A 45,492-nucleotide genomic window follows, 5' to 3' on the forward strand; every position below is an offset into this window, starting at 1 on the left:
GCCCGTCCAAAAAGGACGGGCGGGACGCCCATCCCACTTTCAAGAGTGGAAGTTATTTAATTCTCATTCCTTAGATAAAAGTCAAGGTTGATATAGGTTATTAGTTGTGGGGGGGCGGGTTTATGAGATTGTTTGCGTGCGTCAAAGATTATTGGTAAAACCCGCCCCTACAGCATCAAAAACACTTGCACAATTTACGCTAGCAGACACGATATTAATGGTGCAGCAGGTGCGATAAGCTTTCTACAGCATGAGCGATCGCACTTGGAGCAGATTCGCAAGTCGCAGCTTCGGCGGCGCAGTGGCCGGCGTGGAGTGCGTTTCCGACAGCCTGACTCCCTCCCTCCAGCGCATCGGCACCAAATTGACCGCGATATGTTTCTTTGACCATTTCAGCTTGAATTTTGCTGGTGGTCTCTTCGGGATTCGTTTCCCAATTGCGGATGGTTTGGACAATCTCGATCGCAGCCCAAATCAACATTCCGATTACGATCGCAGCAATCAAGTATCCCATAGCTTTCAAAAAAATTGAGGTTAGCTTTATATAATTTAACGCAGCAATTGGCAGTCAGCAGGATAAAACATATCTGATGCGAGTTCGGATTTCCGCCTCTTCTAGTCTTCGGCAGCCGGATAGTTCGGGACTCAAGTAATAGTTTCAACAATCAATAACAGAGTAACTCTTTTACAGTTTAACCTAATTTACACTGTAATTTAAACCCAAACAAAACCTATAATGGTGAACTAAAAAAATTATGCCATACAGTCAATTTACTACGATCGCCAAAGCGAAACAAGCTTTCGGTCTCACAGTCCAAGAGGGATCTCGCTTTATACCTCCGCTAAACCCGATCACACCCTCAGACATCCTCAGCGGTACTCTCAAAGATAGCCTCCCCATCGTCGCCACATCGGGAAGTGAAAAAGCGCGATCGGAAGGAATTATCTATCCCGTACTGCTGGAAGTGAGGCGGATTCTCGATCGCCAAATTAGCCTTTTTTCCGGCGAAGATTTCACCATCGACGAAGCTGTCGGACTGAATGGAGTGTTTGATTTTCTGCTAGCGCGATCGTCCGAAGTCCTAGAAATTGAAGCCCCCGCCGTTGTAATTGTCGAAGCTAAAAAGACCGACCTCAAAAGCGGATTGGGTCAGTGTATTGCCGAAATGGTTGCCGCTCAACGCTTCAATCAAGCCAAAGAAAAAAACATCCCCATCATCTATGGGAGCGTGAGTAATGGCATTCAATGGCAATTTATGAAAGTCGAAAACCAAACTGTGACGATCGACTTATCCGTCTATCCTCTGCCCCCTGTCGAGCAAATCCTCAGCTTTTTCGTTTGGATGATGCAGAATGATGCCGTTAATTCAGAAACAATTTAACCTTCCAAAGCGGCCAAAAGACACAGCAACAAAGCCTCCGTCCACTCGACTACGGCACCGTAAGTATCGCCCGTGTGGCCGCCCAAACGGTGGTTAAACCAGGCTCCGGCAAAAATTCCGATCGCACTTCCCCCCAAAGCCATCCCCACCGCCAACAGCCACCGATCGCCCTCCAAGACAACTTGCACCACGCTCAAACTCAGCAGCAACAGCACTCCTGGTATAAAATCAAAAGGAGAATAAATCGATTCCTTGTGAAATGCTCCCTTACCCTCAGCCCGGAGATAGGGATAGCGGGCGATCGCCACCAGTTGGCCCCACCTCCCCCAACCGGCGACACCCATCAAAGCCAGCCACCGATAGTTATTCAAGTCCGAGAGAGCGGCAGTTTTCAGCAGCACGATCGCGATCGCAGCCATCGCCCCAAAGGCTCCTGTAACGCTGTCCCGCATGACTTCCAGCCTACGCACGGGGTCGGGTACAGCCAGCCCGTCCGCCGCGTCCATTGCGCCGTCTAGGTGCAGCCCGCCAGTCACGGCGATGCCCAAAACTACCACCAAGGCCGATCGAGTCAGAGCAGGCATTCCCAACAACTGCAACCCAACATCCCCCAGTCCCAGCATCCCCCCAATCAAAAGCCCGATCGCCGGTGCCAAGCGGGCAATGCCCCGAAACTCCAAAGTCCAAGACACCGGTACTGGCAAACAAGTATAAAAAGCGACTGCGGCTGCGATGGCAGCGCCTTGATTCCGGAAAAAGTCGATCGTAGACCGAACCAATTTATCATCCACCATAAGATAGAAAATTTTTCATCAGGTATGCAGTTGTCAATCGATTAGTGTGTGCCAGAATTGGACTGTAACACCCTAGTTTTTTGGATCGAGCATTCCTCCTGTCGCCCGCTCTTTTCCCCGGAAAACCTCTGTCGGCAGCGATCCCAAAGCTCCCTCTCTAAAATAACTAAGCTCAAGATCCGCGTTTCCATTCCCAAAAATTCTAGCTAACTCCCTGATTTTCAAGACGGGAAAATACTACAACAGAGGCTTTTACTCCATGAGTCACGATCAATTGAATAACAGGGTAGTTGCTCCTTGCATCATCGATACAGGGATCGTCGTCAACAAACGCGATATCAAAAGATTGCTGTTTGATTTAGGACGTGTCCGCTACCTTCACATACAAGATGGCCAGATTTATAGCGAAGGGGAAGGTTATGTGCTCGAAGTCTTCGCCAACCCCCACCGTTCTACCCTGATTGCCAACCATGCGCTTTATTTGAACGTGTATAGTTTTGATTACCTGGAACTGAAACAGTCCCCGGTCGATGGTGCTTATTTTGACCTGATTCAAGAGGGACGGCAGTTGCGGTTAATTCCCCTCTCCAATCCTTTGCAAGAGCAATTCGCCCGGAATTTAAATGCTGCGGCTTTGGATGCGGTTGTCGATCAGGTACTCTCAGGCAACTGGGATCTGCAATTGGACGAAGATGATTCCCCCTTTTAATGGTCAGTCGATTTTAGATTTTAGATTTTAGATTTTAGATTTACTTGCAGCGCCGTGAATCTGGGAGTTAGAACTAAGGTCTAAAATTTTTTGCCCTCCACGACGATTGTCGGAAACTTGTCTCCGTTTTTGGGCGGGGTCATGGTTTTTTTTGTCGCGATGTCAACAACAATAGATTAAATAACACGGACGGCCGAGTAGCGGTTAACGAGCATCGGGGACTAATGACTGAGGACAAGGCGAAATTTTCTTTTAAATGTCAGGCTAATTGCAGCCATACCCAAGCGCGTGCAGGGGTTTTTGCTACTCCCCACGGTGTTGTGGAAACGCCTAAATTTATGCCAGTGGGGACGCTAGCTAATGTCAAAACTTTGACACCGGCACATCTTGAGGCGGCGGGTTCTCAAATGGTTTTGGCAAATACTTATCACTTGCACCTGCAGCCGGGGGAAGCAATTGTCGCAGGCGCAGGCGGATTGCATAAATTTATGGCTTGGCCAGGCCCGATGCTGACGGATTCGGGGGGCTTTCAGGTGTTTAGCTTGAGCCAAATGCGGACTATTTCTGAGAATGGGGTGACTTTTCGTTCTCCCCGCGATGGCCGCATGATTAATTTGACGCCGGAACGATCGATCGAAATTCAGAATCAGTTGGGCGCTGATGTGATTATGGCCTTTGACGAGTGTCCCCCTTACCCCGCTACGCGGGAGGAGGTGGAGGCTGCCACAAATCGCACTTACCGCTGGCTGCAACGCTGCATTCAAGCTCACTCGCGCCCGGATCAAGCTTTGTTCGGCATCGTCCAGGGGGGCGTTTTCCCCGATTTGCGATCGCGCGCGGCGAACCAGTTGGTAGATTTGGATTTACCAGGCTACGCCATCGGTGGCGTTAGTGTGGGGGAATCGGGGGATTTGATCGCAGAGATTGTAAAGGTGACTGCGCCTCTGTTGCCGACAAATAAACCGCGTTATTTGATGGGGATTGGGACTTATCGGGAAATGGCGCTGGCGGTGGCGAGTGGCGTAGATATGTTTGACTGCGTGATTCCGACTCGGCTGGCCCGCCACGGGACGGCATTTGTTGGTGGGGAACGCTGGAGTTTGAAAAATGCTCGGTTCCGGGAGGATTTTGCTCCGCTGGATGAGTCTTGTCCTTGTTATACCTGCCAAAAATTCAGTCGGGCTTATTTGGCCCATTTGGCGCGGGCTAACGAAGTGCTGGGGTATACTTTGCTGGCGCTTCACAATGTGACGGAGTTGATTCGCTTTACTGGGAGGATGCGGGAGGCGATTTTGGCCGATCGATTTACTGAAGAGTTTGCCTACTGGCTTGCACCGAGAGTCGATCAATCATGATTGCCGTGGGTAAAGATATGCGACAATTATGAAAATTCTGTTGGATAGGTAGGTTGATTCATGGAAGCTGCATTACTCTTAGCAAAACTGCCCGAAGCTTATTCGATTTTTGAGCCTTTGGTTAATGTTTTGCCGGTCATTCCCGTATTTTTCTTGCTGCTGGCTTTTGTTTGGCAGGCGGCTGTCGGATTTAGATAAGTTTGATTTCCTCAAAAGCAGGGGCAATTTTTGAATTGCCCCTGCTTTTAGCTATTAAGTTTTATTCCTCGGCCCTCTGACTCCTGACTCCTGACTCCTGACTCCTGACTCACCCTCAATAATTCATCCGTGTATCCGTGTCAAAATCCGTGTAGTGCCATCCTTCAGCTACCGCCGATCGCACTTTTGAATGCCGGCCTTTCTGAGATCCGCTTGATGTAATCTACAACGGCCGGATAAGCACTGAGGTCGAGTTTTAGCATCATCGGAATGTAGGCCAACATTGACCCGACTGCTGCGTCGGCTACGCCAAATTCATCACCCATTACAAAGGGCTGTTTCTCGAAGATTTCATTTAACGGTTTTAACAACTTGGGAGTTTCGCGATCGCGAGTTGCTTCTGTAAATATTCCCGGCCCCAGGGTGGCGTTAGCAAACGTGACCCACTGCACGATTTGAGCTTGCTGCTCCAAAGTGTCTGGCATTTTACCATATTTTTGAGCTAAATACAGCAGAATTGCGCCGGATTCCCAAAGTTTAAAATCTCCGTCGGCGATCGCGGGTACTTTGCCGATCGGGTTAATTTCGAGATACTCTGGCTGCAAGTGTGCCCCTGCTTGCATATCTAGGGTGACGAATTCGTAGGGAACCGCTATTTCTTCTAGATACCACTTGACAATTGAGGCCCTGCTGCGGGCTGCGCCGTAAAGTTTCAGCACGAAAATTTTATCCTTTAACACAATATTGCTGTTATAGCATTTTTGGGTCAGTTGTCAGTTGTCAGTTGTCAGTTGTCAGTTGTCATTTGGGAAAATTCCCAATTACCTGTTTGCCAATTACCTGTTTGCCAATTACCCATTCCATTACCAATGACTACTGACTACTGACTACTGACTACCGACTAATTGCCGATAACTAATGGCACTTCTGTCAAGTGCATAAACAAGATTCTGCTGCCAATGAAAATCAAAATTGCTCCGCCCACTATCTCAATTTTATTAGCAAATAAGTTGCCGCACTTGTGACCGATAAACACGCCTGCAAAGGCTAAAAAGAAAGTAATAAATCCGATCGCAGTCACCGCAGGAGCAATAGAATCTTTCAGGACAGCAAATCCGAGGCCAACTGCGAGGGCATCGATACTCGTCGCCACCGACAGCGTTATCAAAGTCCCCGTATCTAAGGGATTGAACTTTTTCTCGCATTCTTCGCTTTGCAGCGATTCATAAATCATTCTCCCGCCAATGAAACTCAAAAGCCCAAAAGCTATCCAATGGTCGATCGGTGTGATCAAAAAACTAAAACTAAGACCTATCAACCATCCTATTACGGGCATTAAAGCTTGAAAACCTCCGAAAAATAAGGCAATTTTTAAAGCTTTATTGACTTTCATGTGTTTGATTGCTAAACCGCTCGAAACAGCTACAGCAAAAGCATCTGCTGCTAGTCCTAATGAAAGTAAAACGGTAGTGGCTGCATCCATTTTTGTAAAGTGTTAGGTGTTATAAATAAAGTGTTCCTCTTGACTGTTTTAGTTTACACTAAATTTTGATACAATTGCGTTATTATCATAATCTATTCATTTTTGACTCACATTTATTTCACAATTGGCGAAGGTTGAAAAAATCAGCGGTTAGCTGTATTGTGTAAAAGATTATTTATCAAGTAGCAGAATTGACTATGCCGCCATCTAGACCCTACCAGCCATTGCTGCTCAGATTACTGCATGGGGTTAACGCTGCGATCGCGCTTTTAGCAATTTTGAGCGCATTTCTGGTTTACAACACCTACGATGGGCGGTTTGGCAAAGTCCCCGTGCCTCAAATTGCAGATATTATCGGGATTCACGGTACCTTTGGCAAGATGTTGCTGTTAGGAATAATGCCGACTTTTGCATTGTACAGTTTCCACGCAGGTCAAAAACGCTTGGTGCAGCCGGATTCTTTTGGGAAACTAACGCAGTTGGGAAAACCGATTTGGTGGTACAGTTTGCACCGGATTGTTAATACATTGATGTTGCTGGCACTGACTTGGGCGATCGCTTCTGGCAGTATGGTTAAGGAAGAATGGCTGCCGGCTGGGGAATTGACGCAGGTTTGGTATTATTTACACGCTTCTGGTTGGGTGGTATTGGTATTTTGTCTGGCAATGCACTTGTTGATGAGTGCGAAGGTGGGGGGTTTGCCGCTAATTTTGTCGATGTTTGATGCCGCATATCGCCCGGAAGATTCGCCGGCTGCTTGGTGGAAGAAAATTCGCTCTTTTGTCGATCGCTCTTAATGTGAAAATGCTTAATTTGAAAATGAACAGAAATATTTTATTAATTGTTGCGGAAGTCTTGGTAATGGGAGGCTGGTTGTTTGCTGTGGTTGCACCTTTATTATTTCCCTAATCCTATCATATCAAGTTTGGTTAAAAAATGATAATCAGGTTTGTAGTGAGGACTGAAGTCCTCCGTTTTATGAGGACTAAAGTCCTCACTACAAACCGACATTAAGCTTGTCGCGCCGCTTACTAGCAAGATTTGCGACGGGTTTCCCTGGCGGCAAAATGCGATATCAAACGATCGGCAATTTTACCCTAAACTCAGCACCGCCCCCAGTTTGAGATTTAATTTGAGGTTGAACCGGAGATTCAACTGTCAGGCTGCCACCGTGCAATTCTACAATAATTTTATAGCAAACCGACAGATCCAACCCTGTAAAATTTTTAAATGATTTATTATGGCCAAAATCCTCAAATATTCTGTGTTGAATTTCCTGCGTAATTATAGAGCCATTGTGGGCGATCGATACAACAATAAACCTGCCTGTATCATCCTCTAAAATATCGGTTTTGATTGTAATAATTTGAGCAGAGTTTTCAATACTTTTAACTGCATCTATAGCATGGCATATCAGACTCGCGAATACCTGGCTCAGTTGAGCAGGATAACACAAAATTGGCGGCAGGTTGTGGTATTCCTTGACTACTAATATTTTTTGCTCCAGTCTGTGAGCCAGCACCAGCAAAATATTGTCGATGCTCTCATTAACGTTGGCGTGTTCTTTGTTGGCTTCGTCAGGAAGTGAAAATTTCCTCAAAGCCAGGATTATCTGGCGAATGCCATCGGCTCCTATTTTCAAAAAATTGAGGATGTGCGGCAACTCTTGGCTGATAAAATCTAGGTCGCAAGTCTCTATTTTTTTTGCAATTCGTGGCACAGGTTCGGGATATTGTTCTCGATAGAGGCGAATTATGCTAAGCAAATCTTTGATATAATCGTTGAGGTGAATCAGGCGGCCGTAAATAAAGTTAATCGGGTTATTAATTTCTTGGGCGACTTCGGCGGCTAGTTGACCCACCATTGTAACTTTTTCGCTTTGTACTAAATGCTCTTCGGTGATTCTGAGTTTGGCTAATACTTCTTCCAAAAGTTTGAGTTCTTCTTGAATTTGCCCGTGGAGTTGGGATTGGGAAATTGCGATCGCCAGTGAGTCTGCAATTGCTTCCAAAACTTGCACCTCGTCGGGAGTCGCAAATCGGCGGTTTGCACAGGCGAACAGATATCCAAGCCGATGATTCTCAGTTAGTACGGGTACTGCTGCGTAGTGACTATTTGTGAGTTCGATATGGGCGTGTTCCTCAGACGCTGTGGCATCAGGGGAAGCGGTTTTATATAGCAGTATCGTTTCGCAGCGGTGAAGCCGTGCAGCTAAATCTCCAGAGGGCCCTCCTGGAACACCAAAGATTCCCAAGCGCCCCGGCAAACCTTCCCGGCAATATTCCCAGCCAAATTCTAAAGTATCTTGTCGGGGATCGTACCATGCGAAAATTGCTCGATCGAGCTTCAGTAAAGTACCGAGTTCGTCTACTGTAGTTTGGAGGATGCGATCGAGCTGCAAGCAAGCGCGAATGCGGCCACTCAATCGGTGGAGAAGGGCTTGTGTGCGACTGCGAATGCCATTTAGGGCAAACAGCTTGAGCCCCACAATTGCGGAGAAAATAGCTGCGGCGGCAAGTACGCCGGCGGCTACTGCTAGTATCTTGAAAGGAAGGAGTTCTTTTTCGAGATTGTCGCCGGGAATTACGAGGGCGATCGACCATTCAGCTTGTTCTAAAGGAAGATAGGCAACATAAACTCTGGCATCGTTGATTTGAGTCAGCACAATGCCCGTTTTTTGATAAACCATCTCGCGGGCTACATTTGCCAAATTAGCATCTGCTGACTCTAAAAGACTGGGAGCCGAATTGTCGATATTTCCAATTAATCGAGCGTCGGGATGCACAATCGGCACTCCTTGAGAATTGAGAACAAAAGCATAAGTTCCGGGGCCATATTCCAGCTTTCTTATTACTTGGGCAATTCGGTCGATGCTAATGACGCCGTTCATTACGCCGATCGGCTTTTGTGCTGTTTTATCAATAGAATTTACCGAATTTGACCACACGGGAGCCGAAATGGGAACAATACTTTGTTTTTTGAGCGTGCGAGAAATGGTAGGATCTGAAACATAGACTTCCCCAGCCATTGCCTTTTTAAAGTGTTGGCGATCGCTCACATTAATCAACGCTCTGCCCACTTTTGTGGTGAAATAAGAACCGTCGGGATCAATTAATGCCAAGTGCTGGAATTCTTGCAGTCGATTTACTTCCGATTTTAAATAAGGCTCGGCCACTGACCAATTCATCGAACGAACCGGAGGAGTGTGGGCGAGGATTTCGATCTCAGCCTTTCTAGTGCCGAGCCAGCGATCGATCTTGTTGGCCCGATCCCTAACTTCTAACAAAGCATTTCGCTCGCTTTTAGTGATAATCAAGCGGCGAACGCTTTGATAGCTCATACAACCAGTAATGCTAGCTGCCAGAATTGTTCCACCCAAAATTAAGAGCGCAGTTTGATACCGAAGATGGTATTCGCCCTTTAATCCCGCTGGCAATAGTCGAGTTAATTTCCAGCACTTTACTCTCGCAAAGCTTCGCATGGTTTGACCAATTTGTGAGATTGAAATCCTTAGCTCACCTACGATCTACTTGCCCGCCTGCCAGTAGTCTTAAACTACTAGCATTCAATAATTGCGGGGATTTTTTAATTTTTTTCCCCCCGAGCAGCTCCTATCATTTCCGGTTCCACCGGAATGATATCAAGGACACGGCAGTGCCGTTTCCCTACCCAGATTAATTGTAGGGACACAGCACTGCCGTGTCCTAGCTGTGGGTAATATTAATTCCGATGCTACCCGATTGGATATCACTTTGTTAAACAGGAATAATATTATACCACATTTTTGACAACTTAAAAAAGTTTATCAACTACTTAATTATTTTTTACAGTCGTTAATAATTTATGTTATTGAGGTGATGTGAGCAGTAAACTTTTTAGGTTGAGATGTTTGGTGTGTGTCTTACTCAATAGTCCAGACAGTTTTTAGTTGGTAGTCTGAAACCCTTGATTTTCGGTTGGTATTTCGAGTACGCGATCGCCTTGAAACCCTTATTCTACGGTTGGTAATCCAAAACAGTCCGCAGTATCGCTTCATAACGAAATATTAAAAGTTTTTCGTTCATTATTAATGAAGGAAAAACTTGTTAAATCTTTAATTTACATCTCAACACTCAAAATTATTTTCGGTGCATCCGCTGGCTGAGGCACTGCTAAATTGCCCCAGTTGCGCGATTTGTTTAAAGAACCTTGTGAGTGTGTTCGTGCTGTTTCACGTTGTCTTCAGTGCGAATGACGCGCTCGGAGTTGAGCACCCTTTTGCGTTCTAAGGAATAAGTAAAGTCGTTGCGAACTGTTCCCAAGGGAATGTGAAGTTGAGCTTGGGGGCGGATTTTGTAAGTGCGGGCAGCAGCGATCGCCCGAAAGCCAAATTCTTCGCTAAACTGAGCTGATGTCGGGAATTCTGGCAACATTTTAGGTGTTTCGCCGTCGAGCACTGCTCCCAAAGTCGTCCCGCAAATCATTAAATAGGATGTGGGAATTCCCTTCAAAATTGCTTCTAAAGCTGCTGAGGGAATAGCTTCGATTACTTGCACTTCAAAAACTTCGCCTTCTTCTTTAATGAAGCAGGTAGCTACACCGACTGCTATGTAGTCGTCGGTGCAGAGATCAGGAGCGTTGGGATAAACTGTTGCAGTCGTCATAAGAAAAGCTTGGTAGTGTGGAAACCGGGAACAAGAAATTATATCATTTCCGGTTACACCGGAATGATGTTGACGGTTGACGGTTGACTGTTGACTGTTCACTGTCAACTCGAATTTACTATTCCGATGCTAACGGATTTGATATTAAGCGGTTTTAGATTTATTCCACGGTTTTTTTCTGGATTTTACGTGAAAAATCTCAAACCGGCTGTTCTAAACCTAAAATTTTTTGGTTAAGCTCCAAGGAGCCGATCGCACGATTGTGTCGATCGTACCACATCAAGGTAGATGCCGGATGATTCGGCAAGGATTCCCCGCCGCCACGACGTTTGCAGGAATATCTTTGACAACAACACTGCCTGCGCCGATCGTGCTATTGTCGCCAATAGTGACTCCTGGACAAATAATACTGCCGCCGCCAATCCAAACATTATTGCCAATATTAATTTCAGCGGCGAGTTCTAGGCCAGAAAGCCTCATTTCCGGGTCTGTGGGGTGAAGAGCGGTGTAAATTTGTACGTTGGGCCCACACAGTAAATTTTCGCCAATGTTAACTCGATTGCAGTCGAGAATCACACAGCCAAAATTCATATACAATCCGTTTCCAGCATAAATATTGCTGCCGTAGTCGCAGTAGAAAGGTGGCTCGATTTCAACTTTTAGCCCAACTGCACCGAACCATTCTGCGAGAATTTCTAACCGTTTGTCTGGTTCGTCTTCGCGGGTAGAATTGTAGGTTCTGGCGAGACGGCGGGCTCGCTGGCGCTCTAAAATTAATTGCTCATCGGCAGCTAAATACAATTCGCCGGCGAGCATTTTTTGTTTTTCGGTTTTTTCCACAGTTTTTTCCAAGGTAATAATCGGCGGTTGAAACCGCTACTTCACCCACGAACTTCATCTCTAAGAGATTGCAGAATAATGTAGGGTGCGCTAGGCGCACCTTACCGCTATAATTAGCGCGTCATACCCATTTTATATGAGGCCCCGTAGAATCTGATCCCCCCTAACCAAGAGGGCGGGCACGGGGAGTAGGGGTCGCACCGCCCCTACTAAGGGGGGGACAAGAGCTTGGTCAAAGTCAACCCCTACTCCCCTTATTAAGGGGGATTTAGGGGGATCGAAATATATGCAACTTCACATTAAATTGGTATCAGCTCATTTTTTGATGTTGCAGCATACATTTAGGGATCAGGTTTTGACTGCAAACAAACAGCTAAATCCAGATTGGCTAATTTCTCAAAAGCTCGATCGATCGATCCTTTTCCCCGCAAAAAACCAGTATTTGCACCGGGGCAAATATACTGTAAAGTTTCCGGCGAAAATCGATCGATAATTGACTTCACGCTGTTAATTTGCCTAGGCCAGTGAAAAGTTTTTGCTGTCAACAGCGGTACTGGGGCGGCTTCTCGGTTGGGGAGCAAGTGCCTACCCGAAAACAGCACTCCACCGCTGCCATTATGATAAAGGCAAGAGGAACCAGGAGAATGGCCAGGAGTCCAAAATGCTTTGATTCGATCGCTCACAACAAATTCTCGCTCAAAAACCGTCACCTTCAAACCCGGCAGTAAATAAGCTTCCTGCTCTTGAATCAGGATCTCGCACCCCGTGGCTTCCTGAATCTCCCGCGCCTTGGCGATAGCGCCACGGTGGGTGAGAAACAGCAGTCGCACGCCGCCGTGTTCCCGCAAAAATGTTTGGTTAATCTCATCCCAAGCGGGACAATCCACCAGGATGTTAGTTTGGTTTTCTACAATGAAATAGGCTGTTGCACCCAGGGTATCCCGGTTAGGGGGGAAAGCCAGGATATTGTCGAGCACGGGCCTGGGTTGTTTGGAGACTGAACTCTGTTGTTTCAAGGAAGTATTTCAGAAGGGAATGGGATAAATATTATGTTCTTTTTACTATGGTTGTTCGTATTGGGGCTGATATCGTACTTCTTGTTGCAAAACGGCACCAGCCGCATCACCAGGACTCCGATATGGCTGCTGTGGCTGGTAATGATGGCGCCCGCGCTGATTTGGACTGGTTGGATGTTAGTTTACGGCACCAGCAAAACTGTACCGCCGGAGTTGGTAATTATACCTTTTCTGGTTTGCCCTTTTTTGTATTGGTTTTTGGTACAGTTGGGGCGCAAGAAAATTACCGCCGAAACTGCTGAGCAGATAGCAGACTCTGCGACTGAACCTGTAAAGCCAAAACCGCCCGTGCGCCCGATCAATGCAGCAGAAGAAGCGAGTTTGCGCGATTGTTTTCCTTGGTCAATTTACTTTTTGCGAGATTTGGAATTTCGGCCACAGGCTGTAATTTGTCGCGGACAGTTGCGAACCAACCCGGAGGCGGCTTATGAGGCGATTCGGGAGAATGTGGAGAGGCTGTTTGGCGATCGCTTTTTAGTAGTATTTCAAAACAGCTTGAGCGGTCAACCTTTTTTTGCTATAGTTCCCAATCCCAGCCACCAATCAGGGGAAACTCCTGTCCAAACCGAATCTGTAACCCGGCCATTTTTCGCATTAGCTTTGCTGCTGATCACGGTGTTTACGACTACCCTTGTCGGGGCACGACTTGCCGGAGTTACTGAACAAGCTTTGCAGTCCAACCCATCAATGTTGCTGCAGGGTTTGGCTTACTCGCTGGCTCTAATTACAATTTTAGCAATTCACGAATCCGGCCACTATTTAGCAGCCCAATTCTACAAAATTCGCACGACTTTGCCTTATTTTATTCCGATTCCTTTTTTCTTAGGAACCTTTGGGGCTTTCATTCAAATACGGAGTCCAATTCCCAACCGCCGAGCTTTATTTGATGTTAGCATTGCCGGCCCCCTTGCGGGTTTAGTGGCGACAGTGCCATTATTAATTTGGGGTTTGAATCATTCGACTATTGTACCGCTGTCTGACCAGTCGGGAATGTTAAATTTTGACTCTTTCAAACCCAGTTTTTCGCTGCTGATGACTTTGTTGAGCAAGTTAACCTTGGGTGGTGCTTTCAATGCGGAAACTGCGATCGATTTGCATCCGGTAGCGGTGGCGGGTTATTTGGGTTTGATCGTGACGGCGTTTAATTTGATGCCGGTGGGACAACTCGACGGCGGGCACATTGTACACGCGATGTTCGGCCAGCGAGCGAGTATGGCGATCGGGCAAGTTGCTAGACTTTGTATGCTGCTGCTTTCTTTTTTGGAACAGGGTTTGCTGCTGTGGGCGATCATTTTGTTTTTCACGCCGCTAAACGACGAACCGGCCTTGAATGATGTCAGTGAATTGGATAATCGGCGGGATTTTTTGGGGTTGCTGGCGATCGGGCTTTTGTTAATGATTTTGTTGCCCGCGCCCAGGGTACTCCTTGAGTGGTTAAATGTTTAGCAGGAAGAGGGAAGTTCGGCAACGGATTCGCTCGACGGATTTAACTAACGGATCGATGTCGAAGTTCGAGGGAATAGAGAGGAAGGAAGAAAAGAGAGGTTGACAAAATCCGGCAAGGGTTGCTATACAATCGAGTTGAGAATTTATCCACTCGCTTTCTATCTCGAAGTAATCTTTATTTTCACCGACTGATTAGAGAAATATGTCTTACAAATCCTTTACTTTCCAACAATTAGAAGAGCGATTTGGATTGGAGCTATCACTCAGTCCTATTTTGAGTGCCAAGGTGGTTCCTGTAGAACCCTCCGAATGGCTTTGGAGAGCAATTGAAATTAGTTCTAACACTGCTGTTACAACTGTAAAAGAACGTTCAGAACGGATTATTTCTCCTATTCTGTTAGAATTTAGAGAAAGGAACAACAGACAATTTTCTGTTTTTTCTGGTTGGTCATTTGATGTAGATGCTGAGCTGGGATTGAATGGGGAATGCGACTTTCTAATGTCTTCTGTTCCGTTGGCTTTTGAAATTAAAGTTCCGGTTTTTGCATTGAGAGAAACTAAAGGCGGAGAAATAGAATCTTGTCTGCCACAGTGTGCAGCACAAATGGTAGCTGCTCAGCTATTTAACGAACGCGAACACAATTCCATACCTGCAGTATATGGCTGCGTAACTACTGGCGTTGTCTGGCGGTTTCTTAAATTAGAAGGAAAGAATTTAATTATTGATGTTGATGTTTATTGTCTCGATAATGTTCCTATGATTTTAGGTGTTTTGCAAACAATTGTTAATTTATACCAATAAGTTGACGAATCTAATAAAATAGGTTTATAGGAAAATTCCCTTGTTATTACCAACTTAATAATATTTTTTTACCAGAGGCGAGAGCGAAAAAGTGTGATCGCAAATTAAATAATCTAGCTGTACCTATGATCGCAATTACTCCCGAACAAACAGCGCTAATTCCGATTTATCGCGAGCAGTGGCGACAAATTGGACTTTCGATCGCACAGATCGATCGATCGCCCGCAAGCGACAGCGGCCATCAACACCGCCTACAAGGGAATCAATCCAAAATCGAAAATCGAAAATCCTCAAGCCCCCGCATTTATCCGTGGAATCGCCTCTAAAATCTAAAATCTAAAATCTAAAATCTAAAATCTAAAATCGATTGACAGCCCTTACATAGCTTTGCAAGCAGTTGAACCGCTAAGGATACGCGATTATGGTCTGGGAATGGCCAGCGAAATCAGAAACAAAATTCATAATGAATTGTACGATATATTAAGAAGTCAACTGGACAGGAAATTAGAAAATAAGATTTACAGCCAACTCTATAATCCGCTGTACGCTCAACTGATGAATCAACTGCACCTTCATGTTAAAGACGAAGTTTACGTCAAATTAGGAAGGAAGTTGGGCGGGAGATTTCAGATGGAAAACTGCGGCTGGATTTACCCGTTTGAGAAAATGTGCTTTGTGTGCGATCGCCCGATCCAACTTCATTTTGACAACGAATATTTGCTCCACGCTTTATGTCAACCAGCGGTTGAATTTGCTGACAAGTTCAGTCTATACTCTTATCGTGGCGTCCGACTGCCGGAAATAATCGGTCAAATTCCGCCCCAATCTTGGCAAGCTTCATGGCTGTTAACAGAACAGAATGCCGAAGTGCGGCGAGTTTTGATTCAGGCGATCGGCTATCCGAGAATTTGTCAAGAATTGCAAGCAACTGAATTGGATACTTGGCAAGAATATACTTTGTTGAAAATAGAGAATAATATTGACATAGAGCCAATTTATTTGTTAAAGATGACTTGTCCGAGTACGGGACACCTTCATGCCTTGCGAGTGCCGCCAAAAGTGCGATCCTCTTCGAGGGCTTCGCTAACGGCGAAAGAAGCGATTAGCTGGGTAAATTGGGGAATATATCCCGAAGAATTTCAAGTGCAAACTTGACAGGAAAGTTGAGAGTTTGGAGTGCGGGAGTTTACAGTTAAAGAATTACAGCGCTCCCAAAGTAGCGTTCTGCATAAGTCCAGAACAATTAAAAAATGTAGAATTGCAGCCACCGCTTGATACTATGTACTCTGGCAGCTAAAACCCACAACTTCAAATCGACATGAGCCAGCATTCAGACCGCATTGCCCCTCACGGCGGCATCCTGGTCAACCGCATTGCCACACTAGACCAAAGACAAGAATTTTTCGACAAAGCAGAAGTCTTGCCGCGAGTCCAGCTTTCGGATCGATCAATCTCCGACCTGCAAATGATCGCCATCGGCGCCCTGAGTCCCCTCAAAGGGTTCATGAACGAAGCTGATTATCGATCGGTCGTTAAACAAATGCGCCTCTCCAACGGCCTCCCTTGGTCGGTTCCCATCACCCTCTCGGTAACAGAAGAAGTCGCCGCCCCCCTGAAAGCAGGAACTTTAGTGCGCCTCGACTCGCCGGCGGGCAAATTTGTCGGGCTCTTGGAACTTGCAGAAAAATATCACTACAGTAAAGAAGAAGAAGCCCTCAACGTCTACCGCACCGACGACCTCAAACACCCGGGCGTCCAGGTAGTAGACAAATCAGGCCCCGTTAACCTCGCAGGGGACATTTGGCTGCTGGAACGCGGACTAGACCCCCGGTTTCCCCAATACCAAATTGACCCGGCGAAATCGAGAATGCTGTTCACAGAAAAAGGATGGAAAACCATAGTCGGTTTCCAAACTCGAAACCCTATTCACCGCGCACATGAATACATCCAAAAATGCGCCTTAGAAACAGTAGACGGCTTGTTTCTGCACCCGCTAGTCGGGACGACTAAGGATGACGACATCGCCGCTGACGTGCGGATGCGCTGCTACGAAATTCTGCTAGAAAAATACTATCCAAAAGATCGCGTAATTTTGGCAATTAATCCGGCGGCAATGCGCTACGCCGGGCCGCGAGAAGCAATTTTTCATGCTTTAATCCGCAAAAACTACGGCTGCACTCACTTTATCGTGGGGCGCGATCATGCTGGAGTTGGCGATTATTACGGCACTTACGATGCCCAACATATTTTTGATGAATTTGAGCCGGGAGAATTGGGAATTGTGCCGATGAAATTCGAGCACGCTTTCTATTGCACGCTGACGGAACAAATGGCTACAACTAAAACAAGTCCCAGCACTCCCGAACAACGGGTGCATTTGTCGGGAACCAAAGTTCGGGAAATGCTGCGCGCTGGAAAATTGCCGCCGCCCCAGTTTTCCCGGCCGGAAGTCGCCGCAGAATTAGCCAAGGCAATGAATATTTTCAATTACGAGATTTAAATCTTGAACTTGGGTGTCGGCGACATTCTGAAGAGTTTTGAATTTTGAGTTTTGAGTTGAAATTTTATAATTTTAAACTTAAAGCTCAAAACTTAAAACTTAAAAATTATCTTAATACTAAACACTCACAACTTAATTAAATTCCCTAAAATTCTTGAGGGGAATTTAACTGAAAATTCCAAACTAAAAATTCAAAGCTATTTAAAAATGGGACTCAAGCGGCGGGAATTTTTGCAGCAAGCTGGCCGGGTGCTGGCCGCCATCGGCATCAGCGAGGCTTTGTGGCTGCCGTTGGGCTCGCGCTACCTCCAAGCCTTAGCGCAGCCGACAGCCAGGAAATTGGCTTTGTTGGTTGGCGTTGACAAATATCCAGACTCGCCCCTGCACGGCTGCGTTACGGATGTGGAAATGCAGCGGGAACTGCTGATATATCGGTTTGGGTTTGTGCCGTCGGACATTTTGACTTTGACTGACGCTCAAGCTACGAGGGAGAATATCGAGACGGCTTTTATCACTCACTTGACTCAACAAGCAAAACCCGGTGACGTGGTAGTTTTTCACTTTAGCGGCTGCGGTAGTCGAGTCAGCTTGGGCGAGTCTCCCGGAAAAATCCAAAACAGTTTGGTGCCGGCGGATGATGTTTTGCCGTTGTTAGCAAACCGGGCGGTGAACGATATTTTAGAGGAAACGCTGTTGCTGTTGATGCGATCGCTCACGACAGAAAATGCGATCGCCATCCTCGACACCAGCTACCACTATCGGGGTTTCCCCACAAACGGCAACTTTCGCATTCGCTCCCGCCCCCGCCCCACCATCGGCGAGCCGGGCCTCCCAGAATTAACGTTTGCCCAAGACCTCCGAACCCGCAAAAATCTTCGTCCTGCTGCCACCGTACTTGCCGCGGGTGCGGATTCCCAACTCGCCGCCGAACAAGAGTGGGGCGGATTTACCGCAGGTTTGTTTACCTACGCCCTCACCCAAACTTTGTGGTGGGCAACTCCCGCTAGCAGCTTCAGCGTCAATTTCAGTCGCGCTGCGGGTACTGTCGAGCAAATCGCGGGGTTATCGCAGCAACCGCAAATTCTCAATCACAATTTAACCACCGCATCAGCGGTGAATTTTTCAAATTTAATGTTGAATTCCCCTGCATCTGACGGCGCTGTGACGGCGGTGGAAGAGGGGGGCAAAACTGTGCAGTTGTGGCTGGGGGGGTTGTCGCCCTCGGTTTTGGAGTGCTCCGGGGGTTCTGTGTTTGCTGTGGATGACTCGGAGGGCGCGAGGCTTTTGCTGCGGGGACGCACGGGCCTCTCTGCTAAAGCCCAAGTTTTAGATGGGTCTGCTCAAACAGACGGCCAATTAACAGTCGGCGAACTCGTGAGGGAAGAAGTTCGGGTATTGCCGCGAAATATCGGTTTGACAGTAGCTTTGGACTCAGGTTTGGAACGCATCGAGCGCGTGGACGCTACCAGCGCCTTTGCGACTGTGCCACAAGTTTCGGCGGTAGGCAGTGAGCAATGGGCTGACTGTCGGTTCGGCAGAGTCTCGGAAACGGCTTTAGCCGAAACTTCCTCGGCTCACGAGCCTGCTTTGTATCCAAGCCGTTACGGTTTGTTTTCTTTGGCTCAAATGCTGATTCCCGATACTGAGGGCGACGGGGGAGAAGCAGTTAAGGTGGCGGTGCAGCGCTTGACTCCGCAGTTGAAAGCGCTGCACGCTGGGAAGTTGCTGCGGCTGACAGCCAATGAGGGGTCTTCGCGCCTGAAGGTGCGGGCGGTTCTGGCAACTACCGCACCGCAAGCGCGGATCATGGCACAGCGGGAGCCGGTGCGGGCCGGCGGTGATTATAGGCTGGAACCGCTGAGCGGAGAAAGTGAGAAATCCGCCAGTGCTCATATATTAAATGTGAGCAACAGCAGCCGAATTCAATGCAGATTGTATAACGACAGCGATCGCCCGGTTTACTTTGCGGTATTTGGCTCGGATAGCGGGGGACGGCTTTCAGTGCTCGGCGCTGAGGGCAAAGACGCTGTGGGGGGAATGTCGCGGGCGATCGCTCCGGGGGAGAATTTGATTGTACCGGCGGCTGGGGCGATCGGGTGGGCGGTATCCTTGCCGATCGGACTTGCGGAAACTCTGATTATATTTAGTGAGAGTCCCTTCGCTCAAACTCTGGCTGCAATAGAAGCCGAAATGCAGCAAACGAGGGATGCCCTGCCCATTCGAGTGTTGTTGAATCCTTTAAATGTGGCGCGGGCGGTACTCGAAGATTTGCACGCGGCTAGCATTCCGGGGGTACAGAAAGTGGGGATATCGACGGATGATTTGGCTTTGGATGTGAATGTTTGGGCAACTCTGAGTTTTGTTTATCGGGTAGTTTAATTGAAAAATGGGGACTGGGGAATGTTTTCTATCACCTATAATCCGAATCTATCCCAGTACGAAATCGATATTCACTTCCAAATCAGGAAAGGCGAGCGACGCAACTTGTTGACCCCGCCAAAATTTTTGGATTAAACTGTAACCATTAGGAGTTGGCTGGCGGTAAACTTCTAAACATTGTGCCTCTATATCTACTAGCCAGACTTCTTGAATGAGCGATCGAGCGTAAATAAGAACTTTCACATCTCGATCGTAATCAACCGTGCTATCGGATACTTCTATCAACAGCAAAACTTCTGACGGTACTGGATGTGCTGTTGAATAGTAATCAGCCCGGGGTTGCAGCAATACTACATCAGGTTGAGGTTCGGTGCGCTCGCTCAACTGGATGGGGTTTTGCACATCCAGAAAAGCCTGGTTACTGGGAATTTCGCTGAACAGTCCGATGAATCGTCTCACACAGGAAGCATGACGAGTTCCAATTGCTGCCCTTTGGATCAGTTCTCCTTCTATCAGTTCTACCCGATCGCCCTCGGAAAGAATACCAGCTTTGCCCATTAAATGATATTCTTCTACGGTCAACAACCTTTTGAGTAATTGCACTGCCATAACCCACCGCGCTGCTAATTATTTTTTAAATTGTAGTCGATCTGCCAAGGAAAAAGTCAATCGATTTTAGATTTTAGATTTTAGATTTTAGATTAAAGCATTGACCCCACAGATCAATACGTTCGGCAAGTTTCATCGGATACAGGTTTTTTATTTCTGGACGGATGAATCACGTGGCGGGTATCCTGGATGCTTTCGGTCATTATCATCGGTAACTGATAATTGGTAATTGGTCACTTGTAATGCCCTTCGACTTACTCCGGCTACGCTCAGCACGAGTCGCTCAGGAACCGCGTACCCGAAGTATTGGGAATGTTAACAGTCAACTGTCAACTGTCAACTGTCAACTGCCAACTGCCAACTGTCAACTGTCAACTGTCAACTGACTGATAAAGCTTTTCTACCATTTGAGCCAAGCGTTTCATGGCAGTTTCAATCTCATCATTTGTTGCAGTCAAACTGATGCGTATACACTCATGTTTGTGCTGCCAATCTTCCCGCAAACCGGGGAAGAAAGAACTTCCTGGCACGACAATTACGCCGACTTTTTTCAACTCTTGGTACAGTTCCCAATCAGTGATTGGCAAATCTTTCAGCCATAACCATGCGAAAATTGCTCCTTCGCCCCGGTGCAAAAACCACGGCAAATCTTTCGGCATTGCTTGTTCTAGAGTGCTTTCTACGATCGCAAATTTGCTTTGATAGTACGGGCGAATTACGTTGATGGAAATATCCGCAAGAGCGCCGGAAGCAATGGCACGAGTTGCGATCGCCTGCCCGTATCTTGGCGAATGAATGCACATATTGGTCTGAAAACATTCTAATATTTGAATAATTTTTTCATCGCCGATCGCAATTCCGATTCTTTCTCCCGGCAATCCAGCTTTCGACAAACTCATACAGTGCACGATATTGCCGCCAAAAATCGGCGTCATTTCGGTAAAATTCAAGGACGGGAAGGGAGGGCCGTAGGCGGAATCAACGAACACCGGTACGTCAAAAGCGGCAGCTAAATCGGCAATTTTCTTAACTTCGTCGTCGCTGAGAACGTTGCCGGTGGGGTTGCAGGGACGGGAAAAAATGACGCAGCCGGTGGTTTGGTCGATCGACAATTGGCTGAAATCCGGGCGGTATTTGAACCTGTGGGCGGCTGCATCAATATCGAGGGTAGGTTTGCAGGCGACTACCGCTTCGGGAATCAAGCTAACGCCGCCGTAACCGGTGTAGTCTGGGCTCAGCGGTAGCACGATATTTTTAAGGCTACCCCCCCTAGCCCCCCCTTGGTAAGGGGGGGATTGATTAGCCGTTGCCCCCCCTTGGTAAGGGGGGGATTGATTGGCCGTTGCCCCCCCTTGGTAAGGGGGGGATGGGGGGGGTGCGGTGTAGCCGCCGAAAGCGTTGGCTGCGTAGAAGTAAATCGATTGACTTCCGGGAGTAATTAGAATATTGCGATCGGTCAAATTCAGTCCGTAACGCTGATTAAAATCCGCCAATACCGCATTGATAAACGGCTGATAACCTTGACTGGAACCGTAGCGACAAACCACCTCGCCGTATTCCGGGCTCGCCAAAAGTTCCGCAGTGCAGTCGCGCCACAACTGCTCGACTTCCGGTAAAATCACCGGGTTTCCGGCGCTCAAATTGATAAACTCTTGCCCGCTGCCGGCTCTGAGAGTTTCAATAATATCTTTCATAATTGCCCGAACTCCCGTGAGGTGGGACATCTGAGCGCCAAATTGAGTCAGGGCAGGGTTCATAGCAAATGCAGCGACAATGATAGAAGTTTACAGTTTACCCATAATAACTCTAGTCGCAGGCGTTAGCCTAGCTTGTCTGGGGCATGGGTTGTCGATCGAGCTTCTGATTAATTCAATAAACTCGATGCACAGCGTTTTATTTCTTCCCCTGTGCGCGCGCCGGAGTATAAGATTGTGGCCATTTGTGGAGTTTGATCGAACTGAGATGTTGCACCATTCTCAATAAGCTTTTTAGGAACAGGCTTTCCTGCCTGTTCCACAAGAAAATTCACTCTTTGTGGAACAGGCCGAAAAGCCTGTTCTTGACAATGGTGCAAGATGTGAGATCGAACAGTGTTTTTTGCCTAAAAATTAGCGAACCGAACAGCCATCTCTAATTCAAGAGTTGTGGTAAGATTTCACACCGCCGCGCCAGATGAATTGCCGATACTTGACAACAACCATTGGAAACATCTAAAATTAGTCGTAAAACCCGATCGCAACAGAATTTTATTGGATCGGGTTACTGCTATAATTACAGGTTTAATCCAGCCTCAAGAATCAGATTTGTTGCTAGCTCATTTTCATGATTCGCGGTTTGCTGACAGCGGTGCATTTTATTATCAATCCGACTAAAGCCAAGATAGGTCGTAAGGTCGCCATTTGAGTGGCGTTACATAACAAACACGTAAATTCCCACCCAAATTAACTGCTGTAAAATTCAACACAACAATGACACACTTTCCACTTATAGAATACGAGCAACTTACAGATCCAAAAGCCAAAGCAGTGTACGAAGAAATATTGACAGACTTGGGGTTTGGCATCGTCCCCAACCTGTTCAAGTCAATGGCAATCAACCCTGACCTATTAGAAGCAAATTGGAAAAAATTCCGGGGAACGATTCTGCAAGGAGACTTACCCCGTACCCTTAAAGAAATGGTCGGCGTCGCTATTTCCCAATCAAATAATAGCGAGTACGCTCTCCAAGTTCACCTGCACGGATTGTCAGCCTTGGGGATGAGCGAAGAACTACTGCGAACCCTAGTTTCTGACTTTGCCAACTGCCCTTTGCCAAAACGTGATAAAGCCGTAATTACCTTTGGCTTGCTGGCGGCTACAAAACCCCTGGAAATGACAGAAAGTGATTACCAAAACCTGCGGGATTTAGGGCTAGATGATTCTGAAATATTTGAGATTATTGCAACAGCCGACCTGTTTAGCTTTGTCAACCGATATACTGATGCAATAGCCCTCGAAATAGATGCTTTGTAATCTATATTGTATACCCATATTATGGGCGATCGGCTAGAAGATCAAGATCGAGAAGAGCTTCTGTTGACAGCCCGCCGTTTGTTAGCAGAAGCTCAAGCGCTTTCCATCCGCATTTCCGCCGTCAACGAAATTGCCACTGCCATTAACCGCACCCTCGATCTGGGCCAGATTTTGCGGGTAGTAGGTAAGCAAGCCAAATGGCTGCTGGACTTTGAACACTGTAGCGTTTGTCTGCACAGCACTAACGCTTGCATGACCTTATTTGGCCCGCATATCCCTGTAGATATTTCAGCCCTGACAGAGGGCGGCCCTATTAAGAAGGCTTTCACAACACGTCAACCTCAATTAATTCAAGAAGCGGGTGGTACTGCTATTTTATCCCCCTACGCTTCGCAAATTATCCTTCCCTTGGAAAGCGAAGGTAAGGTTTTAGGGACAATTAATTTTGCCACAACCAAGCCGGGGGCTTACACTCAAGAAGACTTGCGGATTGGCTATCTTTTGGCTTTGCAACTATCCTCAGCCATCCGCAATGCTGAACGCTTTAAAGAGATAAATAGCCTGTATTCCGAACTCGATGCCGAAAAGCACAAATCTGACCAGCTACTGTTGAATGTTCTCCCGGTGGAAATTGCCGAGGAGCTCAAAAATAACGGCAAAGTGGAACCACTTTATTATGATAGCGTATCGGTTTTATTTACTGACTTTAAAGGCTTTACTCAGTTATCTGAAAACATGACGCCGCGAGAGTTGGTTGACGAACTAGATTATTGTTTTTCTTATTTCGATCGCGTGATGGATAAATACTCTATGGAAAAACTGAAGACTATTGGCGACAGCTATATGTGTGCGGCGGGAATTCCTACGCCTCGCCCAACACACGCCTTTGACGCTGTACTTGCCGCCATAGAAATTCGACAGTTCATGGATTTGAGAAAAATACAGAAAGCTCAACAAAATATCCCTTATTGGGATATCCGCATTGGCATTCATTCAGGCCCTATACTTGCTGGGGTAATTGGCCATAAAAAGTTTTCCTATGATGTCTGGGGAGATACAGTTAATACTGCATCTCGAATGGAATCTTCCGGCGTACCTGGAAATATCAATATCTCTCACGACACGTTTGAATTAGTTAGAGATTTTTTTGAATGCGAATACCGAGGAAAAATTTATGCTAAAAATAAAGGCGAGTTGGATATGTATTTGGTTCACCATCTTAAATAAATTTGGGAATGGCTAATTGCTAAGGGAGGATGGCTAAGGGAGCCGTTATACCATTTTAGATTTTAGATTTTAGATTTTAGAAGGGGGAATTACTGATTATTAGCACGGTTTGGATCGCTGGCCTACAGTTGCAGTTTTTTTAAGGGGTGTTAGATATTGCAATCCTTGCAGGAGTCGTAAATTTTTTACCCCACCCCAACCCTCCCCTTATAAAGGGGAGGGAGTAAGAAATTTACAAATGATGCGAGGATGGCTATATCGCTCGAAGTTTTTTTTCAAAGTTCGGTATTGTATCGGATTGTCACCAGGCTATATTAAAATTATCGAGTTGTAGATTTTATTTTTAAATTATTTATGCGTATTTGGCAAGCCGATTTTTACCGCCGCCCTCTCCAAGACGAAACTGGCAAACCACTGTGGGAACTCTTAATTTGCGACTCGGAAGGCAGTTTTCAATTTAGCGATGTTTGTAGCCAGGGGGACGCAAATTCCACTTGGCTAGCCTCGCAGTTGCAGCAGCAAGCTCAAACTCAGAATTTGCCAGATTTGATTCAAGTATTTAGGCCTCAGTCTCTGGGCTTAATCGAAGCGGCGGGCAAAGTTTTGGGCATCAAGGTAGAAGCGACTCGGCGCACTGCGGCTCTGAAATTGTTGCTGCAACAACGGGCAAAAGAATATTCGAGTATGCCTAATTATACAGGTGAAACTTACAGTGCGATCGCCCTCGACTCGCCGCCGCCCGTACCCTTACCCGAAAACCTCTGGGGCGATGGTTGGCGTTTTGCTTCCCTACCCGCCGGCGACATTGAAGATGCTTTCCAAGGGCGTCCCCTGCCAATTTTGGAAATGCCAGAATTGCTGTTACCGCTGAATTTGGGCTTGGCCTCAACAGTACCCGTACCGGGAGTTGTAATTGACGGCGGACGCCAGTCTATGCGGTTGGCTAGATGGCTTCAGGACGCCAAACCTTTTGCTTTGAATTATATCGCTGGAGAACCCGACGGATTGATATTGGAAGCTGGGTTAGTAGATAGGTGGGTTGTGGCTACTTTTGAGGATAGCGAGGTGAAAGCGGCGGCCCAAATTTACCAACAGCGCAAGCAATTAAGTAAAGGATTACATTTTTTGTTAGTGCAGCCTGATGATAGTGGCATGACTTATACAGGCTTTTGGCTGTTGAATTTTGATCGATAAGATGTAATATCAATTCCGGTTGCACGAGGGAAATGATTGTTGACTGTTGACTGCTGACTGTTGACTGTTGACTCGATGTTATTATTCCGATGCCACCGGCAACGATATAAATAATATTATTTGTGATGTTGATTGATCGCGCGCCGAAAAATAGTAAAACACCGCCCGAACTCAGTTCTAGGACATACAGACTCAAACACTAATTTGAAAACCGCTTCTTGAGCTAGCAAGAGATAGTGTAGCAAAGTTATTCTACAACTAAAATCAATCCGTTTTGGATGCCCTGACACACTCGGTTGATGTGACAGTGGTCTTTTTCGTTAAGACCTTTCTGGGCTAGCATTGCTGACTTCAGCAGCCGTCTGTCAAGGGGGGTAATTTGGCGAAAAGCAAAGATGCGCTCGACGATCGCCTCGATCGAGATTTTGGGGAGGTTAGCAGAGCTGACTGTCATGGTCTTAACACGCTAAAAATAAGTAACAGAACTATGTACCTTTATTTTTAAAGATTTTGTGAAGCTACTTTGTGATTAAGATCACATATTTTTTGTGACAAAATAGTGTATGTCGGGTGACTGTTGTCACCAAATCTTTAATTATCTTTACCCCAACTTAACGATGGCCCGATAGAATCACTGTGGTAAAACTCAAGCAGAGGGTAAAAATGGCACAAGCAAAAATCGGAATTATCGGCGGCAGCGGTTTGTATAAAATGGAGGCCCTCAAAGATATTGAAGAGGTGAAAATTGATACACCTTTTGGATCACCATCCGATGCCGCCATTGTGGGAACATTGGACGGTACACCGGTAGCATTTCTGGCTAGACACGGCCGCAACCACACTTTTTTGCCCTCAGAAGTGCCGTATCGCGCAAATATTTATGCTATGAAGAGTTTGGGAGTTGAGTATTTAATCTCAGCGTCGGCGGTTGGTTCCCTGAAAGCTGAGGCGAAACCTTTAGATATGGTAGTGCCGGATCAGTTTATCGATCGCACAAAAAATCGAGTTTCTACTTTTTTTGGAGAAGGAATAGTCGGTCACATCACATTCGGCGATCCGGTTTGCGGCGAATTGGCTAAAGTATTGGCAAGTGCGATCGAATCCTTGAACCTCACCGACGTTACCCTGCACCGGGGCGGCACTTACGTCTGCATGGAAGGCCCCGCATTTTCCACAAAAGCAGAATCCCACCTTTACCGCAGTTGGGGGGCGACAGTCATCGGGATGACAAATTTGCCCGAAGCAAAATTAGCCAGAGAAGCAGAAATTGCCTACGCAACTTTAGCATTAGTCACCGATTATGACTGCTGGCACGAAGATCACGACAGCGTAACAGTAGAAATGGTAATAGCAAATTTGCACCGCAATGCAGAGAATGCTCAAAAAGTCATTCAAGAAACAGTCCGTAGACTAACAGAAAATCCCCCAGTATCTGATGCACATTCAGCTTTGAAATATGCAATTCTGACTCGGCTGGATCAAGTGCCGGCCGCCACTAAGGAGAAAATGGGTTTGCTCTTGCAGAAATATTTGTAGTAGTTGTAGGTTGGGTTGAGGAACGAAACCCAACCCATTACATCATGTCCGATCGATGGGCTGCACTAAAATTAGTTTGTAGTGTGGACTTTAGTTTGCAATATGTGATAGACTCGAATTCCACCACAAATTAGGAATACAGCAAACTAGCAAGCTATCGATCGGTGTGATATCCTTTCCGGCAGCATCGGAATGATATCGTAGCGATTGCGATTGCTTCGCTAAAAGATCGCAATGACATAGGTCAAATCTTAAATGATATCATAAGGAGTGTAAATGGATTTGATATGATTGAATAGCTCGTGAAATACAGGGAGTCAGAAACGTGCCAGATAGTCACAATATTAATGAAGTAATTTTTGAAGAGAGAGATACTCAAATTTTCAATATTCCTGACACTAAAACCAGGCTTTCAACACTGCAAAATTATTTCTTCCCTCGGCTAGAGACTTTACTGCGTTATACCCTTGATGTTGTGGCGCTAGTCTACGATGTGAATCCATACGAGAGAATGACTTTTGCCTACTCTCCAAGTCATCGAGATAAAGCAAAGGAGAACAAAGACTATGGCTTTGTTCATATTGGAATTATTGCAAAACGGGGTGAGAAACCGCTCAAAATTCTCAAGAGAAATGGACAGCCCTTTTTTCATCATCCCACTTATCTGACGTTTAAGGTATTTCCTAGGGGAACAATTCATGCTGAGCTAATGCCATTTCGTCAAGGCGTTGATGATGCTTACGTGGCAATAATTTCCCAACTTGTCGCTAAGTATAGCGAGGTTTTAATGCCACTATTATCGGTCGCACGTATTTCACATACGACGTATAATCCTGAATTTGAAGTTCTGCCTCTTCATCAGGCAATTGTGCCTGAAGAAGTAGGGTCAGATGCTATAAGGTTGATATCACCAAAATACTACTTTCCTGTCAGTCCAGGGCGAGGATTGTCTGAACTAATTATTGCATTCATCCTCTTATACGCTTTAGCAGAATCATTTATTTGTATTGGTGAAGGACGAGAACCTCAGCTTGAAAATAGGCTTGAGCAATTCAAAGAATTTTATCTCGCTTTTAAAAATACCGAAAATGAAATAGAAACAGAAGAAAGCGAGGAGGAAGATTTCGATTCTTCAGAAATGCCTGAACTAGACAGTTATTCTTTTGTGAGAGCAGGTAAATGGTGGGCTGTACTTGCTAGAGATAAATGGAAATGTCTTAGCTGTGGTAGAGCGTCAAAAGAAGATGGAGTTTTATTGGAAGTTGACCACATTATCCCCCGCTCAAAAGGTGGTTCTAACGAGATGAGTAATCTACAAACTCTTTGCAAAAAGTGTAATATTGGCAAAAGTAATCGAGACAGCACAAGACTTTGTGTGACTTCGGATGAATTGATAGATCGAATGTAGATAGCGTAATTTTTCGGCGCGTGACTTTTATTAGTCACCAGTGATAAATTTGAAATGATTTGTGGTCACGCAGCCTACAATTACAGCTATTAACTTATCAACTGCTTGAATGCGTCATGTTCGCGAATCTTCTCCAAATCAGCTTCACTTTTTGCCAACTCTTTACACACATTCGGATTCAGATTGAGGGCCCGCTTTAAATTTTCAATGGCTAATTCAATTTTACCTTGTAGCGCATAACATCTGGCTTTGTTGTACCAAATTCTGTAAAAGTCAGGTCTAATTTTAGCAGCATTGTCGTAGGAAGCGATCGCAGCTTCGTATTTTTGCAATTTGGAGAGTGCAACGCCTCGATTGTTCCAAGCGTCAGTATAATCATTTTTAATTTGTAGGGCTTGATTGTAAGAAATTACTGCTTGTTCGTACTCCTGCATTTTGGAAAAAGCAACGCCTCGGTTGTTCCAAGCATCGGCATAATCGGGTTTGGCTTGAATTGCTTGTTCGTAACACCCGATCGCCTCCTGGTACTTCTGCAACTCCAACAATACCACGCCTCGATTGTTCCAAGCATCGGGATAATTGGGGCGAATTGTAGTAGCTTGTTCGTAAGAGGCGATCGCCTCTGGATACCGCTGCATTCTCGTGAGCACTACTCCTCGGTTATTCCAAGTATCGGCTAAATCCGGCTGAATTTGCAGGGCCTGATCGTAAGCTGCGATCGCATCTTGATAACGGTTTTCAAAGAAACAAGCATCTCCCTGTTTAGCATAGTCGGCGGCTGTCAATAACTGTTGGTAATTTCCGTAGTTAACCGGAGCAAATTCTTGAATTTGGGCATCGGGGAATAAAAGGTCTGTTTCTGCCTCTGCCGAGTGATTTTGGTGTTGAATTTCGCCTAAGATAGTTTCAGCGTCGGAAATTAATAGTTTTAATTGAGAGATTGTATCGTAATGGAGACTTTCAATTTCTTGGCGAGCAATTGTTGTCTGTTTGGACAATTTTCTCAACAGAAACCAAACCCCGACTCCGGCTGCTGTCGGAAACAAAGTTAGGGCAATTACTAGCCCATTCAGCAGTACCGCCGTGCGCCCGAAGGCAATGTCAACTTCTTCTTGAACTCGATCGCGAATTTCTTCTTTAAGTTGCTGCTGTGGGAATTCCTGCTGAATTAACAGTGCCGACCTCGGTTCCGAGGCAGAAACGCTACTGGCGCAGACTAGAATAGTCAAAAGGGCGATCGGGCTAATACTTTTTCTAAAGATACTTGACAAACGCATTGCCTTAGTGATACGCACCTGAGTTGCGATTTCCATGTGTCAAGAGATGCTGATAACGATGATCCCAGACTAGCCCATTTGTTCACAAACTATTAAATACAGGATATCTGTTGTGCAGTCCCCTCCGATCAAATTGCTGACGCAAGAATTGCTAGACGAAGTGGCCGCTTCCTCCCGCCGCAGTCCCCGCCAGCGACAAAACTACAATTTCCACGATTTGTCTGAAAAAGTGCAGCGGTTTGTCAACGTGCTGCAACCGGGCACTTACGTCCGCCCTCACCAACACCTGCGCCCGCCTGCAATTAACGGTTTTGAGTTTTTTGTGGTGATTCAGGGAGAAGTCGGTATTGTTATTTTGAGCGAAAACGGTCAAATCCTGCAATCCTTGCGAGTCAGCGCGGCCGGCCCGACTCGCGCTGTCGAACTGCCAGAGGGCACTATTCACACGTTAGTAGCTTTGACACAGGATACTGTGATTTTGGAGTTTAAGGAAGGGCCTTACGACGTGGCGGCGGATAAAGACTTTTTGGCAAGTTTTCCTGCTGAGGGAACTGCGGCGGCGCGAGAATTAGTCCTGATTTGGGAAGCGGAATTTAACAGTTGACTAATGGCTGTTAAGTGTTGAGTGTTGAGTGTTGACTGTTGAGTGTTAAAAATCTAAAATCTAAAATATAAAATCTAAAATCGATTGACTGTTGAGTGTTAAAAATCTAAAATCTAAAATCTAAAATCGATCGGCTGATTACTAATTACTGATGAATCTAATTGTCGTCATTCGATTGTATAAATCCGGGGCGGTGCGAATGATTTTTCTCAGGATCTCATCCGTCACCCAAAAGACGAGGGGAAACGAAAATGTTTTGCTGAATTCGCTGCATAGTAGGTTGGTAGAAATGAGCAATCGATCGATCGCCTCCACTGATTCCAAACCCAGGATCATTAAAGCTGGAGGCTGTTCCCCGTCTATTTCTGCTGCGATTGTCGTGTAGAGAGTTGTCGCCGATTCGGGCAAAAACAGTTGCCGCGGTTGCACGGGACAATTTACTTGCAGCCGATCGACTATTTGCTGCCGCAAAGCTAGCGAGTTGCAGTTGACTAAAACGAAAGAAAAGTAACCTTGGGAAAGACGGAGCGTCCGAATTAAAGTTGAGAACGACCGCTCGTTATATTTAGCTGAGTCGTACTTAGCTGCATCGTCTTTAGCTGTATTTTCTGAGCTTTGCTCGACAAACATAAATTGCATATTTTTTATCTAGTTTTAGAGATTTTCTAGATTAAATGATGTTTCTAAAGAAAATGTGAAGATATGATTTTTATTTTTCCTTGAAAAACTTTTGGGTAAGTATACCACGGTTTTAAATTAATATCAATACTCAGATAGAAATAGTCCGATCGACTGATTTGGCTTGAACCACTCAAAAAGCACCTGCGACGGCACAACACAAGTATAGCCACGGCAGAACGAAGAAGCATATTTTGCAATGGTTTCAGCAATTAATAACCTTCTAAATATCTGGCACGATTGCTAGATTAAATGTAATTTAAAATACCAAAAAATCACCTGCAATTCTCAGCCACCGGCAAAGTAAACCAAAAACTTGCCCCAGCACCGGGAGTGCTAATTACCCCAATTTGGCCACCGTGAGCGCCAATAATTTGCCGACAAAGATATAGACCCAAACCCAAACCGACGGAGTGTCGGGATTGATCGCCCCTAACGTAAAGGTCAAAAAGATGTTCGCACTGTTCCGGCAATATTCCCACCCCGTCATCTTCCACGGTACAGTAAATCATCCTACTTCCGGGATTGGTAATGGGGAATTGTGGATTGGTAATCGGTAATTTGTCGATGTTTTGTTTTGCTGTTGTTTGATTTATAGTTAATTTTCCGGCCTTGATTAATTGAGCCGAAACGGTTAAATTTAGTCCGGGCAGATTGTGTTTCAAAGCATTAGCAATCAAATTAGAGAACACACGCCACAACTGAGTTTTGTCAGCATTCACGGCTGGGAAATCTTCGGGAACCAAATTTTTAAAAGTAGCTTTACCCTCATTCATTAAAGGCTCCAAATCTGTCGCAGCAGCTTCAACTATCGCCCTCAAATCAACAGCATCGCAGTGCAAAACCAAACCGCGCAATTCCCCGGCGTGAACTTCCAACAGCGAATTTATCAAGCGCAATTGCTGCTCGCTACCTTGAATCATCCGATCCAAAACCGAACGGGGAATTGCGATCGAATCCCCGGTTTTCGTTTGCCAATTTTTCAGCACCATTAACATTCCCGCCACCGGGTTTCGCAAGTCGTGAGAAAGAGCGTGGATAAACAGCCGCAGCGATTCTTGTGCCTGTTTGCGCTGCGTGATATCCTCAATTAAACCCTCATAATAAAGCACGGCGCCGCTGCTGTCCCGTACCGCCCGCGCCTTCTCGGAAATCCAGACAATACTGCCGTCACAGCGGTAAATTTTAGATTCAAAATCCGATACTGTGCCGCTTTCCTCGATCGATCGCAAAAACTCATTTCTGCGAGCCGGATCGACGTACAACTGCCGCTCAATATCAGTAAACTTTGCCGTCACTTCTTCCGGGGAATCGCAGCCATAAATCCGCGCCAAAGCGGGATTGGCAGTAATATAACGACCATCGGGAGTGCTTTGAAAAATCCCCTCGCCGGCATTCTCAAAAATGCTGCGGTACTTCGCCTCCGCCGCCTCCAACTGCTGGTAAGCAGATTCCAACTCACGCCTCGTACTAAACTCTTTCCGTTGCAGACATTCGTACCAATAAACCGACAAATCGCAAATCAAACAAAACCAAAACAAATATAAGTACAACCCGGTCAACTTAAAAGCAGTATACTTAGCAAAACTTAGATTTAAAACCAAATTTATCCCGACGTGGCAGCACAAAACGCCGAGTTGAGAAATTAGGTGGAGGCGCCAGCGGACGGGCATCAGCGTAGCTTGGATCAGAAACGCTAAACTCCAGGTAAAAATTGGTAAGTCCCCGACTTGTGCGACAGCTAGCCCAATCTGTACAACCACCGTCAGCGACCACGAAAAACCCAAAAATAGCAAACCGGGATAGCGCTGTCCAAAGGAGGTTTTTTGCAATACAAAACAGGTCAACAAACCCAATTCTACAGCAGCGCTAGTGTACAAATAAACACTTTCAAACTCCTGGCGAGCTAAGAATCTTTCGCCCACAAAATAAACCGTTATTGTGAAGGCAAAAAAGATGGCAATTCCGACAGCAGGGCGCAGCCGATCTCGGAGGAAGCGATCGCGCCACACCTCGTAAACCGTTAACCCCTGAACTGATTTTGCATTGCCCAAATAGTTCATACCATTTTAGATTTTAGATTTTAGATTTTAGATTTTAGATTGACAAAGAGGGATCGTCCGAGTTAACAGCAGGTAGGGAAAACCAGAAAGTCGAACCACCGCCGGGAGTGCTTTCGAGGCCGATGAAGCCGCCGTGAGCTTTGATAATTTGCTTGGAAAGGTACAACCCCAAACCCAGCCCTGTTAATTGTCGGCTATTAGGGTCTTGAACGTAAAGTTCAAACAGAGATTCCCGCTGTTTGGCGCTGATTCCCACTCCATTATCTGTTACAGTACACCGAACCATTTTTACGGTGACACCCGGCAATTTGCTGCCGATATTGCCAATTTGACCCTGATAGCGGGGCATTTTGCAACTGCCGTCGAGGTTGAATTTGGCCAGGGTTTCCTGATTTTTCTGGGTGGTCTCGCCCATCCTAGGACGATCGCCCGCAGCAGGTATCCGGTTAGCGACACAGCGGGCAAGGGGATTATTGGGCGATGTTAAAGCCTGTGAATTTTCTTCATAACTTAGCGCTGTTTCAACTTCAATTACCTCGGCTTTCAAAGTTATATTGACTCCCGGAGGATTGTGTTTAATAGCATTAGTCAACAGATTTTCTAGCACCCGCTGCAAGTGTTGGCGATCGGCATTGACTTGTGGCAAATCCGCCGGAATTTCCTGAGTCAAAGTTGCTTGATTTTTGGCCAGCATCGGTTCTAAATCGGCAACAATGGCTGAAGCTAAAGACGGCAAATGCAGCGGTACAGTATTGAGAACAATCCCTTTCACCTCGCTAGCGTGAGCGTCGAGCAGGGTATTAACCATAGTCAACTGGTGTTCGCTGGCCTGAACGATGCGCTGCAAAATCGATCGAGAAACCGGAACATCTGGTATGGAGTCAGAGGGCGATTTGTTGAGCAAATTTTTCAGAAGTATTAACATTCCCATAACAGGAGTGCGGAGATTGTGAGAAACTGCGTGCAAAAATAGGTCTTTCAGGCGGTTGCTTTCTTGCAACTCGTGCATTTTTTGCTGTAGTTGGCGGGTGCGTTCCTCGACTTGAGATTCCAAGTTGGCATTGAGAGCTTTTACCTGCTGCAAAAGTTGGGCTTGCTGTAGAGCGATCGCCACTTGGGTAGCGAGTTTTTCCAACAAATCAATTTCAAATTCCTGCCACTCGCGGGGCCCAGAACACTGGTTGACGGCCAAGATCCCGAATAATTCATCCCCCAGGACGATCGGCACATTTAACGTCGCGCGAATTTGATAGTCGCTGTACAATTGGGCAATTGGAACGCTGAGTTGAACGCTAGCAGAATCGGAGATAGATCGGACGCGGTTGTTAGCATAAAAAGTTTTCTGGCTTTCAAGGTGATTCTCGTCAGCGAGTACCCACCCCAAAAGAGAACGGCATTGGGCATCCACAGACTCGGCCACAACCTTACCGTACACCGGCCTAGGAAGGTTTACCCCGTCCGCCTCCACAATACCGATGAAAGCGCGGTCTGCCTTGAAAAATTGCCGGACTTCGGCAACAGTAGTGTTGAGAATTTCTTCGAGATCGAGGGAGTTGCGAATTCGCAGGGCGATTTCTGAGAGCAAGCGATCGCGATCCGAGGACGCCCGCAAAGCAGTTTCCGCGCGGTGGCGTTCGGTAACGTCTTGGACTGTGGCGGCGATCGCCCCTGACTCAATTGCCGACTGTTCGCAGACAGTGCGTTCGGAGCCATCTGCCAGCACAATTCGGTAGTTAATGCAATAGGCTTGGCGATCAAACATAGCTTGGCGCTGCGATCGCGCCACCAATTCTCGGTCTTCTGGATGTACGGCCTGCAAAAAAACTTCAGGTGTCGGTTTGACCGTTCCCGGAGCAAAACCCAAGAGGCGGTAAAGTTCGTTTGACCACCGCAATTCGATATTGGATATATGATGTTCTGCGGATTCTTGGCAGTTGTAAGTTGCTGTGAGGGCGGCGCAATTTAAATCCCAATTTCCCAACTGAGCGATGCGCTGAGCGTTGGCTAAACTAGCTTCGCGATCGCGCAGCATGGCGGCCGTGCGGCGCACCTCCACCAGCGCTTGCTGGCGTTCTGCTACGGCGGCGGCCAACATCAGAGCCACAAGGGCGATCATACCGGTAAAAGCTTGTAAAAATAAAACCGCCTGTTTGAGATTATCGCTTTTGGCCAAAAACGGGCCGCCTCCCTGTACTGCTCCCCAAATCGCGATGTAAGAGACGATCGAATAAGCAAAAATCGCTCCCGCCGGTTGAAACCGCAGGGCAGCCCAAACTATCAGAGGAAAAGGCAGATACTCCAGCGGATACTGAGCGATCGCCGCTTGTGTTTTTGAGCAAAAAAACAGCCAGCTAACGCTCAGCAATAGAGTCAGCCAGAGCGCTATTTCTGAATAATTAATGATTAAAAATAGAAGATTATAGCGGTTTTCCTTTGCAGAAAATCTCCTTGGAGAATTTGTAACTTGTGATTGGTAATTGTCCCCGTTAAAAAATGCTTTTAAACTTGAAATAATCCGAGATTGTCTCTCACCTCTTACACCATTGTCAAGAACAGGCAAGATGCCTGTTCCACAAGAAAATTCATCTCTTGTGGAACAGGCATCTTGCCTGTTCCTAAACAAGTAATTGAAAATAGTCAAAGATCTCAGTTTTAGTGGAAATTTAAAACTGTTAACGGCGTGGTTCAAAGTCAGCAGCACAGGCGTCACAATCAAAATTCCCATGCCGTCTCCGAGCCACGTAGTCCACCAGTTGCGAGAGAAATTGCTCCACTGAGCCCAACCAAAAATGCACGTACCCAAGTTGCCGAGGATAGAACCCACAAGAGTAGACCCGATGACAGCGCCCGCTACTAAAGCCAGAACATCTCGCAGTCGATCGAGTTTAGTAGAAAATCCGCTCCAAGTCAGCAAAGCCTCTCCAGCCAGCGCTTGCAGGGTGACGCTAAAGGCCGATGTGGCAATGACAGCCGACGGTACACCGCCGGTAGAGTTTAACAGCACTGAACCGAGGACAATTCCTGGCCACATCCGTCGCCCTTGCAGTAGCAGTGCCGCTAGAGCAATACCGGCGGGCGGCCACACGGGGGAGGCTTCGGCTTTCACCAGTCCCAGCATCGACGCTGCGAGTTTTCCGGTAACAAAGTAGGCCAGCGCCAGGATGCCGGTGTACAGAAGCGTTCGAGTGCGGCGGTTGAGCAGTTTCATGTTTAGGTGCGATCGAATCCTCCATTCCTAGTTTTTAATTTAGGCGGCCGATCGGCGATCGAACTTCCTCCTGACGAATCACCTGACTGGGGGAGTTGACTGTTGACTGTTAACTGTTGACTGTTGACTGTTGACTGTTAACTGTTGACTGTTGACTGTTGACTGTTGACTGTTGACTGTTGACTGTTGACTGTTGACTGTTAACTAATGACAACTGACTACTGACTACTGACTACTGACTACTGACTATTTCCCACAGGAATCTCGATCGCAAATTCCGTGCCTTGACCCGGTGCAGAATCACACTTAAGCAGCCCGCCGTGTTTTTCCACTACAATTTGATAGCTGATAGACAGCCCCAAACCTGTACCTTTACCAGGTTCTTTCGTAGTAAAAAACGGATCGAACAGCCTTTTGTGAACATCTATCGGAATCCCCGGCCCGTTGTCAGCAATCCGAATCACAATATGAGAAGGATGCCGCATTGAATCATCAGAAACAGCAGAATCTGCTTGCATCACAGCATCCTGTTCATATTTTACATCCGTACAAATCCGCAGCGTCGGCGAAGGACAATGAGGAATAGGCGCCAGTTGTCCCTCTGCCCACTGTCCAGTCTCCATTGCCTCTTCCAAAGCATCAATTGCATTGCCGATAATATTCATAAAAACCTGATTCAACTGTCCTGCATAACACTGTACGCGGGGCAAATTCCCGAACTCTTTGAGCAGCGTAATTTTTGGATGTCCTGCCGTTTCTTTAAACCTGTGCTGCAAAATCAACAAAGTGCTTTCAATCCCTTCGTGAATATCCACCTGCTTTTGTTCGGCTTCGTCTAATCGCGAAAAATTCTTCAGTGACAGCACAATTTGGCGAATTCGCTCTGCTCCCATTTTCATCGAATTTAACAATTTCGGCAAATCTCTGAGCAGAAAATTCAAATCGATATCATTTATCTCTTGTTTAATTGCTGGTGTTGGGTGCGGGTATTCCTGCTGGTAAAGTTGCAGCATTTTTAGCAAGTCTTTAAAGTAATCGTCAGCGTGCATGACGTTGCCGTAAATAAAGCTAACTGGATTGTTGATTTCGTGAGCTACCCCAGCGACTAATTGCCCCAAACTTACCATTTTTTCATTTTGAACCATCATGCTTTGAGTTTTATGCACGTCCCGCAGGGCTTTTGCCAATTCTTGATTTTTAGTCCTCAATTGACTTTCGGAAAGCTGCACCGCTTCTTCGGCGTGTTTGCGCTTGGTAATATCTTTGCGAATTGCTACATATTGATGAGGTTCTCCGCTGGTATTTAAGCAAGGTACAATCGTAGTATCCAACCAGAATAATGTACCGTCTTTAGCTTGATTTTTCATTTCTCCCCGCCAAACCTTTCCCTGGCGGATGGTTGACCAAAGCTGCTTGAAAAAATCTGCTGGGTGATAGCCAGAATTGACAAGTCTGTGGGTTTTGCCGATCAGTTCTTCTCGCGAATATTTAAATTGTTCGCAAAATTGATCGTTGACATAGGTAATGACTCCGAATTCGTCGGTATTCGAGACAATTGCCGATTGATCTAAGGCAAATTTTTCAAATTCTAATTCTTGGAGAGTTTGGCGCAATTCTGCTTCGGCTTGTTTGCGATCGCTAATATCGGTAATCATCCGCAACACCCCGGAAAATTCGCCCTCAGCGTCGAACATCGGCGTCGCGGACACGATCGCCCACAAGTGAGAGCCGTCTTTCCGAGTAAACTTAAAATCGTGGCGTTCGCGAATGCCTTCCCGCCTGCGCTGGACATAACTTTCAGCTATTTCCCTAGATTCTCCGTCCATAAACTCAAATAGCGATCGCCCCAGCATTTCCTCCACAGTATACCCCAGCATTTCGGCCATCCGAGAGTTAGCAAAAGTCGTGATACTTTCGCTATCAAACATCCAAACGCCCTCCGAAGCCGTCTCGACAATGCAGCGGTAATAATTCTCCCTCTCCCTGAGTGTTTCCTCTGCTTGCTTGCGATCGGTAATATCAGTTTGCACCGCAATAAAACCTTCTAGTTCGCCATTTTCTTGATAAATTGGGGCGATCGAAAGCGCCACCCAATAACCCTTTCCATCCTTTTTGTAATTGTAGATTTCCTGATTAAACGGCACGCCTGCCGCCAAAGCCGATCGCAGTTGAGCAATAGTTAGCGGGTCGGTTTGAGGGCCTTGCAGTACATCACCCGGTTTTTTTCCCTGCATTTCTGCTAGCACATAACCGCTAATCCGAGTAAATCCTTCATTCACCCATTCAATGCAGCCTTGAGCATCAGTAATAATCACACCATTTTGCGTTTTTTGAGCCACAATGGCCAAGCGCAACAATTCTGTTTCATTTTTTTTGCTTTCCGTAATATCTTCAGCAATACCCAGAATGTACTTAGGCGCGCCAGACTCGTCAAATAAAGGAACTTTTTTCGTGTGCAAAATCCGCTTTCCCCCGCGCGGAAGTTCGATAGTTTGTTCGGGCAAATCGACGCCTTTTCTAGTGGCCAGCACTTCTAAATCTTGTGCATGCAAGTAATTGGCATCCTCTGACTTCAACAAGTCAGCAGCATTGTTTAATAGCACTTCATCCCTGGAATAGCCAAACAATTCTTCGCTAGCAGTATTCCAATAAATAAATTTTTGCTCTACAGCATCTTTAATAAAGACACTAATCGGTAGATTTTGCAGTACCGCATTCAGAAAATCTTGAGTGTTTCGCAGCTTTTCCTCAGCTCGCTTTCGTTCCGTAATATCTAAAATCACTCCGTCGAGATAAACAACCCGACACAGAGAATTTGCGATCGGCGAAACCGGCGAAACCGGCGAAACCGGCGAAACCACAGCCGACAAAAAGTCCTCAATTTGTCCTTGTCCCTCTTGTCTTCCTCTCGCCTCGTCCGCCTCGCAGCAAATAGCTTTGCCTTTTTCGTAAACCCAGCTAATTTCGCCGTCAGCCCGGACAATGCGGTATTCAAGGATGTACGGAGTTCTAGTTGCTACACTTTTTTTGACAACAGCATCCACATTTTTGCGGTCTTGAGGATGGATAATGCTTGCCAAGGAACGGACGCGATCGTTGATAAAATCAGAAGATGGATAGCCTGATATTTCTTGAACCGCCTCGCTCAAAAACGCCATTGTCCGTGTTAATTCCCCGGCGTCCGTATACTCGCAGGTACAGCGGTAGACAGCACCGGGAATATTAGCTACTAAATTTTTATATTTTTCTTCGCTTTTTAACAAAGATGAGCCGTCTTCGTTATTGTGATCGCCGTTCTTAAATTTAGAAGAATTCGAGGAAATTTGCATGATTTTTTCACTTGTGAGTGCGGGGGCAAGTGTTAGAGTAGATGACCCTATAAAAAGTGAATTAAATTTGCGAAATAATTCGTTATAAACTAATATAGTACAAAATTAGTTCGGCGAACATTCAGAAAATTTGAGGGCGGGTAATAGGTAAAGCTAATCAAGGCTAGAGATGTAGAAAACACTTCCCCAACGAATTGTCTAACGAATTTAAAGGATTTAACTGAGATGTTGCACCATTCTCAATAAGCCTTTTAGGGGCGGGCTAGAAGCGCCCACCGCACAAGAAATTCATTCTTTGTGAAACAGGCGCGAAAGCCTGTTAAGCGAGAATGGTGCAAGATGTGAGTTTAACGGATTTAACGGATGGATGTTGAGGTTCGAGGGAAACAGGGAAGATTTTCCCACTTTCCCACTCTCCGACTCTCCGACTCCCCCACTCTCCCCCTTCCCCACTCCCTCACTCTCGTTAGAATAAGATAAGTTTCCTTGCTACCGATCGCCCCTCAAACAAAACACCATGACTCAACAACAACCCCGGATTTGCATTCTCGGCGGAGGCTTCGGCGGACTCTACACAGCCCTGCGCTTGAGTCAGTTACCCTTCTCCAAAACCGAAAAACCCGAAATAGTTCTCGTTGACCGCCGCGATCGATTTTTGTTCGTTCCCCTGCTGTACGAACTCCTGACCGGCGAACTCCAAACCTGGGAAATTGCCCCGCCGTTTGCCGAACTCTTAGAAAACACAGGCGTGCGCTTTTGTCAAGGTACTGTCTCCGGCATCGATGTGGAGGAAAAGCGAGTGCAGTTGCGCGACGGGCCAGAAATTCCGTGCGATCGCCTTGTTTTAGCTTTAGGCGGCGAAACCCCTCTAGATATGGTTAAGGGTGCGGTTGAATACGCTTACTCATTTCGCACCCTCGACGACGCCTACCGTTTAGAAGAAAGACTGCGGTTTTTAGAAGCCAGCAACAAGGACAAAATTCGGGTGGCGATCGTCGGCGCCGGTTATTCGGGAGTAGAATTAGCTTGTAAATTAGCCGATCGACTCGGAGAAAAAGGCCGCGTGCGGTTAGTCGAGCAAAGCGACATGATTCTGCGGACATCACCGGAGTTTAACCGCGAAGCCGCCAGCCAAGCTTTAGAAAAACGGAAAGTGTGGATCGACTTAGAAACAGAAGTAGAGGCGATCGAAGCGGACACAATATCCTTACTTTACAAAGGACAATTAGACGTTCTCCCCGTAGACATAGTGCTGTGGACAGTAGGAACTCAAGTTAGTCAAGCAGTGCGATCGCTACCCCTCAAACAAAACCGCCGCGGTCAATTAATAGTCAATTCGCAAATGCAAATAATCGACCATCCAGATATATTTGCCTTGGGAGACTTAGCTGAATGTCACGATGCAAATGGTCAAAAAGTCCCCGGAACAGCCCAAACAGCCTTCCAGGAAGCTGACTACACCGCATGGAACATTTGGGCCTCCCTCACTGGCCGCCCATTACTTCCTTTCCGCTATCAGCCGCTAGGAGAAATGATGACATTAGGAATTGACAACGCCACCCTAGCCGGTTTAGGAATTAAACTCGACGGACAACTAGCCCACATTGCTCGCCGCTTAGCTTATCTCTATCGGATGCCAACATTTGACCATCAACTAAAAGTTGGTTTCAATTGGATTAGTAAACCGATTCAGGATTTGCTTAAAAACTAATCGATGCTTCTTCAAATAGATACAGCAGATTCTACGTTTATGAAGTACACCCCCGATCGATCGATACCCGTAGGGGCACTCCAAGAGTCCAAGGCCTGTCAATTTAAGGCTGTTTCCGTCAGTCCGTCAGTCCGGCAGGGGTTGAAACCCCTGCCTCAAAGCGGAAGTCCTCTAAAAGAGGACTAATAGACATCTCCTAAAAAAATTATGGAAGCCTTGCCGTATTTGGACAAAAACCTATTTTTGGGAGATGTCTAATGAATTATGCAGTCCTCTTTTAGAGGACTTTAGCTATTAGACAGGGAATTTATTCCCTGGCGGACTGGCGGGCGAGTGCGACAGCTAGAGAATCTTAGGCAAAAAAAAATGCAAACTTCCACATTTCAACAGCCAAAAACAGAAGTTACACCGCTAATCGAGCGGGAAATTCTGTTTGGAAACCCCGAAAAAACTAGCCCAAAACTTTCACCAGACGGCAAGTATATCGCCTACATTGCACCCGATGAACACAACGTCTTGCAAGTGCAATTCCGTACCGTCGGTCAATCAGACGATCGCCAACTGACAGCAGATAAAAAACGCGGCATCCGCATCTTTTTCTGGACGTACAGCGGCGAAGAGCTCATTTATCAGCAAGATATTGATGGTGATGAAAAATGGCATTTATTCTCAGTCAATATCCAGTCAAACCTGGTGCGCGACTTGACACCATTTCAAGGCGTTCGAGCTCATCTGATTGCCCTTGACCGCAACTTCCCCAATGAAATATTAGTGGGAATGAACATCCGCGATCGGCGCAAACACGATCTTTACCGCATCAACCTGCAAAACGGTGCCGTTGAACTCGACACCGACAACCCAGGAAACATCGTCAATTGGGCTGCTGACGCCCAATTTCAAGTGCGGGCGGCGACAGCCACAAATGCCGACGGCGGATCAGAATTGGTGTTTCGGGAAACTGCGGACAAGTCTTGGGAAAGCCTGCGAAGCTGGGGGCCCGACGAGGAAGGCGGTGCCGTCATGTTCTCAGAAAACGGCAAAATTCTTTACATCATGGGCAATCATGATGCTAACGCCAAACGTTTGATCGCATTAGACTTAGAAACCAAACAAGAAACGGATCTCGCCTCTGACCCAGAATACGATGTCGGCGGCATTGTCGTACACCCCACCAACCGAGAGATTCAGGCGGTTTCCTTCTACAAGGACAAGCAAGAGTGGCAGATTTTAGACCAAAGCATAGCAGAGGATTTTGAGGCGATCGGCAAATTTCGCCCCGGCGAATTCGACCTTACCAGCCGCAACCTCGCCGATACCACTTGGCTAATCGCTTACAGGACAGACGACGGCCCAGTTTACTACTATGCCTACGATCGCACTTCCAAAACCTTCACCTTTCTGTTCAGCAACCAACCCAAACTCGAAGGGCTACCGCTATCATCAATGGAACCCATTTCTTACACCGCAAGAGATGGTTTAATCATTCACGGCTACCTGACAAAACCGGTTGGTGTCTCAACACCCGTACCGACAGTCTTGCTAGTACACGGCGGCCCCTGGGCACGCGATACCTGGGGTTACAACTCACAAGCCCAATGGCTGGCAAACCGAGGTTACGCCGTTTTGCAAATCAATTTTCGCGGTTCCACCGGCTACGGCAAAGCCTTTCTTAATGCTGGCAATCGCGAATGGGCCGCTAAGATGCACAACGACTTGCTAGATGGGGTTAATTGGCTGGTAGAAACAGGAATTGCCCAACAGGATAAAATTGCGATTATGGGCGGTTCTTACGGTGGTTATGCTGCCTTAGTGGGATTGACTTTTAGTCCCGATGTTTTTGCCTGCGCCGTCGATATTGTCGGGCCAAGCAATTTGATTACACTGCTGCAAACTATTCCCCCTTACTGGGAACCGAGAAAAGCAAGTCTGTATCACCGCGTCGGCAATTTGGAAACAGAACCAGAGTTTCTGAAATCGATCTCGCCTTTATCTTTTGTCGATCGCATCCAGAAACCTTTGCTAATCGCCCAAGGTGCTAACGACCCGCGAGTAAAAGAAGCAGAAAGCGAGCAAATTGTCCATGCCATGAAGCAAGCCGGCAAACCTGTAGAATACGTGCTTTATACAGACGAAGGACACGGATTTGGGCGGCCGGAAAATCGCCTGCACTTTTATGCGATCGCCGAAGAATTCCTCGCTAAATATTTAGGAGGCAGATTTGAACCGGCGGCCAACATTCCCAATCATTCCGGTGTAGTAAATCCGCAAACAACTAATTAGAAGGAAGAAGGAAAAAGGAAGAACAAAGAAGGAATTACTCAAATCTCTTTTCTCTTCTCTTCTCTTCTTTTCCTCTGTGTTCTCTGTGTCCTCTGTGGTTAAATCATTCCGATGCAACCGGATGTGCGATAAGTCCTCTTTCCTCTTCCCTTTTTCTTCTCAAATGACCAAAATTATTTTTCTCGATGCCGCAGGCACGCTATTTGACGTGCGCGGCAGCGTCGGCGAAGTCTACGGAAAATTCGCCCGCAGTTGGGGAGTAACTGTTTCTAACGAAGAGTTAAATGCAGCATTTTTCCAAAGTTTTTCCCAATCAAATCCGATGGCATTTCCCGGAAAAGAATTAGCCAAAATTCCCCAGCTAGAATTTGAATGGTGGCAAGCAGTTTGCGCGAACGCTTTTCAAAGAGCAGGCGTTTTCAATCAATTCTCAGACTTTCCCAAATTCTTTGCCGAACTCTACGCTCATTTTGCCACCGCCGAACCTTGGTTCGTCTATCCCGACGTATTGCCAGCATTAAATAGGTGGCAGCAACAAGGGATTGAATTAGCAGTAGTATCGAATTTCGATTCCAGAATTTATGCAGTATTAAAAGCACTAAATTTAGCTGAATATTTCACATCAGTAACAATTTCTACCGAAGTTGGTGCAGCAAAACCCCAGTCTCAAATTTTTACCGCAGCTTTGCAGAAACACAACTGCCTTGCCGAGAATGTGTTGCATATCGGCGACAGCTTCAAGGCGGACTATTGTGGCGCTAAAAATGCTGGTTTAAATGCAATTTGGTTGAATCGCCAACAAGAAAAACTGGATTTAGGAAAGTTGGATTTAATTTATTTTCAGAAAATAGAGGAATTTGCCAGTCTGGATTTTATATAAATATGATTTTTATGAGGTCAAGGTTAGGATTTTTATGAATTGACTTTGAGAGCTACTTATTGAATAATATGGATAATTTAACCGCAGAGAGCGCAGAGGGCGCAGAGGAAGAAAAGAGAGAGATGGTTGCTATATTTAATTTCTAGTCGGAAAGAACTTTACCGATACTAATGGTGAACTCTATGGAAACTCGACTCACTCAAACTCAGTTAGCACAGGTAGTCGCTGAAATCGACAAGTTATCGCAGCGGCGCGAGTTAGAATTGGCCCCAGATCAGGTAAGAGAAATTTTACGGGAGTTGAATCTTCCTGATGAGCTTTTAGAAGATGCGATCGCCCAAATGCGCCGCCGCGAAGCCCTAGAAAAACAGCAGCGACGCAACCGCTGGATCGCGATCGCCTCGACAGCCGTTGTCATTTCTGCGATCGGTATAGGTGTACTGTTCGGGCAAAATCAGCAACAAAAAACTGCTCAAGTTGTGGGAGGAGAAGACAGGATTGCCCTATCTCAAAAGGGCGGTGACAGCCTCACTCAAGTCAACCGTCAAATCAACCCCCGCATCTACTACCAGGTGACGTTGAAAAATGCTCTGATCGGCAATCAGTTGTCTCTGCAATGCGATTGGATTAATCCCAGCGGTGACATTGTTCATCAGGGCAGGTATCAAACTAGCACGATCAATACTGCGGTTTGGAATACCCACTGCTTTTACGATCTCGGATCTGCTGCCGCCCCCGGCAAATGGGAAGTTCGGATGTCCCTGGATGGGCGCGTCATCAGCCGTGAACCTTTCACGGTGAAATAAATAGACTTATCCAAAAAAGCCTGTTTTGAACAGGCTTTCCGGCCTGTTCCACAATAATTATTGG

General features: G+C 46.4%; 39 protein-coding genes. 23 read left to right on the plus strand and 16 right to left on the minus strand.

From position 1 onward, the window contains the following. Positions 1-214: 214 nt before the first annotated feature. The gene (locus tag QUB24_RS10030; protein ID WP_333152989.1) at positions 215-514 is read right to left on the minus strand and encodes a hypothetical protein; all 300 of its coding nucleotides are present in this window, start codon (positions 512-514) and stop codon (positions 215-217) included. Positions 515-755: 241 nt separating this feature from the next. On the opposite strand from QUB24_RS10030, the gene QUB24_RS10035 reads away from it, so the two are divergent. Beyond that, on the plus strand, positions 756-1,382 hold the full coding sequence (locus QUB24_RS10035; RefSeq protein ID WP_333152991.1) for a hypothetical protein: 627 nt from the start codon (positions 756-758) through the stop codon (positions 1,380-1,382). On the opposite strand, the gene cobS is transcribed toward QUB24_RS10035, so the two are convergent. After that, positions 1,379-2,176, minus strand: coding sequence for an adenosylcobinamide-GDP ribazoletransferase (gene cobS, locus QUB24_RS10040; RefSeq protein ID WP_333152993.1), 798 nt, complete (start codon positions 2,174-2,176; stop codon positions 1,379-1,381). The two genes, QUB24_RS10035 and cobS, sit on opposite strands and share 4 nt — an antisense overlap. Before the next feature lie 259 nt (positions 2,177-2,435). Between cobS and QUB24_RS10045 the strand changes: the two genes are divergently transcribed. From QUB24_RS10045 to QUB24_RS10055, 3 genes are all read left to right on the plus strand, one after another. After that, positions 2,436-2,885, plus strand: a complete 450-nt coding sequence (locus tag QUB24_RS10045; RefSeq protein WP_333152995.1) for a hypothetical protein — start codon at positions 2,436-2,438, stop codon at positions 2,883-2,885. Positions 2,886-3,109: 224 nt separating this feature from the next. Then, positions 3,110-4,240 (plus strand): tRNA guanosine(34) transglycosylase Tgt, encoded by a 1,131-nt coding sequence (gene tgt / locus QUB24_RS10050; RefSeq protein WP_333152997.1) that lies wholly within the window; start codon positions 3,110-3,112, stop codon positions 4,238-4,240. 60 nt (positions 4,241-4,300) lie between these two features. Beyond that, positions 4,301-4,438 carry a photosystem II reaction center protein K gene (locus tag QUB24_RS10055; RefSeq protein ID WP_006634808.1) on the plus strand — a complete coding sequence of 46 codons (138 nt, stop codon included), beginning with the start codon at positions 4,301-4,303 and terminating at the stop codon, positions 4,436-4,438. 164 nt (positions 4,439-4,602) lie between these two features. On the opposite strand, the gene QUB24_RS10060 is transcribed toward QUB24_RS10055, so the two are convergent. Both QUB24_RS10060 and QUB24_RS10065 read right to left on the minus strand, forming a co-directional pair. Then, positions 4,603-5,157, minus strand: coding sequence for a glutathione S-transferase family protein (locus QUB24_RS10060; RefSeq protein ID WP_333153143.1), 555 nt, complete (start codon positions 5,155-5,157; stop codon positions 4,603-4,605). Between the two features lie 182 nt (positions 5,158-5,339). Continuing rightward, positions 5,340-5,921 carry a manganese efflux pump MntP family protein gene (locus QUB24_RS10065; protein ID WP_333153000.1) on the minus strand — a complete coding sequence of 194 codons (582 nt, stop codon included), beginning with the start codon at positions 5,919-5,921 and terminating at the stop codon, positions 5,340-5,342. Between the two features lie 197 nt (positions 5,922-6,118). Between QUB24_RS10065 and QUB24_RS10070 the strand changes: the two genes are divergently transcribed. Further along, positions 6,119-6,718 (plus strand): cytochrome b/b6 domain-containing protein, encoded by a 600-nt coding sequence (locus tag QUB24_RS10070; protein ID WP_333153002.1) that lies wholly within the window; start codon positions 6,119-6,121, stop codon positions 6,716-6,718. A gap of 278 nt (positions 6,719-6,996) precedes the next feature. Here QUB24_RS10070 and QUB24_RS10075 read toward each other — a convergent pair whose 3' ends face one another. The 4 genes from QUB24_RS10075 to QUB24_RS10090 form a co-directional block, all read right to left on the minus strand. Continuing rightward, entirely contained in the window at positions 6,997-9,402 is a 2,406-nt protein-coding gene (locus tag QUB24_RS10075) for a cache domain-containing protein (RefSeq protein ID WP_333153003.1), read from the minus strand. Positions 9,403-10,099: 697 nt separating this feature from the next. Beyond that, a complete protein-coding gene (locus QUB24_RS10080) occupies positions 10,100-10,564 on the minus strand; it encodes a hypothetical protein (protein ID WP_333036242.1) in 465 nt (154 codons plus the stop codon). Positions 10,565-10,843: 279 nt separating this feature from the next. After that, positions 10,844-11,404 carry a sugar O-acetyltransferase gene (locus QUB24_RS10085; protein ID WP_333153005.1) on the minus strand — a complete coding sequence of 187 codons (561 nt, stop codon included), beginning with the start codon at positions 11,402-11,404 and terminating at the stop codon, positions 10,844-10,846. A gap of 341 nt (positions 11,405-11,745) precedes the next feature. Beyond that, positions 11,746-12,420 (minus strand): MBL fold metallo-hydrolase, encoded by a 675-nt coding sequence (locus QUB24_RS10090; RefSeq protein ID WP_333153007.1) that lies wholly within the window; start codon positions 12,418-12,420, stop codon positions 11,746-11,748. A 33-nt stretch (positions 12,421-12,453) separates the two neighbouring features. Between QUB24_RS10090 and QUB24_RS10095 the strand changes: the two genes are divergently transcribed. From QUB24_RS10095 to QUB24_RS10120, 6 genes are all read left to right on the plus strand, one after another. Further along, positions 12,454-13,926, plus strand: coding sequence for a site-2 protease family protein (locus QUB24_RS10095; RefSeq protein ID WP_333153009.1), 1,473 nt, complete (start codon positions 12,454-12,456; stop codon positions 13,924-13,926). Positions 13,927-14,128: 202 nt separating this feature from the next. Beyond that, a complete protein-coding gene (locus QUB24_RS10100) occupies positions 14,129-14,728 on the plus strand; it encodes a hypothetical protein (protein ID WP_333153011.1) in 600 nt (199 codons plus the stop codon). A gap of 125 nt (positions 14,729-14,853) precedes the next feature. Continuing rightward, positions 14,854-15,054, plus strand: a complete 201-nt coding sequence (locus QUB24_RS10105) for a hypothetical protein (RefSeq protein WP_333153013.1) — start codon at positions 14,854-14,856, stop codon at positions 15,052-15,054. 61 nt (positions 15,055-15,115) lie between these two features. Then, on the plus strand, positions 15,116-15,883 hold the full coding sequence (locus tag QUB24_RS10110) for a DUF6745 domain-containing protein (protein ID WP_333153015.1): 768 nt from the start codon (positions 15,116-15,118) through the stop codon (positions 15,881-15,883). A gap of 163 nt (positions 15,884-16,046) precedes the next feature. Then, the gene (gene sat, locus QUB24_RS10115) at positions 16,047-17,228 is read left to right on the plus strand and encodes a sulfate adenylyltransferase (RefSeq protein WP_333153017.1); all 1,182 of its coding nucleotides are present in this window, start codon (positions 16,047-16,049) and stop codon (positions 17,226-17,228) included. Between the two features lie 207 nt (positions 17,229-17,435). After that, entirely contained in the window at positions 17,436-19,607 is a 2,172-nt protein-coding gene (locus QUB24_RS10120) for a caspase family protein (protein WP_333153019.1), read from the plus strand. A gap of 48 nt (positions 19,608-19,655) precedes the next feature. Here the strand turns inward: QUB24_RS10120 and QUB24_RS10125 are convergent, their stop codons facing one another. Continuing rightward, positions 19,656-20,216 (minus strand): Uma2 family endonuclease, encoded by a 561-nt coding sequence (locus QUB24_RS10125; protein ID WP_333153020.1) that lies wholly within the window; start codon positions 20,214-20,216, stop codon positions 19,656-19,658. A gap of 371 nt (positions 20,217-20,587) precedes the next feature. Further along, positions 20,588-21,973, minus strand: coding sequence for a valine--pyruvate transaminase (locus QUB24_RS10130; RefSeq protein WP_333153022.1), 1,386 nt, complete (start codon positions 21,971-21,973; stop codon positions 20,588-20,590). Positions 21,974-22,360: 387 nt separating this feature from the next. Here QUB24_RS10130 and QUB24_RS10135 point away from each other — a divergent pair, with 387 nt between their 5' ends. The 4 genes from QUB24_RS10135 (at position 22,361) to QUB24_RS10150 (ending at position 25,648) form a co-directional block, all read left to right on the plus strand. Continuing rightward, positions 22,361-22,588 carry a hypothetical protein gene (locus QUB24_RS10135; RefSeq protein WP_333153024.1) on the plus strand — a complete coding sequence of 76 codons (228 nt, stop codon included), beginning with the start codon at positions 22,361-22,363 and terminating at the stop codon, positions 22,586-22,588. Positions 22,589-22,684: 96 nt separating this feature from the next. After that, the gene (locus tag QUB24_RS10140) at positions 22,685-23,227 is read left to right on the plus strand and encodes a peroxidase-related enzyme (protein WP_333153026.1); all 543 of its coding nucleotides are present in this window, start codon (positions 22,685-22,687) and stop codon (positions 23,225-23,227) included. A 6-nt stretch (positions 23,228-23,233) separates the two neighbouring features. Next, positions 23,234-24,454 carry an adenylate/guanylate cyclase domain-containing protein gene (locus tag QUB24_RS10145; RefSeq protein WP_333153028.1) on the plus strand — a complete coding sequence of 407 codons (1,221 nt, stop codon included), beginning with the start codon at positions 23,234-23,236 and terminating at the stop codon, positions 24,452-24,454. Between the two features lie 354 nt (positions 24,455-24,808). Beyond that, complete coding sequence (locus QUB24_RS10150; protein WP_333153030.1) at positions 24,809-25,648, plus strand: Tab2/Atab2 family RNA-binding protein; 840 nt, start codon at positions 24,809-24,811, stop codon at positions 25,646-25,648. Positions 25,649-25,895: 247 nt separating this feature from the next. Here the strand turns inward: QUB24_RS10150 and QUB24_RS10155 are convergent, their stop codons facing one another. Next, entirely contained in the window at positions 25,896-26,102 is a 207-nt protein-coding gene (locus QUB24_RS10155; protein ID WP_333153032.1) for a hypothetical protein, read from the minus strand. Between the two features lie 209 nt (positions 26,103-26,311). On the opposite strand from QUB24_RS10155, the gene QUB24_RS10160 reads away from it, so the two are divergent. Together QUB24_RS10160 and QUB24_RS10165 are read left to right on the plus strand one after the other, a co-directional pair. Beyond that, on the plus strand, positions 26,312-27,184 hold the full coding sequence (locus QUB24_RS10160; RefSeq protein WP_333153034.1) for an S-methyl-5'-thioadenosine phosphorylase: 873 nt from the start codon (positions 26,312-26,314) through the stop codon (positions 27,182-27,184). Positions 27,185-27,509: 325 nt separating this feature from the next. Next, on the plus strand, positions 27,510-28,592 hold the full coding sequence (locus tag QUB24_RS10165) for an HNH endonuclease (RefSeq protein WP_333153036.1): 1,083 nt from the start codon (positions 27,510-27,512) through the stop codon (positions 28,590-28,592). 89 nt (positions 28,593-28,681) lie between these two features. On the opposite strand, the gene QUB24_RS10170 is transcribed toward QUB24_RS10165, so the two are convergent. Beyond that, complete coding sequence (locus QUB24_RS10170; protein WP_333153038.1) at positions 28,682-29,905, minus strand: tetratricopeptide repeat protein; 1,224 nt, start codon at positions 29,903-29,905, stop codon at positions 28,682-28,684. Positions 29,906-29,981: 76 nt separating this feature from the next. On the opposite strand from QUB24_RS10170, the gene QUB24_RS10175 reads away from it, so the two are divergent. After that, positions 29,982-30,473, plus strand: a complete 492-nt coding sequence (locus QUB24_RS10175) for a WbuC family cupin fold metalloprotein (protein WP_333153040.1) — start codon at positions 29,982-29,984, stop codon at positions 30,471-30,473. 141 nt (positions 30,474-30,614) lie between these two features. Here the strand turns inward: QUB24_RS10175 and QUB24_RS10180 are convergent, their stop codons facing one another. The 4 genes from QUB24_RS10180 to QUB24_RS10195 form a co-directional block, all read right to left on the minus strand. Then, positions 30,615-31,112, minus strand: a complete 498-nt coding sequence (locus tag QUB24_RS10180; protein ID WP_333153042.1) for a hypothetical protein — start codon at positions 31,110-31,112, stop codon at positions 30,615-30,617. A 314-nt stretch (positions 31,113-31,426) separates the two neighbouring features. Then, positions 31,427-33,214, minus strand: coding sequence for a PAS domain-containing sensor histidine kinase (locus QUB24_RS10185; protein ID WP_333153044.1), 1,788 nt, complete (start codon positions 33,212-33,214; stop codon positions 31,427-31,429). A gap of 34 nt (positions 33,215-33,248) precedes the next feature. After that, positions 33,249-36,422, minus strand: coding sequence for an MASE1 domain-containing protein (locus QUB24_RS10190; RefSeq protein WP_333153046.1), 3,174 nt, complete (start codon positions 36,420-36,422; stop codon positions 33,249-33,251). A 239-nt stretch (positions 36,423-36,661) separates the two neighbouring features. Continuing rightward, the gene (locus tag QUB24_RS10195) at positions 36,662-39,751 is read right to left on the minus strand and encodes a PAS domain S-box protein (protein WP_333153048.1); all 3,090 of its coding nucleotides are present in this window, start codon (positions 39,749-39,751) and stop codon (positions 36,662-36,664) included. A 517-nt stretch (positions 39,752-40,268) separates the two neighbouring features. On the opposite strand from QUB24_RS10195, the gene QUB24_RS10200 reads away from it, so the two are divergent. The 5 genes from QUB24_RS10200 to QUB24_RS10220 all read left to right on the plus strand — a co-directional run bounded on the left by QUB24_RS10200 (position 40,269) and on the right by QUB24_RS10220 (position 45,428). Continuing rightward, positions 40,269-41,462 (plus strand): NAD(P)/FAD-dependent oxidoreductase, encoded by a 1,194-nt coding sequence (locus QUB24_RS10200; RefSeq protein WP_333153050.1) that lies wholly within the window; start codon positions 40,269-40,271, stop codon positions 41,460-41,462. Positions 41,463-41,465: 3 nt separating this feature from the next. Then, positions 41,466-41,648, plus strand: a complete 183-nt coding sequence (locus QUB24_RS10205) for a hypothetical protein (protein ID WP_333153052.1) — start codon at positions 41,466-41,468, stop codon at positions 41,646-41,648. Positions 41,649-41,828: 180 nt separating this feature from the next. Further along, on the plus strand, positions 41,829-43,742 hold the full coding sequence (locus tag QUB24_RS10210; RefSeq protein ID WP_333153054.1) for a S9 family peptidase: 1,914 nt from the start codon (positions 41,829-41,831) through the stop codon (positions 43,740-43,742). A gap of 163 nt (positions 43,743-43,905) precedes the next feature. Next, entirely contained in the window at positions 43,906-44,622 is a 717-nt protein-coding gene (locus tag QUB24_RS10215) for an HAD-IA family hydrolase (RefSeq protein WP_333153055.1), read from the plus strand. A gap of 182 nt (positions 44,623-44,804) precedes the next feature. Then, entirely contained in the window at positions 44,805-45,428 is a 624-nt protein-coding gene (locus tag QUB24_RS10220) for a DUF3859 domain-containing protein (protein ID WP_333153057.1), read from the plus strand. The last annotated feature ends 64 nt before the right edge of the window (positions 45,429-45,492 follow it).

The organism is Microcoleus sp. B9-D4, from assembly GCF_036705105.1.
Taxonomy (GTDB): domain Bacteria; phylum Cyanobacteriota; class Cyanobacteriia; order Cyanobacteriales; family Microcoleaceae; genus Microcoleus.

What these genes read in the sequence shown, in the direction of transcription:
- QUB24_RS10150 (WP_333153030.1), top strand. Translation starts at nt 24,809, where the DNA reads ATGCGTATTTGGCAAGCCGATTTTTACCGCCGCCCTCTCCAAGACGAA.
- QUB24_RS10185 (WP_333153044.1), bottom strand. Translation starts at nt 33,214, where the DNA reads ATGAACTATTTGGGCAATGCAAAATCAGTTCAGGGGTTAACGGTTTAC.
- QUB24_RS10210 (WP_333153054.1), top strand. Translation starts at nt 41,829, where the DNA reads ATGCAAACTTCCACATTTCAACAGCCAAAAACAGAAGTTACACCGCTA.
- QUB24_RS10070 (WP_333153002.1), top strand. Translation starts at nt 6,119, where the DNA reads ATGCCGCCATCTAGACCCTACCAGCCATTGCTGCTCAGATTACTGCAT.
- QUB24_RS10160 (WP_333153034.1), top strand. Translation starts at nt 26,312, where the DNA reads ATGGCACAAGCAAAAATCGGAATTATCGGCGGCAGCGGTTTGTATAAA.
- QUB24_RS10215 (WP_333153055.1), top strand. Translation starts at nt 43,906, where the DNA reads ATGACCAAAATTATTTTTCTCGATGCCGCAGGCACGCTATTTGACGTG.
- QUB24_RS10130 (WP_333153022.1), bottom strand. Translation starts at nt 21,973, where the DNA reads ATGAACCCTGCCCTGACTCAATTTGGCGCTCAGATGTCCCACCTCACG.
- QUB24_RS10075 (WP_333153003.1), bottom strand. Translation starts at nt 9,402, where the DNA reads ATGCGAAGCTTTGCGAGAGTAAAGTGCTGGAAATTAACTCGACTATTG.
- tgt (WP_333152997.1), top strand. Translation starts at nt 3,110, where the DNA reads ATGACTGAGGACAAGGCGAAATTTTCTTTTAAATGTCAGGCTAATTGC.
- sat (WP_333153017.1), top strand. Translation starts at nt 16,047, where the DNA reads ATGAGCCAGCATTCAGACCGCATTGCCCCTCACGGCGGCATCCTGGTC.
- QUB24_RS10065 (WP_333153000.1), bottom strand. Translation starts at nt 5,921, where the DNA reads ATGGATGCAGCCACTACCGTTTTACTTTCATTAGGACTAGCAGCAGAT.
- QUB24_RS10055 (WP_006634808.1), top strand. Translation starts at nt 4,301, where the DNA reads ATGGAAGCTGCATTACTCTTAGCAAAACTGCCCGAAGCTTATTCGATT.
- QUB24_RS10195 (WP_333153048.1), bottom strand. Translation starts at nt 39,751, where the DNA reads ATGCAAATTTCCTCGAATTCTTCTAAATTTAAGAACGGCGATCACAAT.
- QUB24_RS10200 (WP_333153050.1), top strand. Translation starts at nt 40,269, where the DNA reads ATGACTCAACAACAACCCCGGATTTGCATTCTCGGCGGAGGCTTCGGC.
- QUB24_RS10080 (WP_333036242.1), bottom strand. Translation starts at nt 10,564, where the DNA reads ATGACGACTGCAACAGTTTATCCCAACGCTCCTGATCTCTGCACCGAC.
- QUB24_RS10155 (WP_333153032.1), bottom strand. Translation starts at nt 26,102, where the DNA reads ATGACAGTCAGCTCTGCTAACCTCCCCAAAATCTCGATCGAGGCGATC.
- QUB24_RS10140 (WP_333153026.1), top strand. Translation starts at nt 22,685, where the DNA reads ATGACACACTTTCCACTTATAGAATACGAGCAACTTACAGATCCAAAA.
- cobS (WP_333152993.1), bottom strand. Translation starts at nt 2,176, where the DNA reads ATGGTGGATGATAAATTGGTTCGGTCTACGATCGACTTTTTCCGGAAT.
- QUB24_RS10100 (WP_333153011.1), top strand. Translation starts at nt 14,129, where the DNA reads ATGTCTTACAAATCCTTTACTTTCCAACAATTAGAAGAGCGATTTGGA.
- QUB24_RS10030 (WP_333152989.1), bottom strand. Translation starts at nt 514, where the DNA reads ATGGGATACTTGATTGCTGCGATCGTAATCGGAATGTTGATTTGGGCT.
- QUB24_RS10220 (WP_333153057.1), top strand. Translation starts at nt 44,805, where the DNA reads ATGGAAACTCGACTCACTCAAACTCAGTTAGCACAGGTAGTCGCTGAA.
- QUB24_RS10180 (WP_333153042.1), bottom strand. Translation starts at nt 31,112, where the DNA reads ATGCAATTTATGTTTGTCGAGCAAAGCTCAGAAAATACAGCTAAAGAC.
- QUB24_RS10120 (WP_333153019.1), top strand. Translation starts at nt 17,436, where the DNA reads ATGGGACTCAAGCGGCGGGAATTTTTGCAGCAAGCTGGCCGGGTGCTG.
- QUB24_RS10035 (WP_333152991.1), top strand. Translation starts at nt 756, where the DNA reads ATGCCATACAGTCAATTTACTACGATCGCCAAAGCGAAACAAGCTTTC.
- QUB24_RS10045 (WP_333152995.1), top strand. Translation starts at nt 2,436, where the DNA reads ATGAGTCACGATCAATTGAATAACAGGGTAGTTGCTCCTTGCATCATC.
- QUB24_RS10105 (WP_333153013.1), top strand. Translation starts at nt 14,854, where the DNA reads ATGATCGCAATTACTCCCGAACAAACAGCGCTAATTCCGATTTATCGC.
- QUB24_RS10190 (WP_333153046.1), bottom strand. Translation starts at nt 36,422, where the DNA reads ATGAAACTGCTCAACCGCCGCACTCGAACGCTTCTGTACACCGGCATC.
- QUB24_RS10095 (WP_333153009.1), top strand. Translation starts at nt 12,454, where the DNA reads ATGTTCTTTTTACTATGGTTGTTCGTATTGGGGCTGATATCGTACTTC.
- QUB24_RS10170 (WP_333153038.1), bottom strand. Translation starts at nt 29,905, where the DNA reads ATGGAAATCGCAACTCAGGTGCGTATCACTAAGGCAATGCGTTTGTCA.
- QUB24_RS10205 (WP_333153052.1), top strand. Translation starts at nt 41,466, where the DNA reads ATGCTTCTTCAAATAGATACAGCAGATTCTACGTTTATGAAGTACACC.
- QUB24_RS10125 (WP_333153020.1), bottom strand. Translation starts at nt 20,216, where the DNA reads ATGGCAGTGCAATTACTCAAAAGGTTGTTGACCGTAGAAGAATATCAT.